This is a genomic window from Leptospira semungkisensis, from assembly GCF_004770055.1.
GTDB lineage: Bacteria > Spirochaetota > Leptospiria > Leptospirales > Leptospiraceae > Leptospira_B > Leptospira_B semungkisensis.
Genome location: NZ_RQEP01000010.1, coordinates 345,150 through 402,820, shown reverse-complemented (window position 1 = coordinate 402,820; position 57,671 = coordinate 345,150). Strand labels below are relative to the sequence as shown.

The following is a 57,671-nucleotide window of genomic DNA, read 5'->3' as shown; positions in this document are numbered from 1 at the left end:
GGCGATTTTAGGACAGGGAACTTCATGGTGAATTCGGAAGGTCTGCAAGGAATTGTGGATTGGGAATTTGCACATTGGGGAGATCGACACGAGGATCTTACCTGGCTTTGCATGAGAGATTGGAGATTCGGAAAATTGAATAAAGAAGCAGGCGGATTTGCAGACCGCTCCGAATTTTATGAGGCGTATGAGAAGGCCGCAGGTGTGAAACTCGATCCTCAAAAAATCATTTACTGGGAAGTGATGGGAAATCTTCGCTGGGCCATCGGTTGCATCGGCCAAGCAGAAAGACATCTTTCCGGAAAGGATAAAGGAATAGAACTCGCATCCATCGGAAGAAGGGCCTGCGAGATGGAATACGAAGCAATGAGACTCATAGAAGAGTCTGTTAAATAAGGGAACTTATATGCAGGATAAACCGAGCGCTACGGAATTATTAGAGGCAATACAGGATTTTCTAATGAAGGAAGTCCTACCTGAGTTCAGGGATAAAGATCTGTTGGCATATAAGACTTTAGTAAGTTGGAATATGCTGGGAGTGATCTCTCGTGAGATCCGATCCGGAGAGGAGTTATTGGACAAAGAACTCTCCCGTGCCGCTTCTCTCTTGAGCAAGAAACAGGAATTTCCTAAGACTTGGAATGAGAAGAAGGCTTTGGCTTCTTCTTGGAACAAGGAACTTAGAGATATTATCCGAAAAGAAAAGAAATCCTTAGAAGATACCGCTTACTGGAAACATGTAAAAGAATCCGTGATAGAAAAAGTGGAGATAGTGAATCCACGCTTCACAACGGAATCTTAATATATAATGTCAGTAATTTATCTGATCCGTCATGGACAGGCCAATTCTCAGGGGGAGGATTATGATCTTCTGACCCCTAGGGGAAAGGAGCAGGCATTCTTGCTCGGAAAATATATGGCGTCTAACGATGATTTTCCGGATAAGATTATAGCCGGTACTATGAGACGTCATAAGGAAACTGCAGAGTCATTTTTGGAAGGGGTCCGCTCCGTGGATCCCAAAAAAGTTCCGGCTATTCAGCCTGACTTCTTTCACCAAGATTCGAATTGGAATGAATTCTCTTCCCAACTATGGAAAGCATACTCTGCGTATCTCGCAGGCATTCGTCCGGAGTTTGCAAAGTCTTTGGCTCTTTTTTCCCAAGTCAGACTGAAAGGGGGAATACGTTCTGCGGCTTTATTCTTCAAACTTACGGAAGAGATCTTAAGTTTCTGGAGAGAAGGATCTTATACTCCAGAAGGAATCGAGTCGTATGCTCAATTCGAGTCTAGGGTCAAGCTTGCATATACGAAATATTTTCAGCCTTCTTCTTCCGAGAGAGTTTATATTTTTACTTCAGGCACTCCGATCTCTCTTACCTTAAATCGAATGTTAAAACAAGACCAAGATATGTTTACTTGGATGCCTTGGATCTGGAACACTTCCTTGAGCGTGTTTCGTTGGGTGAGGGGAGCTTATGTGCCGATTAGCGTGAATTTTCTTCCTCATCTTCCTGATAAGAAGAATAGAACTCTCTATTGATACGATTTAAAACGTGCTCAACTCTTTCGAAGCTTGGAATCGTTATGTGTCTCGTTCTTTACTAAGATAAAAAAGTGTGGACTTTGGATTTTTAGAGCTTAATATTTAGCCCCGCAAATTCGCATGAATGCCTCGGCTTCCGCTCTAGAGATTCGTTCCTCAAAGGATAGAAATTTAGGTTTCTTCTTTATCTATGCCGGATTTATATTCGTACTCCTTCTCTTTGCATTAATTTATTTCACAAAAGAAGCTGAATTATTACGGATCTTCGACAATATACATTGGACTGCCTCTATTGGCTTTGCCACCACCGCAGCTTGGTTCGGATATCGGTCTTCAGAAGGTGAAGCCAGGAGATATAGATTCTGGTTTTTTCTGGGGCTTTTTTCGTATTTTACGGGGCAAGTGGTTTGGGACATACAAGCTCTTACCCAATTCTATAGTTTTCCTGCTCCTAGTGATGTATTCTATCCTTGGCTTGGGCCTTGTTTCATATTAGGCTTTACCCGTTTTTTAAGAGATAAGGTTCCTTTGAATCGAATGAAGGTCGCAATCATGGATGCGATCGGTCTTAGCATTGCTGTTCTTGCGGTGACTCTAGTATTATATCTTTCTAAAAAAGAAGATAGGCCTTGGTTGCAGCTGCTCGCACTCGCAGTGTATCCTGTCTTTATGCTTTCTGCGGCAAGCGTTGCAGTACTCATGCAACCTTCTCTCAGAATTAAGATCAGTCTTTCTTATCTTTGCTTGGTGGCTGGACTTGCAGGGACAGGGATCAGTTGGCTACAATGGAATTCTATTTTTCTAATACAGGTTCCGGCAGACGGAACTCTTACGAATGCTGGTTTCTCTGCGAGTATCTTGCTATTAGGATATAGTTCATTAACCTGGGAGCCTGATCTTTCCGCGTTAAAGAAGAATGCAGGAACAGAAAGTGGACTCTTGAGAATACTTCCCCTTTTGGAAGTAATTGTTTGTTCGGCAGCTATCGTTCTTTCGCTCACTCTACAAGGACTTCCGGAGATCATTCGCCTCGTGATCTGGTTCTGCGCTGGAGTAATGGTAGTAATCGCGAGTCTAAGACAAAGCTTGCTCGTCACCGATCTTGCAATTGCGGAGAAGGTAATCCGAAATGCAAACGAAGCCTTGGAGGTCACAGTTTCAGAAAGAACCGAAGAACTTAGATCGGCTAACGAGTATTTGGTGGATACCAATGAAAAGTTAAGATCTGCAATGAGTGAATTAAAGAAGGCCCAAGAGAATTTAGTCCAATCCGAAAAGATGGCGGTTCTCGGAAGGCTAATCGCAGGAATCGCTCATGAATTGAATACTCCTTTAGGAGCGATACGATCCTCGACTGAAGGAATCCGCTCCATTCTGAACGAACCTTGGGAAGATTTGATCAGGGAATATGCGAGCTTCAATAAGGAAGAGAAGGAAGTCTGGGCCACTCTTTTTAAAAGAGGAGGCGTTGCTTATACTGATTTTGATTCTAAGGAAGAAAGAAAAAAACGAAAACTTTCCGAATCGATACTTGCAGATGCCGGATTCTCGAATGCTCACATGATGGCGGATATTCTTACGGATATGGGAAATTCTCCGGAGCAAGTGAAGGAGGTCCTCCAAAAATTGCCAATGGGAGAAAGGGGCTGGCTGATAGTAAACAACGCCTCCTCCTTATCCAGTATAGCTCGTTCCAGTCAGTTGATCTTGGATGCTTCCGTCAAGGCTTCGAGAGTGATCCAAGCACTCAAGAGTTATGCTGCAGGAGAAGGGGACTGGAGACCTCAGGTCGAATCGGTCTCTCCGAAAGAGCAGATAGAAAATATAATAACTTTATATTATTCTAAAATAAAGAATAAGGTGCTCATCGATATTCAGATCCCTGATGAGGCGAGGGTTCAGGGAGATTCCGAAAGACTATACTTAGTATGGACGAATCTGATTACGAATGCCTTTCATGCCATGAACTATTCCGGACGGATCTTTATAGATGCTAAATTGCAAAGTGATGATTATTGGGAGATTTCCATTCAGGACACAGGAACTGGGATCCCAGACGAGATTAAAGACCGAGTCTTCGATCCATTCTTCACAACCAAATCCCCTGGAGAAGGGACAGGATTAGGCTTAGATATCTGCAAGAACGTAGTAGAAGAGCATAAAGGAAGGATACATTTCACTAGTACCGACTCTGGGACAACGTTCTACGTTCTTCTTCCTGCTTTTCAAGAGTCGAAACCGGTCTAAAACAAGCGACCTTTTAATAAGCGAAATATTCGATTGATCTCAATGAATGCGCAACGGAGAGTTGCGAGAGATTCTCATTCGATACGCTTTAGAATAAAAGTATGAGCCAGATTGATAACAAAAACGTATATCGAGCTTTGTTCGAGCAATCTCCGATCGGACTCATGATCTTTGATAAGAATGGTACGATTGTAGAGGCGAATGAATCTTCTCTGCAATTTTTAAAAGCGACCAAGGAAAAGATCATAGGTCTTTCTTATCTAGATCTTAGGGACAAGACAGTATCCGAATTATTGGGTAAGGGATTAAAAGGAGAGGCTTCCGATTACGAAGGACCTTACCGCACCACAATCAGTAACATTCTATTGCAAGTTCGCTTTCGAGTGAATCCTCTTCTGGAAGAAGGAAAGTTAGTCGGAATCGCATTAATCTTCGAGAATCTGACTGAAAGAATGGAGACAGAGACAAGGCTTGCCAATTCTCTTTCCGAAAAATTAGCAGTAGAAGCTGCACTTAAGGAAAACGAGGTCAAATTTAAGACACTCTTTCATTCGGCAGGAGAAGCGATTTTTCTCATGGATGATCGGGTCTTTCTGGAATGTAATCCAAAGACGGAGGAGATGTTTGGCTGCGAACGTGAGGATATTGTAGGAGCGTCTCCCGTGGATTTTTCTCCCGAATATCAGCCGGATGGATCCCCTTCTTCCGAAAAAGCAAAGCAGAAGATCATGGCCGCGTTAGACGGAAGACCTCAGACTTTCGATTGGCTACATTGCAAAAAGGATCGTTCGACCTTCGATGCAGAAGTGACCTTAAACTCAGTTACATTAAACGGTCGTAAACTTCTTCAGGCAATTGTGAGAGATATCTCCGAGAGAAAGAAATCGGAAGAGCAGATCAAACGTCTGAACGAAGAACTGGAACAGAAAGTAATTCGAAGAACGGAAGAGTTAAAGGCAACGAATACGTATCTCAAAAATACGAATCGAGATCTTACGGTAACTTTAGACGAGCTCAAGTCGACTCAGGCGCAACTCATCCAATCCGAGAAGATGGCGGTACTAGGTCAATTGATCGCAGGGATTGCGCACGAAGTCAATACTCCTCTAGGAGCGATCATCTCTTCGAACGAAGGGATCCAAAGTCTATTTCTTCAAGACTGGGAGAAATTACTCTGCGATTTCGCGGAAATGAGCGAAGTAGAAAGAGAAAGTTGGAAAATGATTTTTTCCAAAGGAAGTATTTTTCCTGAGTTCTATGATTCCGCAGAAGAAAGAAGAAATCGAAAATTGATCCGCGATGCCTTAAGTCAGTTGGGTTATTCTTCTTTGGAATTCGTTTCAGAGAACCTGGCCGAGTTAGGGATCCGACCCGAAGATCTTCCTGAACTTGTAAAAGAAGTTCCTAAGGAAAAATTTCCCACAGTTGTTTCGAATGCGTCCAGTCTTTCTGGGATCTTAAGACATAGCAATGTGATCCGAGAAGCCGCAATCAAAGCTTCCAGGGTGATCCGTGCTCTGAAAACATACGTTTACCAAGATCAGACTGTCCTTAGCATCATAGATATTCGCGAGCAGATGGATACTGTTCTCACGCTTTATTATAATAAACTAAAGTATGGGGTAGAGATTATTCGTAAATTCTCGGATCGGTCCGCGGTACGTGGGCAGGCGGATCAATTGACACAGGTTTGGGCGAACCTGATCAATAACGCATTTCAAGCTATCGCCTTTCAGGGGATCTTGGAATTGGAATCCGATACGGAAGGAGATTATTTAGTAGTCTCTATTACGGATAACGGGCCAGGAATTCCAGAAGAGATCCAGGATAAGATCTTTGATCCTTTCTTTACCACAAAGGAAAAAGGTGAGGGAAGTGGACTAGGCTTGGATATTTGCAAAAAGATCGTAGAAAGACATAATGGAAGGATCGAATTCCAATCCAGGCCGGGGAGAACCACGTTTAGAGTGCATCTCCCCTTAGCAGAAACCAATCTGATCTAAGATCAGTTTTTCTTAGGAATTTCCGAGCCTTTGATAAAGGCAGGTCTATTTCCTAATTTTTCTTCCCATGCTTTGAGATGAGGGAATTCATCTATAGAAAGTTCTATGAAGCTGCGGGCCTTTACCCAAGTCCAGGTTGCGATATCCGCGATAGAGAGTTCTTTGCCGGCAAGATATTCGGATTCCTTTAAGCGCCTTTCCAAAACAGAATAAAGCCTCATGGTCTCATCTACATAACGTTTCATCGCGTATGGAATCTTTTCGGGAGCATACTTAATGAAATGATTTGCCTGTCCTTGCATAGGACCTACTCCGGCCATCTGGAACATCAACCATTGGATTGTGATCGATCTTTCCTTCGGATCCTTTGACAAGAGTTTACCCGTTTTTTCTGCGAGATAAATCATGATTGCACCCGATTCGAATACAGGAAAGTCCCCATTGTCCTTGTCTATGATTGCTGGGATCCTTCCGTTCGGATTGATTTTAAGATACCATTCCTCTTTTTGTTCCGTCTTTCCAAAATCTATGGGGTGAACTGTATAAGGAATTCCTAATTCTTCCAGCATGATGGAAATTTTTTTTCCATTCGGCGTACCTGCTGTGTAAAGCTCGATCAATGTAATCTCCTTTGATTATCAGTTAGACGGAATTCGAGGTGAGAAAGGCCGGGCTCCAGTCGTTAAAACCCGATTTCTCCTTCGAAATAGCACGAAAAACGGAAACTAAATATGGCTAGAAATAAGGACCGAGCTTAAGATCTCGGTATGCAAAAAACTGCTTAGGTGGTTTTTGCTTTTTCCCTTTTGAGACGCTTTCTGATTTCCTTTCCTCTTTTTTGATTCTCTTCTAAAACCTTGAGAATGATATCCACCGGGAATGCAGTACCTTGGAACATCCTTGCAAAGACGCGATCCGGCATATCATACCATCTCGCTTTAGAACTAAGAAGCAGCTCTCCCGTTTTTTTTAAATGAACGGTTCCCTTAGTATATAACCTTCTGCGTCTTACCATGGTGACCCAGCATCGAACTTCGATCTCTTCTCCCAATGGGCAAGCTTTGTAGTATCTCATGTACAATTGATCGGTCATTACAAAATGACCTAGATGAAAACAAAGTACTCCTTGTGCTTCATCCAAGAGAGTCGCTAGAGCTCCTCCATGAGCATACCCGGGAGCTCCTTCGAAGGCACTTTCAATTGTCCAATCGAATCGAACTTCACCGGAAGGTTCGTGAAATGGAAAACTTGCATGCAGTCCTCTCGGGTTATCGGGGCCGCAGCCGAAACAATTCTTATGATGCCAGTCTTGTCCGTTTTGACTGGCCTTGATCTGTCTGTATATTTCTTCGGAAGTCATATTGTCCTACAGCTGTTACCATGGAAAAACGAGACCTACTCGGAACAAGGAGGAAAAAACGGAGCGCTCTATACCGAACGGCGTATTTTAATTTTAGATCTTAAACTCTTCTTCTCTCAAATCCTTGACCGTTTCTTTGCTTTAGATATTTCTATTCAGGTCCTTGAGTAGGAGAAAAATGAAAGCTGCAATATTAGAATCCGGTAAAAGAAATCTTCAGATCAAAGATGTTCCAGTTCCTAAGGTCGGTCCCGAACAAGCTAAGGTTAGAATAAAGGCCTGTGGTATTTGCGGCTCCGATGTGCATTTGATTCTGCACGGAACATTGAAGTGTAAACATTATCCTCAGATCCCAGGCCACGAAGCTTCCGGCATTGTAGAAGAAGTTGGGGAGAAGGTGACGCGGATCAAGAAGGGTGATCGAGTAGTGATCGCAGCAGGAACAAGCTGCGGAGTATGCGCACATTGCCTAAGCGGTAGAGAAAATCTATGCAAGGACATAGGAGTTTTCGGTTTCGATCGAGAAGGTAATTTCGCAGAATATAATATAGTTGAAGAACGTTATTTATATCCTCTACCCGATGTTATTCCTTTCGAACAAGGAGCTATCTTAGCCGATGCGGTTTCCACTCCGTATAACGCAATTAAGTTCCGTGGGAATATACAAGACGGAGACAATGTTGCCGTTTATGGATGCGGCGGGTTAGGGATCCACGGAGTAGTGATCGCAAGAGCACTAACCAAAGGAAAGGTGATCGCTTTAGATGTGGATAGAGGAGCCTTGGACAACGCGCTTGCTTACGGCGCGGATGAAGTGGTAAACTTAAAAGAGGTCAAGAACCCTGGCAAGACTCTGAAAGAAATTTCCAAAGGGATCGATCTTCTCGCGGATTTCTCGGGAAGGATGAGTAATATCGAAGAATCTCTTCGTGCAATGAATCCAGGAGGAAGAATGGTCATGGTAGGAATCGGAAGAGAACCTTTGAAATTCGCGATCCCTTTCGCCATTATAGAAAAGCAAGTTACGATCGCAGGTTCTTATGGTTCTGACAGAAGAGCAATTCCCGAATTAATCGATCTGTATGTGCAAGGAAAATTAAATCTTTCTCGTTCCATCACGGATGTAAGAAAATTAGAAGACATTAATGAAAGTCTTCATGATCTGGAAGATAGAAAAGGAAATCCGATCCGTTTTGTGATCTCACCTTGATCTAAAGAAAAAAAAGAAGGAGAATCGATTGTCCCAGATTTTCGAATTTAAGAATTATCTTATAGGTTGTAGATCCTTTTTAGGAGTTTGGCTAACTAGGATCCTAATGCTATCCGTCGTATATTCGTATGCGATGAAGGAATTCGAAGAGTTCCTAAATCATAATTATCTATATTCGAAACCTGGGTTTATCAATATATTAGGGATTTTGCAATTCCTCTTACTCTTTCTTTCTCTCTATTTCTTTCGAGAAAAATTAGAAAAAGAAAATCGGATCGGTGGAAAGGAATACTTCCTATTTTTGCTTAGGCTTTTGCTAGTAGTATTGGTACTAGTGCTATTGTTAGCTCTTCTAGTTCTGATTGTAGGAGCAATTCTTCAGATCAAAACGGAGACAATGCAAGATCCAGCAATTCCAATCAAATATGCGATACTAGGAGGGACAATTCTTGCACTCCCAGCCTTGATCCTATATTCATCCATCTCCTTTGCCAGGCTAAAGGCGCTTCCTAGTTGGTCGGATTTTCGTTCTGCGGCTTTGGATCGTAACTACCAATATGGTGCGTTGGGATTGATTTTACTCATTTCCTTCGGACATATTTTCCCGATTGTGTACCAAGGGTTTCCGGACATGAAGGATGTGGATTCTTATTATAGATTCGCGATAGTAAGTTTAAATTCTCAGTTCTTTCCTTTGTTTATGACGGAGTTGATCCATTTGTACTTACTCTTCTCTTTTGTAAAAGGGATCGGCGGGGCAACGCTTCCGGAAGAATAAGACTTTTCTCAGAAGAGGTTCCGGACTTTGGCTCGGAACTTTTGCTTGCTTTGGATCCTAGTTCCAAAATCCTATCTGAAGAGTCTTTATGTTTAAAGAATACCTAAGATACTTACTCGGCAGAGGACAGGTTCGGATCATCCTCGCCATCCGATCGGTTTTATTGATATTAGTATTAGCGGCCGTGCCTTCCATGCAGGCGGGAGGGGCTGTAGCCCTATTATTCGTGCTGTTAGTATTGGCGTTTCTCGGCACCTATGTGGCGAACGGATATGTGATCCGTTCCAAAATGGATCCTAAAAGGCCCGTAGAACTTCCTCAGTATCTAGTCTTCTTCTTTCTATTAGTGCTGTTCACCTTAGCTTTATTTCTGCTCTTGAATTTCTTGATCACCCCTTTCATCGGACCCGAGACAAAGGCAGTATTCGAAAAATACGCAGAGGATCCTACAAAGCCGATGCCGGCAGAATTGACCCGATTGTATTTGATCACTCCATTCTTAATGGGGTTAGTATTCTATCTCATCATTCCGGTTCTATTCGCAAAATTGAATATAGTGCAAGGATTAAAGGCTCTTCCTTCCTGCATCAAGCGATCAGACTATGTAGTGGCTGCTTGGACTCCGTACGTGATCATGTTTGTGCCTACACTGATCATGTTTTTGATCTCCGGTTCAGAAGAAGCAGTGACTTCATTCTTCGGACAGATCGTGATCCTCTTCGTACTTTTCTTTAGCTTAACGTCGGATATCTTTTTGCAATACCCGACGTATTATCTGATCAGAACAAAAGAGGAGCCTGAAGAGCCAACCGAATAGTTAGCCTTTCAAGAAATCCATGGTTTCTCCCAGACTCTTTGCAATTTGCAGGAGTCCGTTGGCGCTACCTGCAATCTCTTCCGAGTTCGCGGCACTATTCTGAACTGTGACTGAAATATTCGTGATTGCGTTCGCAGTTTCCAGGATGGCAACTTTCTGTTCTCCGACAGAGGAGCGGATCTCTTCTGATTTTGCATCCACTTGGTTGACTGCAATCCGGATCGTTTCTTTCTTCTCTTGCTGCACCTTCATGGTAGAAACAATGCTATCCGATGAGATTTTAACGAAGGAAAGACCCTCTAAGATCTCCGCATAGACTTTCACGCAACTTTCCACGAAGCCTTTTCCGGATTGGATCTCTGCGTTACTGGTACGGATCAATTCTTCAATTGTTTTGGTACTTTGGTCCGTTTGTTCCGCGAGTCTCGTGATCTCTTGCGCGACCACTGCAAATCCTCGTCCATGCTCTCCGGCTCTTGCTGCCTCTATGGCTGCGTTCAATGCGAGAAGATTCACTTTTTCAGAGATCTCTTGAATGATTGCAGTAATGGATCTCATCTCTCCGGAACTAGATTCGATTTTTATCATGCTTTCAGAAAGACTTCCCATCGTCTTCTTACCGGCCTCGGTCTTAGTATACATTTCGGAAATTCTACCAAGAGAATCTCCAACGGATTCTCCCACCTTGGTGATCAGTCCTTCCAATTCCTTCATCTCTCCGGAAAAGGAAAGGATGAGTTTGTACTGAGCCTCCGCGTTATTCGTAACCTGCTCCATCCCAGCACTGATCTCTTCAACGGATGCGGAGATTTCCTCTACGGAAGCCGATTCTGTCTGTGCATTCCCAGAGAGATAGTCGCTAGATTTAGAAAGTTGCTCTGCAGATGCCAGAATAGATTCTGAATAGGAAAGAATAGAAGAAAGCATCTCCTTTATCTTGAGCTGGAAATCGCGGAATACGACAGAGAGAAGATAAAGCTCGTCCTGATTTTTATTATCTTCTTCCACCAAAATTGAATGAGAGAAATCCGCATCTCTGATGGAGATACGCACCATGTTCAGACCTTTTACAAGAGTCACAGAGAACTTTACGGAAGCATAAATTATATAAACCAACGTAATAGTTGAAATTCCCAGAAAAACGGCGAGGCTGAACGCATACTCTGTCTCTGCTCTTTGATAGATACGTTCTGAGATCATCAGCTGAACAGAGATCAGCTTCTCTATCTTTCCAGCAACAGGATCTATCTTAGGATACATGATCTTATCCGCAAACTCTCCAAGACCTTCTTTGTTCTTTTCCTTCATTAAGGACATGGCCTGTTCGACAGCAGTATCTGCTTCTTGAAAGAGAGGCTTCAGTTCACCGATCAAAACGGTTTCTTCTTGTACCAATGTGGTAGCAAGATAGGACTTCCATTCTTGATCGATCTCAGAACTTGCTTTCTGAAGATTAGCAATTCCTTCTTCATACGTGAACGCACCGCTTCTTACCTTGTGAACACAATCTACAATCGAGATCGCATAATGATCAGAGATCGTCTTTAGCTGTCTTAGAGGAATCAGTCGATCGTTTCGAATCGTCTCGATGTCTTGGATCCTAGAAGAAGAATTGATGAGAGATAATGCCACTAATGTAAGGAAGGGAAGAAGGACCGAAGCAAAGAGGATCGCTAGTTTTGTCTTTAAATTCAAACGTAAATACCAAATCATATAAAAACTCCGCGCGAGATTTTATATGATTTTGAGTAAAAATCCAGAGAAATCGAATTCTTTTGAAATTTTTCGATCATGCTCTATAATCTATTTTACCTAGGTGAATCTCAGTCTCTGTAGCAATCGCTATAGACTTGACAGAAGCCGATTTGAGACTAATCTCGGAGAACAAAGCGAAAGAATTTATATTGCACAAACGTTACAAAAAAGGGAGAGGCGGTAATGGGCCTTTTTAAACACAGAATAGAAAGAGAAAACAAATCCGGGAAACTGCTACTCCGTTTTCTAATCCTACTTTTAGCGCTAAGCGGATCATTATCCGCAGCCTTTTCACTGAAACAAATTCCGGACACCATTGGTCCTGACGGAAGAAACATCTCCAGACAATTCTTCCAGTTTTTGAGATCCGCAATCATTAAGAATAAGTACGATGGAAGAGCGGAAGGATTTCATAAGTACTTGGATCGCTCTTTAGAAAGATTCGAATTAAAGAACCTTTTTAATTCGGAGTACATGGCAAAGGATGCGAACGGCCAGCACTATGTAACTTATAGAGGAAAATATTCTCCCGATGGATACAAAGTGAGCTTGGAAACTGTTCGGATGAAAGAAGTTGCCACTCCGAATTTCGGAGACTTCTCCGCTGAGTTTGCTCTCAAGCACAATCCAAACCCAACTCACGGAGGCAATTCCTACTCGGGAAATCTAGATGTGCTAACGAATCTAGGACCGTTCACTCATAAACACGGATTGAATGCGATGGATTCTGGACTTCATTATTTGGATTCAGGGAATTTGAAAGCGATCTCTTCTCCCGATACGAATTATTTCAAAAAGATAAAGGATCCGGAAGCGAGAAAGGCGATTAACGATTTTACGGAATCCTATCCGGCTCTTGCGAAATTCATGAGCTACTATTTCGGAATGGATTCCCTTTTGAAAGTGCAGCACGACGGAAAGATCCCTGGACTGACTGCATTTGCGTTTGAAGGGAATATCGAGCAAGCATTGATGCGAGATTATCCGGATTTCGGAGATTACCTGGATGATATTAAGTATCTAGGATTCATAAAAGTGAGACTCATGAATTTGCAAGGAAGAAGTCTCGGAGAATTCGCGATAGAATCCAAGTCCAGAGAGATACGATTCAAGTTCTACACTCAGAATGGAAAGGTGATCCCTTATGATACGAAAGGAAATTTCTATCCACAAGACTCATTTACATTAGGCACTCTCTCCGATTTTCCTTTCATAGCAAAAGCTAGTTTAGAGGCGAATCTGTACGGACTCGTATTAGAAAATGATGATGTACAATTATTGGGAAGATTCTCGAATACTGCTACCTCGGGAGTATTGAGCTTAAAAGTGACCAAGATCAAAGAATTCGATGTGAGTGGCGCATTTGCGTATTTCGCGCCTTCTTGGGCCATCAATATCTTTATCCCAGGGAATCTGCAATCCATCATATATGAATTCACTGACACAGTAGTGAAGGCGAATAATGGAAAAGGGACTAGTGTGGTCCTGAGATGGGATAGAGATGCTTCCAAGACTGTGATGAAAACCCAAATCGAAACCGAGTTTTTGGATAATTTCTTTATCCGTTTCGGATTGAAGATATGGAATAATCGAGTCCTACCGGATGAGGATGCGAAAGATGATATACGCGCGATTCTCTCTAAGACCTTAGAACTATTGTTAAAGGGGATTTGATCTTTCGGATCTATTCTTCCTATCAATCATTCTTTTCGTAAATTTCGGCCCTCGAGACATTCGGTTTTTCCGAAGAGTTCGAGGGCTTTTCTTTTATTCGAACGCGATCGCATATAAACTCGTTCGGATTCTTTTATCAAATAACAATTATTATAATAAGAAAGAATCGATATAGATTCCCGATTTATAGCGCTTAGGCGACTTTTATCTATTTATGGATATTTTTTGACAATATTATTAAACGAATTCGAAAAATGAGATATAAAAATCTTCTTGCAAGATCCGGATTTATGCCTTCTTTTATGGAGCGATGGAAATCTACGTGTGGAAAGGCGATATAACTTCTATCCAAGCGGATGCAGTGGTCAACGCCGCTAATTCTTCCCTGATGGGCGGAGGAGGTGTGGACGGAGCCATTCATAGGGTGGGGGGCCCAAAAATCGCCGAAGAATGCAGGATCCTGAAATTGAAAAAATACCCGAACGGGCTGCCGACTGGCCAATGTACTCTGACTTCTGGAGGGCAACTTCCTGCAAAGTATGTGATCCACGCTGTGGGTCCGGTATGGAAAGGAGGAGAATTCTGGGAGGCTTCTCTTTTAGAAAGTTGTTACAAGAATATTCTTCAATTAGCCCATGAGAGAGGCTTTGAATCCATAGCGGTTCCGAGTATTAGTACTGGGATCTTTGCGTATCCCAAAGAGCAGGCCACGCCGATCGCAATCAAGACTGTCTTGGATCATAAGGAACATTTTCCGAGAAAGATAGTCTTCGTATGCTTTGACAAGGAAAGCAAGGACCTATATGAGGAAACCTTAAAGAACCTTGGAGTGAGTTTTAAAGAAGGTATACTTTCTTTTTAACGCTTATCTTATAGACCAAGCCCGGCAGCTCCTCCGCAGGCGCTGAATAAATTTCGTTTAGGAGTAGTCAGATACGAAGCGTCTGAGGTGGCTTCCCCCAAAGTGGTGTTGATCGTGCTCGTTATTAAATTCGTATTCACACAAGATCCGGCGGAATCGTTGCATTGAACGCTTGCCGGAATGGCGCCGGAGCCGGTTGCAAAATCACCTAACCAGTCTGCGAAGTTTACCGTTCCGCTGACTAAGGAATACATATCGTTACTCGTACTAATCGTATGAACATCCCCAGGTCCAAGATAGTATCTGTAATTCGATTTAGAGGCAGCATCCTTCATTTTAGAGATGGCTTGTTTGGACCAATCGCAAGTAGTAAAATCATCGGAAGAAGAACCATTCCCATCCGCCATGGAGCTTCCGTCGCTATCTCCGAAGATTGCAGAATAGGATTTTCCTGATTGGAGCGGATCGGCAACAGTAGCCGTTGTATAAGTTAACTGGGATGCGTTGATCTTATCGATCTGACCCATCACATTATAGAAATATCTTTGGTTCCCATCGAATACTGCCGCATATTGCGCGAGTCTATCGTTCGGATATTCATCCGCTACCTTCTTAAAATAATCGTTTAAAGAGGCGCCGACAGAAGTAGTGTAAGTGCTTGTGATTCCCGACACCCATTGAGGAAGATTGGAATTCGTGAAATGCCCACTTCCATTTCCGATCCCGTTTTCCACTCCCCAAGAACTCTCTAGGACTGGAAAGAAAGCCGGACCAGGTGTATAAGAAGAAGTGGGAACAACTGCGTTAGACGCATCTGAAAGCATTCTCACCTGCGCACCTGAACTAATGGAGGTCACAGTTTCTCGGATGATCGGAAAATTCAAAATAGTTCCGTAACCTCCGGCGCTTTGTCCGATCACAAAGACAGCGTCCAACTTAGGATAGGCTCCTTGGATGAATTTTAGAACGGACAAAACATTGTCGTAGCCGTGGTGTTGGATAGTTCCTCTCGCGTATGTAGTTACCTTACTTCCTATATGCAAATCCCCAGTGCAATACGGGATGAATATGATATCGTAATTCCTAAACGGATTTGTTCCCACTGTCTGGTCCATGATCCCTTTGAATATAAGATTGATCGCAAAATCCGGGATCGTATTCAACTGATTGAAGTAGGTGGTGGTATTATCTCCGAAACAATTCGCATCATCCCAGCAGGCTCCTCCTCCCATAAAGTTGATCAGAAGTTTCGTATTCGAGTTCCTTACAGTCTTGCGGAAGAAGTAGAAGTTCGTATTTCCTTCCGTACCGGAACATTCAGGAGTGAAACTCGCAGTATATGTATAAGGAGTTCCTGAGCCGTGATCCACCTGAGTCGTAAACGTATCAGGTTTAGGAGTGATCCTGTGGTAGGGAGAAACCGCGAGTCCCAGGATCGCGGCATTCATTACCGTTTCGCTATTAGAATTGGAAGACTTAGTACAAAGAATAGAGGAAAAGAAGACGAAAACGAGCATGAGTCGAAACATGAAGAAACCCTCTTAAATTCCTTTCTTTCTAAAAAAAGGAATTTAAGAATATTGTAAGGAAGGTTTCTAAAATGTCAAGGGAAGCAGGTTTGAGCCAGGTCCTGTCCGAGATCGAATGATTGGTGAGAAGTTGCCCGCTTTAAGCTGTTATTGTATTGATTCGAGATATAATTCGTATCCGTGCAAGGATGAGACCCCGAACCTAAAGAACAGTCCACTTTTTCGGGAGCTGTGCCCGTATTTGTCACTACATTAGCGAGCCAAGTATTGAAACTTTTGCCCTGGCTTGTCAGAGTGAACATATCATTGCTCGTGGTAATGGTATGAACGTCTCCCGGAGCGATGTAATAGTAGTAATTGGCGCCTGTAGTATTTTGCATGGCATTCTTAGAATTGACTGCCCAATTGCAATTCGAAGGGGTATTTGTCGAATCGTTAGGGCTATCGCTCACCTCGCTAGAATCTCCTGGGCCGAAGAAATTCGAACTATCTGAGTAGGCTGCACCTGACTTGATTACCCCCATTACATGAAAGAACCATCTTTGGGTGCTGTCAAACTGAGCCGCATACTGGCCTACTTTATCAGTTGAATACTTTGAAGTGACCTGGCTTAGGAAATTCTGGATAGAAGCGGGCCCTCCCGAGTCCAGATAAGTAGAAGAAATTGTTCCAGTCCAAGTCGGTAGATTCGCATCTCCTCCCCAAATGGTCTTCACTATATCTGGATAGAAATTGTCTACAACTGCTCCATTGGATGCATCCGCTAACAAGCTCACAGTGGCTACGGAAGGGAAAGTTGCGGTATCCTTAAACATTTGGCGTATATGAGGATAATTTAATATTGCTCCGTAACCCCCAGCACTCTGGCCAGCGACTACAATATCGGTTACCTGAGTGTAATTGGTCTGGATATATTTTAATACTGCTAATGTATTGTCGTGACCTCGGTGACTATAGAAAGAAGGTTCGGAGGCATCTGCCACGTTCGGATCATTATAGAAACCGCTTACATCCTTCGAGCCGAAGTGAAGATCTCCAGTGCAATACGGAATAAAAAGAACATCATAATTTTTTAATGGATTCGTGGAAACATCGGCATCCAAGATCCCTTGGAAAGCTACCTTAACGAAAAGATCCGGAACAGTGTCCAAGAAATTGAAGAAGGTAGTCGTATTATTTCCGAAACAGTTGTCATTGTTCCAGCAAGCTCCTCCTCCCATGAAATTGATGAGCAATTTCTTATTGTTGGAAGCTACAGTCTTGCGATAAAAATGAAAACTAGTATTGCCAGCATTCCCGAAACAAGAAGGAGTGTAGGATCTTCCGGGAGATTGATACGTCGCGTTTGAATTTGGGATGATGATCGTATCGGGATTTGCATTAATCCTTTGATACGGATTTTGCAAGGCGACCGCCAATCCCAATCCTACGGTTTGGCTGGTATTATCTTGCGATTCTGTCTTGCAATGAAGAATGCCTAACGCACACGTAAGAGCAAAAATAAGAAACGGACTTTTGGCGAATATTCGCATGACTTCCCCACTACTCTTTCTCGCTAAAACGAGATATATATTTCGAGTTACGCTACATATAAGACTGCTAAAAGTCAATCTGTATCCTCTTTTCTTCCCTTGATAAAGTAGAACGGTTGTTATAGATCTAATCGATAGAGATTGAACACTGGTTCACATAAAGAATGAGAAAAATTCTCTCAGAAATTCCGCCAAAATTACGCAATTATTCCTTAAAATTGGGCCTTTTTCAGGAAGAAAAGGCAGAAAGAAAGGTTTGAATGCCGGAGGTAAAATCAAATACTGGAATCAACCCTTCTAATTCGAAAGCAAAGGTGAAAACGTGGAACTATTTGATAATCTAGGCGAGATCGAGAGCGGTATTATCCCTGTCGATTCCATACTTCCCCCGGACTTATTTTTAATTCCAATCAAGACTCGTCCCGTATTTCCGGGAATCATCACCCCTCTAATCGTTCCTGGTGGAAAATTTGCGAAGGCAGTCGATGAGGCTTTAAAGGGAAATTCATTCATCGGTCTTGTGCTTTTGAAAGACGAAGAGAACGAGAAGAAGACCGAAGAGAATATCTACTCTTTCGGCGTTGTTGCAAAGATTCTGAAGAAAGTGAATCTGCCCGATGGTGCGGTAAATATACTCATCAATACGGTTCGCAGATTCAAGGTAGAATCATTTATCTCCGTCGAGCCATTGCTTGTTGCCAAGGTAACTTATCCGGAAGAAGAGGCAGGCGCTTCTAAGAATACGATCAAGGCGATGATGAGGACACTTCTCATTATGACCAGGGAATTGGCTCAGAATAACCCTCTGTTCACGGAAGAAATGAAACTCACCATGCTGAATGTGAACGAGCCTGGAAAGATGGCCGATTTTGTATGCAGCATTTTGAATATAGAAAAAGAGGATTATCAATCCGTAATAGAGTCAGTCAATCTTAAGGATCGAATCGAGAAAGTATTGCTGTACCTTAAAAAGGAGATAGACCTAGTTAGCCTTCAGAGAGAGATCCAAGAGAATATCCAGGACAAGATAGATAAACAGCAAAGACAGTTTTTCCTAAGAGAGCAGCTCAAAGCGATCCAATCCGAGTTAGGACAGAAAGACGGCAAGTACGAGAAGAAGTACGAAAAATTCCTGGAAAGATTAAAATCCATTCCTGCAGATCCAGAAGTGATCGAAGAAGTAGAAAGAGAAATGGATAAGTTCTTTTATACGGATCAGAATACTGCAGATTATAACGTTATCCGAAATTATATGGATATCTTGGAGAGCCTTCCTTGGGAAGCTGCTCCGAGTAGAGAGATCGATCTAGATAAGGCTCGCAAGACCTTAGATAAGGATCATTATAAATTAGATGATGTAAAAGAAAGGATCTTGGAGTTCTTGGCAGTCAAGAAGCTGAAGCCATCGGAAAAAGGCTCCATTCTTCTTTTGGTAGGACCGCCGGGAGTCGGAAAGACTTCCATTGCAAAATCCATCGCAGAAGCTATGGGCCGCAAATTCTTCCGATTCTCCGTAGGCGGTATGAGAGACGAGGCAGAGATCAAAGGTCATAGACGTACGTATATAGGATCGATGCCCGGCAAGATCATCACTGCTCTTCGTATTACAAAAGAAAAGGATCCAGTTATTCTTTTGGACGAGATTGATAAGCTTGGTATCGGAATGCAAGGGGACCCTTCCGCTGCACTCTTGGAAGTACTGGACCCGGAGCAAAACAAATCTTTTAGAGATCATTATCTGGATCTTCCTTTCGATCTTTCCTCAGTATTCTTTATTGCAACGGCAAACACGTTAGACTCTATCAGTAGGATCCTTTTGGATCGTATGGAAGTCATCACACTCTCGGGTTATATTACGGATGAGAAGGTTCAGATCTTCTCCAAGCATCTCTGGAAGAAGGTACTAGAGAAGAACGGGATCGATTCTTACGGAATCCAAATAGATAAGAAGGCAGTCATTTCCCTCATCGATCATTATTCCAGAGAATCTGGAGTTCGTGGTCTGGAAAAACAGTCGGACAAGCTTGCTCGAAAGTTAGCATTGAATATCGTAAAAGGAGAAACCTATCCTAAACATATCCAGGCAGCGGATGTGGAGAAACTTCTGGGTGTTGCAAAATACACGGATGATAGAATGACCAAGCCTACTGTTCCAGGAACTGCTCTCGGACTCGCATGGACTTCTGTCGGAGGAGCAACACTTCTCATCGAGGCAGTCTTTGTAAAAGGCAAGGGAGGGATTCTTCTTACGGGCATGATCGGAAAATCCATGGAGGAATCTTCTAGTATCGCACTTAGCTATATTAAGAATTTCTTAGGTTCAGAAGAGTTGTTTACGGAGAAGACAATCCATTTGCATGTTCCGGATGGAGCGACTCCTAAGGATGGCCCGAGTGCGGGGATTACGATGGCAACAGCTATTCTTTCCCTGGTCTTGGACAAAAGGATCAAATTAGGATTCGGGATGACCGGAGAATTAACCTTAACCGGCGAAGTATTGCCGATCGGTGGACTCAGAGAAAAGATCGTGGCTGCAAAGAGAGTCGGGGTTCATAAGATCATCTTCCCTTCCGACAACCAACCTCAACTGGATGAGATACCGGATTATGTGAAGAAGGGGATGGAATTCTTTCCAGTAACCAAGTTCGCAGAAGTTGCAAGTATTCTATTCGAGCCAAAAGCGTTGGAAAAAGTAATTTCTAAAAAAGAAGTCGCAGCGCCGAAAACGCAAGAGTCTCCTTCTCCTAAGGCAAAGAAGAAGACAATATCTAAGCCAAAACGAAAGAAGTAGATTATAAATTCTTAATGCACCTTCTTGCCTCTATGGTCAATTGAGGCGGACTCGTTTCTTTTCAGAAGGTTCCTATCGGTTTTAGACTGTGTGATTTTAGCCACACAGTCCCTTCTCAAAAGAAATTGCTTTTTAGACCCTGTCTCGAAACCTGTTCGAAGGAGACCATATGGGCGTACCTTTTATAGATATCAAACGATTCGAACCGGGATTACTCGAAGCTTGGGAGGACAAAGTCAAAACTCTCAGCAAGAATGCTTCCTTTATTGGGGGAGAAGAAGTAAGCCTCTTAGAAAAAAACCTGGCTGAGACTGCCGGGACCAAATATTCGATCGCTTGTGCCAATGGGACCGACGCATTACAACTCGCATTAAGAGCCTTAGGAGTGGGAAAAGGTGATACTGTTCTCGTTCCTGATTCCACATTCTGGGCAACCTTTGAATCCGTAGTCAATGTGGGAGCGGATCCTGCAACTGTAGATACGAATCCTGACGATCTGCAAATGGACTTCGAAGAGTTTAAAAAGGCTCTAGAAGAAGTGAAACCAAAGGCTGCGATCATCGTCCATCTCTACGGATGGGGGAGTTCTAAATTAGAGGAATATCGCAAACTTTGTAAAGAGAAAGGAGTGTATCTGTTAGAAGACGGAGCTCAATCCTTCGGAGTTACATACAAGGGCAAGCCGATCTACCAAGATGCACTCATCACTACTACTTCTTTCTATCCTGCAAAAGTATTGGGCGGCGCGGGAGACGGGGGAGCAGTCTTTACGAATGACGAGGAACTTGCAAATAGAGTGAGGATGCTCGGAAATCATGGACGCACATCTCATTACGGTTACGGAGATGTAGGCTGGAACTCCAGGATGGATACCTTACAAGCAGGATTCTTGAATTTAAATCTTCCTTACTTAAAAGCAAGGATTGAATCTCGCAGAAAATCGGCGGAGAAATACTACCAAGTACTTCCTGGCTTGGGAGTGAATGTAATTCAACCTCCTAAAGATTTCGGAGAAAACGGATATTGCAACGTTACTCTCTTTGAGCCTTCCGAAAGACCAAAGATACAAGAAGTATTGAAAAGCAAAGGGATCGCATTCGGAGTGATCTATCCAGGTGCGATGAGCGATCAACCCGGAGCAAAACCGTACATCAAAGGAAGATTCGGAAAAGAGCATAGAACTGGACGCATCTGTGATTCAGTTTTAAATTTCCCACTTTTCCCTTACATGACGGACGCTGAATTTGAAGAAGTGTTCGCTGCGATCAAAGAATACAAAAAGTAAACCAAGAGAAGGAACGATCTCTTTGTTAAGCCGCCTTCGGGCGGCTTTCTTATTTCTATACCTTTCCTTTTCACTCGTGCCTCTCAAAAGGATGCTGCGGATTTTTAGAAAAAGAGAAAAGTTTTTCTCATAAATCGATTGTCAGGGTCTAAACAATAGATTTAGAATGGTTCTAAATTAGCGGAATATAAGGAGATTCTTATGAAGCCGAATATCGGAATTCCCGAAAAAGACAGAGAAGCGATCAATCAGGGTTTGCAAAAGCTTTTAGCGGACACATATTTTTTATATCTTAAAACTCATAACTACCACTGGAATGTGACCGGACCTCTATTTAATACTCTTCATTTGATGTTCATGACACAATACACCGAACTTTGGAATGCGTTAGACTTGGTTGCAGAAAGGATTCGCTCTCTCGGATATCCTGCTCCCGGAACGTATAAGGCATTTTCCAGTCTCACTTCCTTGAAAGAAGAAGACGGAGTTCCTAAAGCAGAAGACATGCTCAAAAACTTAGTAGAAGGTCACGAAGCGGTCATTCGAACTGCAAGGGCAATCCTTCCTTCTGCAGACTCGGGAGGAGACGAGGTTACTACAGACCTTCTTACTCAGAGATTGGAGATCCATGAAAAGACTGCTTGGATGCTCCGAAGCATGCTCGAATAATCTTCTACTTAAAGAAAAACGAATATTCTCTTACGGAGAATATTCGTTTGGATCCAATAAATTAAAAATCCTTAAAAGAACAGCCCGGCAAAACTTTCGTTTACGGGACCTCGGTTTTAGAGGGCGGCCTGCGCCAAGTTCCCGAGGAAGGCCAGAGGCCTTCCTTGCCGGACCGTGAAGAGTTTAGAGAGTGAGTATATACTCCACTAAGTCGTCCACATCCGTTGCGGATTGTGTACACCAAGGGTGAGGGGTGGCAGGCATTCCGATCGGAGCTGAAGTTCCTAACTCTGTCGGGCCGTATTCCCTTCTCATCTTTTGGTAATCCCAATAGTACCAGTCGGTATCCCAAGGAACAGTCACGAAGTATTTGTGTCTTTCGATGAATCTGTTTCTCTTAACACCTGCATCCGTTGCCGGGGATTTGAAGGCACGGAACACGTCTGCCTTTCTGTTCTGCGGAGGATACGGAGCAGGGAAGTCCGGACCGCCTAACGCAGGAGAAGAAGGAGAGTGTAGTGTATAATATTGGTTGTAGAGTGCAGAACCTTCGGTGCATCGATCCGGATTCACTAAGTCTTCCAGATTTCGAACGTGACCGTCGCTTAACAATCCTCTATGTTGCACCCAATACATATCTCTTAAGAAAGTAGCGCGAATAGACTGCTGCTTTCTTTGGTAGATTGTAGGAGTAAAGAATCGTCCCACTTCATTGAGTTTGAACATTCTTTCGTTGGAATTGAGTCCCACCTTATCGCTATGGCAAGAGCCGCAATCTCTTTGGAAGGTTGCTTTTCCTCTACCTACTGCTGCAGTAATTCCTGGAACATTCTCCCAGCCAGTCTGCACGAATGCTCCTTCTCCTGAGTCTGCACCTGCTTGAGGGACCAGTTTGCCCTTATACTTCAGCCAACGATAAATACCTACTTGTCTAAGAGGTTTATCATATTGATCCAATTTGGTCATGTATGCAGTAAGAGCTTGCAACTCTCTCGTATGCATGGATCCGGTTGCTCCGTCCGGTTCTTCTGAATGGATATAAGAACCTTCGAATCCAACATAGGACTCAGTGTGAGAAAGAGATCTACGAACTCCCATATAATTGGTAACGTTCGGGATTGCAATCGGAGAGAACTGATAATCGTTATCCGTCTCGCTTCCTTCTCCTTTTACACGGATGAGAGCATGTTCACCTGCACCTTGAGGCATCACATAGATCAACATTGTCTTATCTACATCTTTGGAAGAAGGATCCGAGCTCGGACCAGGTTCACTTGCTTGGATGCCTGTGAAGTTACCTAACACAGACCATTTCATGGACCATCTAGGATTCGGCAGTCCAGGAACAACCTTTGTTACTACGTTTCCTGGAGAAGCTTCATAGCTAAGTTTGTATCCGTGACAGGATGCACAATTGAAACCGATCCATTCTCCGTTACCAGTATAAGGATTGGAGGCTTGTGCGTATCGATAACCAGCCCATCCGGTGCTTCTGGTATTTCCTTTTAATAGAGGATCTGCTCCTAAGAAGCCTGGGATCGGAGTAGGTTGAGGATAAGGATCGAAATACACGTTATCCGTTGCTGCAGATGGAACTTCTCCTGCAACCGTTTGATAGGCTCCGAATAGAAGAAGTGGATCTGCAATATTTCCGGTTACAGGATCTTTTGCCTGGTATCCGAAGATCTTAGTCCAATCCAAATTTCTAATAGAGTGAGCGATCCCGATATTGAAGTCGTAAGACCAGAATACCTGCTCTCCTAATGCTAATAGAGCGCTAAAGCCAGGATTGTTTACGTTGATCTGAACAGGATCAGTGCCTTTCGCATCACTAAGAAGAGAAACCACATCGCAGGTTTGAGGAAAATCGTCATCGGTGATCCTACTAGTTTGCGCGTTGATTACGTTATGAGGTTGTCCTGGACGTAGAAGAGAATCATTGTACCCGATTCTTTTTTGGATCTGAACTACTAAAGGACCAGTAGTGGTGTGCTCTGGGACCTTGAACTGGATCTGAGTATCCGTCCAGGCTAGAATGTAGGAATTCCAGCTATCATGAACTGTGCTGGTCTCGAAGTTCACTTGTTTTGTGATATCGAGTAACTGTTCGTACATTTTCAGATTGGTCTCGAGGATCCTCGTATTCCCTATCATAATTTTCGAATAATCTATATCCGGACCAGCTCCGAAGCCGGTTCCTCTTAAGGTAATCGTTTGCCCTGGACTAAATGTAGGTGTCGGATAAGCAGGTCCGTTTGCTACAGTTTGCCAAGAGAGAGTACCGTTAATCAGTATGGATTGGAGTACCGGTTGCGGGAAAGAAGAGGCGGAAACAGCGCGCGCTCCTTCCCGGATAGGATCAAATTTACATACTTCTTCTTGGTTTGGGAATTCGGTGAATACGCCGACGGGACAACCCGCGACTAACACACCGAAGCCGACCAAGGCGTACTGCAAATATTTCTTTGCAGCACGTATTCTTTGCATTTCCATTTTCCGCTCCTAGTCCGGAGATGAGCAATACATCCTCGGATAAGTTCTGAGAGAATAGAATAGAACAAAAAGAGTAGAGGGTCGTCCGAGACACAGAATTCGAACGTTCGAGTTTCATTATTCGAACAGTTGTGCCAAAATCAAAACTTATAAAATAAGCAAAATATAAGAGGTACAGACTGGAAATTCCGAGAAGAAGAAATCAAGGCAAGCGTTCGAAATAAAAAAGTTCCATATCAATTTTTAATAAACTAATTCTAAGCAAGGGCCTTCCGTATCGAGAACACTTGACAAGCTTATTCATTTTCTTAATATACCGACTATGTTAAATCCCGAAGTGGTGACTCCTATACTCTACTTCGGAAGCGGCCTTTCTTTCTTATTGGTGCTGCAAAGGTTGGTTCCGCACAAAAAACGAAGAGAAGACAAGATTAGTGCGCTTTTATTCCTTTCGTTGGGGATCATACTATTTACAGTTGCGAACGTTATTCTGGAAATAGATCGAAAGTATCCGCACGCGATCTTTCTTCTGCTTACTTCTTTTTCTACAATAGGTCCTCTTTCCTTATTGTACACTCACGCGTTGATCTATCCCAACCAAACATTGTACAAGGACATACGTTTGCATTTTCTGATACCTGGGATCTTTTTCTTAGGCGAAGTTTTTTTCTTCGGAAGGCCTTGGGATTCCATCATTGCTGACTTGGGAGAATTCAGGGATATTCGATATAAACATTATTTATCTATCGGATTTTTTCTCACGACCGCTCTGACAGCCACGTATTTTGGATTTAGATATAGGATGCTTTTGACTGTGATCTCTATACCGGAGCTTAGGTCTCAGATCCGATTCATTTTCATTCTTGCGACGGTTACTGTATTTGCAATGTCCGGGCTGGTATTCGGATTCATGTTTGCCTCGGATATCTTATTTAGGATCGGCGGGTTGCTAGTTGCAGTGATCGTTACTATGTTGTTTCTGGCTCCTTCTCGCTATCCGGACTTTTTCGCACCTTTGACTAGAGAGGTTCGCAAGAAGAAGTATGAAAAATCACTGCTAATAGGTTTGGATCTGAATCTATTGGAACTTAGGATAGAAGAATTGATGAATGAGGATCGGCTTTATAGGGATCCGGAGTTAACCTTGCATTCCTTATCCGATGATCTTGGGATCAAGCCATACCAACTCACCGAATTTTTGAATGAACATCTGCAGACAGGATTCCATAATTATATCAATCGCTTTCGGATAGAAGAGGCGGTTAAGCTATTGGAGGAGAAGCCTGATCAGGACATTCTCTCCATCTGCTATTTTGTAGGATTCAATTCCAAGTCTTCGTTTAACGATGCATTCAGAAAAGTAACCGGAAAGACCCCAAGTCAGTTGAGACAAACCAAGTCTCGTATAGAACAAATCTCTTAAGGTTGAAAATCGGTAAATAGAAGGATCCAGTCTCCTTCCGTTCTCTCGAACCAATCCTTTTCTTCGTAGAAAGTTCCACCTGCGAGTTCCAAGACCTTCTTCATATAAGGCTCTCCAGGATCGAAGTCCTGGGCATCCAGAAAAATGGATCCTCCCCATTTCTTCTTAGCTTGCGTATGAGAGAAGATCCCTTTTAGAGACTCAATTCTTTTGTTGTTCAATGGAATATTATATTTTTCTGATAATTCTTTTACAAGTTTTACGACTCCGGAGGTTTGGGCCGGATTTGCTAGGAGCATTTCTGTGTCTTTTCCCACGATCTCAATTTGAAAGCAATTCCGATTGGTCCCTGTGGCTGCAGCTGCCATGTGTAGAGGGCTGTCTAAGAGTTGATAAACCTTTCCATCCTTATCCGCAAGAAAGGTGGCCGCGAGATTTCTTTTTTCGAGAACGAGAATTGTTCCATCGTAATCATTGATGGCCGTGAAGTGCAATACCACACAGTCTGCGGAAATCATTCCACGATAATTGTATCTTAATCTCTTCTCTTCCGGAAGGAGTCCATCCATAGTTCTTTCTACGGATTCTAGATCCGTCTTAGGAGTCGGAGTTACGGCTCTTCCTTTATCATAGCTAGGTTCCTTGATCTCACCATTTTGTCCTACGAAAGGCCTTTCTTTACGGAGCACCCAATCCCCGTATCTGTCCTTCCACTCCATCTCGGTGAAAAAGTTTCCTTTAGATTCTTCTAATATTGATTTTAAGACATTCTCGTTTCCGCAATCGCTTCCATTTAGAAAGGCGCCAAACTTCTTCTTTCCTTGCGTATGAGTAAATATTCCTGAAAAAGAAGAAACATCTGAATTCGAAAGAGGGATGCTGAGCTCTTTAGAGATCCTTTGCGCAATGCTTGCAAGAGCCTTTTTCTGAACGGGACGTTTTAGGATGTCTTCCTTATCACCTTCCCAAACGAGATGAATTACGTTTGCGTCCATCTTCGGAGCAGCTTTGACGAGAACGGCACCTGCATTCTCTAAACCGTAGATCCGTCCCTTCTTATCCACCAGGTAGTGAACCAACCAGCCGGAGTTTGCACTTTTAGAAACATATTCTTCCGGACTTAGGCCCTTGGTATGATGAAGAACGATACCTTTTACTTTGGACTTAGATCGAGAAGAAGAAAGAGCCTCCAATTTTTTGCCGGGAGGTAGTAGTGCAGCAAGGGGAAGAAGAGAAGGTTCATTTTCCAAAACGGAAAGATGAGTTGGCGAGCTAGAGGCACAGCTCAATAAAATTAGAATAAAACCGATCGCGGATACGAATCTCAACATCCTTTCTCCGATAATTTTTCTTTTAATAAGGAAAGGTCCGAACGCACTCTTTCCAATATCATTTTTGCCTTAGTATGACGATTTAGAAGATCCTTATATTCTAATACGGATTCGCTCTTCTTGATCTTGGCTCCGTTCTCTAATTCGGGTTCTAAAGGAAGAGTCTCGAGTTCTCTGAGCGCTCCCTCAGCTTCTATACGGATCTTGGTCCAATTAGCGGTAAATGCAGAATGGATCTCTTTAGGGATCTTCTCCTTAGAAGTCTTGATCCTATCCTCCATCTGAGGAAGGTCAATCCTTAGGAATTCGCTTAATGCCTGGGAATCTTGCACGAGCTCGTCTAAGACGGAACTGAGATGTCTTTCGATGGCTTCATGTTGTGTATGAATTGCTTTTTTCGCTCTTCGAAAAATGCGAAGCATCGCAAGGAAAGAAAGGAATAGAACGGATAAGAAGACCCAGAAGGAAAACTTAGAAAAGAACCAACGTACCCAAGGGGACTCGAACCATTCCTGTAGATAAAAGCCTAAGAAACCCAAGCCTAATAGAATGCAAAAAAATACGAGAGGAAGAATTCGCCTCATTTCCTTTCTCATTTCAGAGAAGGATTTCTTTCTGTCAAGGTCAAGACTAAGTGCCCCGGAACCGAAACTAATAGAGATGGATGCCTCTGCCGAATACTTCCCCACTGGTCCTAAAAAACCGAATTCCCCCAAAGTAGTGAACCTAGGGTTCTATCGGATCAAGAAAACTCTTAGGGAAGAGGGCTTCGAAGTAGTAGAGAAAGCGGATGGCAAGATCACTCTAGTGCTTAGAGTGAAAGAATAAGTCCCACAAAGAAGCGATCTCAGGGTAAAAATCGCCGCTGGCCGGGTAAAACTCGTTTAGACTTTCTCGAGTTCTTTGTAATTCCTGATCTTTTTTAATTCTCCTGCTATCCTTTCACTTTCCACACGAACCTCGTACTCATCTTGGATTCCCATCCAGAATCCTACGGAATTTCCGAAAAACTTAGAGAAACGTAATGCAGTGTCCGCAGAAATCCCTCTTTTTCCGCGAATGATCTCGCTGATACGAGTGGGATTTAGATTCGTCTCCTTGGCTAAGCGATACGCAGTGATCTCCATCGGCAATAGAAACTCTTCGTTGAGGATCTCGCCTGGGTGAACGTTCGGGATTTTTTTCATATTGCCTCCTAATGATAATCCACAATTTCAACAAACGAAGCGATTCCCTCATCCCAAGTGAAGCAGATCCTCCATTGATTGTTGATACGAATACTGTATTGACCTTTTCTATTGCCTGAGAGTTTTTCCAAACGATTTGAAGGAGGTATCCTCAAGTCTTCAAACGTATGAGATCTGTCCAACATAACGAGTTTGCGATACGCTACTGATTGGATCCAAGGCGGAAACTTAGAAGAAAACTGCCTGTACCAGATCTTTTCCGTTTCTTTGCATTTAAAGAATAAGATCACTTTGATATTCCTGCCTTACAATAGTATTGTCAAGCGATAATATGCTGCTCGCTTGCTAAAGAGGTACAGGTAAGCGGAATTGTGGTTCTCGCGCTATTTTAGTGAAGTTTCTGAATTTGCTCCGGAAATTTGATTCCGCCAGTATGAGGAATGATCAGTTCCGTTATGCGGCTTTTGCCGATTTTGGAAGAAGTTTAATTCCCGCTTTCTTCTATTGTGGGAAGATCTTCTGAGAATTCTTTTGGCTCTTGTTTTTTAGGGATTAAACTTTCTTTGCAACTCTTGCGGATCAGATCGTCTATTCTACTTTTCTCTGGAGTGCGGGGAAGGATCCTCAAATAGATCCGATAATTGCGTATTGCTCCCGGACAATAGCCAGCTTTCAAATAAAGACTTCCGAGTAATCTTCTTGCTCCAGGATGAGAAGGTTCATGCTCTACGATCCGAGTTGCGAGTCGAACTGCTTTGTCCGGATTTGAGTTCATATTCTTCTTGGATTCTTCCCAATTCTTAGTGAGCTCATCTTCGTACAATCGATAGAGATCATCATTCCCCATCTCAAATACTTTGAATACAATAGTATCTTGCGCTCCACTTTTGCAGAGCCCATACCAAATGTCTTCTTGGCTGTCCGTGAGTTTATTCCCTCGAATTCCTACGAGTTCGCTTCCATCTAAACAGCCTGCCATCTTATATATGTCTCTCATGGCGGCGGGAGAAGCTGCGAGTAATACCCTAGATTGATTGGCAAAGGAGGCTATATCATCCTCCGGCATCGCGTCTTCAGGATTGACTGTGTTTGGAAAATCACTGAAGATCCTAAGCTTGATAGAAGATTCTAAAACCCAATCCGGAAGATTTAGGGTTTTTACGAAATCATCTTTGGGTTTCCAGAAAGAGCGCAGGGTTTCGCAGGATGTGGCGCTCATTCCCGCCATGAATAGCAGAAGGAATACGCAGATTTTGGGCAGGTGTGCTTCTTTTACGGTTGCCACTCAGGGTAACTTGTGTTTTCTCGATATTAGAAGCAACAAGGAAACAGATGCCTCAAGAGTTGAAAGCCAAGCTGGACGGAAAGGGACAAAAGCATTGCATTGTCGTTTCTCGTTTTAATGAATTTATAGTAGAAAGCCTATTAAAAGGCGCCCTAGACGGTCTTTATGCGACCGGCGTGGAAGATAAGGATATCACTGTAGTCCGCATTCCCGGAGCCTACGAACTTCCAGTAGTAGTATCTAAGGCAGCAGCCAGTAAAAAATTCGATTCTATCATTTGCCTAGGTGCTGTGATCAGAGGAGCCACTGCTCATTTTGATTTCGTAGCGGGAGAGTCTGCAAAGGTGGGTTCCATCGGAGTGCAATATTCCGTTCCCGTAATCTTCGGAGTTCTGACCACGGACACAATCGAACAAGCAATCGAAAGAGCCGGAACCAAGGCTGGGAATAAGGGATACGAATCCGCTTTGACCGCTGTTGAAATGGCGAATTTGCTTACTCTTCTCTAGTCTATGTCTTCTTCTTCCAGAAGGAAGTCCCGTGAAATCGCCCTCATGGCATTATATCAGTTGGAGTTGGTGAATCCGGCTCTCTCAGACGTACTTAAGTTCCGTTGGTACGACAAAAAAATCGAAACTGAGGAAAGGGATTTCGCCATTTCCATTATAAATGGGGTTGTGAAAAACGCGGAGACAATCGATACTCTTATCAAGAAGTACTCGAGGAACTGGGATTTCTCCCGGATATCCCCGGTGAACAAATGCATTCTTCGTTTGTCCATCTACGGGTTATTGCACTCTAAGGAAATTCCTCCCAGGGTCACGATCGACGAGGCAGTCGAGTTGACCAAGGAGTTCGAAAGTGAGAATTCGGTTCCGTTCATAAACGGGGTTCTAGATTCAGTGCTTCAGTACGAGACGAACCGACATGGAAAACCCGATCCGCAAGAACCGAATCTTCCTGGAGACGGAAGAACCTAAACCTTCTTATTATCACGGAGACGAACCGGAAGAGTTTCGCTCTAAAAGAAATTATAATCCGCTGGCCCTTGTCTGGGGAATCGTCATTACGGTTCTTCTTCTACTTTTAGGCTTCGGCATCTGGTATTTTTACAACAAGAGTAAGAGTCCTGATTTCTCGGGGGAATATTCCGGAGGAAAGGTTCCTCTTATGCCTAAAGGCGATATCAGTCGCGAATTAGAAAGGCATTATCTTCCGAACGGCACGAACAATCCTCTTCTTACCAAATGCGTGAATTTGTTTAAGGAGAATTATACAAAGCAGGCATTCGATTATTGTTCCGAATTTCTAACCGGACCCGCCACAGACCAGGAAAAGTCACTAGCCCTTACGGTTCTGGGAGTCATCTACGATCAGTCAGGTAGATTTCCCCAAGCGATAGACGCTTTGCAGAAGGCCATTCTTAGAGATCCCAAAAACGTATACGCTTATTATAATTTAACTTTAGCTTATAAACATAATAATCAATTCTCCGACGCTCGAAGCACTGCGATGAAGGCAAAAGAGATAGCTCCCGACGATCCAAAGATTTCTCTGATGGTAGGAAATCTTTTTAATGAGATCAATGATCCTGACGCTGCGATCGATGCATACAAGCAAGGATTGACTTCTGCACCTGACGATCCATATCTCACATACAATCTTGCTGTAAGTTATTTTAAGAAAGGAGAGATCCCTCAGGCAGAAGAGCAGTTCAAGTTAGTCGTTCTTCGTGCTCGTGGAGGAAAGCTCGCGGCTCTTTCTAATTCTTATTTGGGGAATATAGCCTACAATCGAGGGGATTACGTTGCCTCTGAACATTATTTCAGAGAAGCGGCAGTGCTTTCTCCGAATGACGCAAAGGCTCTTTACAATCTTTCTATCGTTTTGAAGAAGAACGGTAAGATTGAAGAATCCTTAAAATACCTGGAGCTTGCAAAACAAACAGGTGCGAACGATCCGGAATTATTCAGGTCCATTGCAGAAGGTTTCGAGCAGCTCAACCAAGGAGAGCAGTCCATTGATGCTCTTCAGAAAGGTTTAAAATACAATCCGAATAATTTGGATCTTCTCTTTCAGCTTGCGGAAACCTATTATAATCGAGGTGATCTTCTCGCTGCGGAAGAAACCTATAGAAGGATTGTGGACTCCACTCCTGGAGACAGTTTTACTGAGACGGCATTATTGAATCTAGGTGTGGTCCTGGACCAGATGGAAAGATATGGAGAAGCTATCACATATCTGAATCGAGTCTTGGATCTAAATCCAAAGAATGCAAAGGCATATTATAATATAGGCTTGGTGTATAAGCATACAGGCAATGGAACACAAGCGATCGAGAATTTCCGCAAGGCATCGTATTTGGATCCGAATGATCTCAAATCTAAGGAAGCTTTGGGAGATTATTATCTGGAGAATAAATTCTACAGAGAAGCCATCGAAGAATATACGATTCTATTTAAACAAAAGAACGATTACTATAAGGTCGCTCTCAAGCTTGCAGAAGCATATATGGGAAGCGGTGAATCTTCAAGCGCGGAGAAGATACTTCTTCAAGTATTGAACCAATCCCGTAACTCGGGAGAGATCAAGCAGGCTCATAAGAAGTTAGCTCTTCTATATAATAAATCCAAGGACCCGGATCTAAAGAACAGAGCTAAGGATGAAGCGTATCGTTCTGCTCACATGGATCCAGAAGACTATGAAGGGAGATTGGTACTCTCCAAGATCCTATTGGATTCGAATTCAGTCTTAGATAGAGAGAAGGCAATCGAGGAATTGACTGCTATCGTTCGATCGGAAGTAAAACCTAAGACTGCCTCTACCGCCTACAATTATCTGGGAGTGGCCTTTTATAAGAATGGAGAGTTCAAAAAGGCAGTCCGATCCTTCCAAAATGCAATAGACTTAGATCCCTCAAATACGGAAGCTTACGATAATAAACGTGCTGCTTCCGCTGCACTGGAGGATTCCTCCAAGAGGGACGGTCTTTTCTGAAAAGAAACCTATTCTTTTGCATTCTCTTATTCGTTGTTTCTATTTTCTGCCAAAGCGTTTTTGCAGAAGAGCAGAAAGACGTTTTTAAGGAAGCAGTTCTTTCTAAAGGTCGTTCCCAAGCGAGAAGCATCTCTGAGATCAGATCCAAGAGCCGATTGGATCTTGTAAAAGAACTTCCTAAGATTGCTTCCGATCTTGAAGCAAGAGAAGATAGTATCTTCGCGATCTTATCCTTATACTCTGAATTGGAAGATCTGGACTCTTTGGCTCCTACCTGGGCTCAGGAATTGGATTCTACATTTAAAAATACGAAGAATGTAGAGATACAAAGAAGGGTCTTAGAGCTTGCGGACAAGAGAAAGGAAAAGAGACTTATTTATGCAGTCATAGCGGGTCTCACTCATACTGATTTTGAAGTCAGGCAATTCGCATATAGATACGTGCAGGCAATTAAAGATGACAGAGCGATGCCCCATGTTTTGGATCTGGCAATTTCTACCAATCCTGTATACAGAGAATATTTTTTAGAGGCTTCTATCTGGATCAAGGACGAGAGAGTCCAGAACCTGATCAACAAATTCTCTGCGGACGATAGTCCGGCACTCCGTAGAAAATTTTTTCTTGTATTAAATAAAAATAATATTCCTGATAATCGTGGCCAGATCCAGAAGATGGCTACCTCCGATCCTGATGAAGATGTTCGGATCCACGGAATGGAGATCTTAAAGAATAGAAAGAGCAGGCAATACATTAGCTTATTCTATAAGGGAATTACTGAATCGAATCCGGATCTAAGAAAGATAAGCACAGAGGCTCTTTTCTCTCTTGGAGATAAGCAAGGTGCCAAGGCAGTTTCTGAGCAATTGGCAAAGGAGACTGTTCCTGGTCTAAAAGCGAGACTTATCGATCTTCTCTTGGAATTAGGAGCGCACGGGGGAGGCCAAGGACTTCTCACTGTTCTGGATGGAGACAAGGATCCAGGACTTCGTTCTAGATCTGCGGAGGCCATGGGAAAATTAGGTTTTAATCCTGGAACAAGTGAGCTCAAACGAATCTTCGAGAAAGAAAAAGTAAACGAAGTCAAGCTTTCCGTATTGAGAGCCCTTGGCGAACTAAAGGACAAGACTTCCGTGCCGGCACTGATCTCTTATGCTAGCAATAATAAGAAGGAGAATTTGGCTCTTCGTTTACAGGCTGTTGATACAGTGAGAGTGATCGGAGATCCTGAATGTCTGCCATCTTTATTCGATGCGTATGTATTCGAAAAAACGATAGAAGTGAAGTTAGAAATGGAGAAGGCGATGAGAGAGATCCTTCTGATAAAGGTTGCGCACTGATCAGATCTATTTTAGTCCTTCTACTCTTTCTTCTGTCCTGTAGATTCGGGCCGAACCAAGCGTTTGTCCGCACTGGGGTTTCCTCTTGGGATAAAAAACAAGGCACACCCGAACCATTTGAACTTAGACATGCCGCTTTCGAAGTAAAGGCATGGGAGATCCGTGGAGAAAGACTGAAGCAGGTCTTAGAAGATCCCAACAATAATAGCATTCCCGGAAAAGAGAAGAAGAGTATCCTCGATCCTGCCTTGGGTTGGAAGCCGGGAGATAAGAGAGTATTTCTCATCCAGATCCGATCCAACTATTTGGAAAGGCCTATCGACAAGGTAGGAGAGATCGGAGTTCGCCTGGAACAATGCGATGCGAACGATAAATTAGAATATCCTTATACATACTATGTGTTTCCGACCCAATTCGGAGGAGATAAGGACAGAGTCTCCAAATACAAACAAGAACATTCCAAAAGCTCTTCTCCGTTGGTGAGTAAGGATCAAAGCGCGTATGAAGAAGAATCCAGAAATATTCTGGCGACATTTAAAAATTCTTGTTTTAGAGAAGGAAGAAACACTTTAGAAGTGCAGATACTGGATCTGGAATTTTATACGTATCGGTTTTTCTTCGAGTATTAGACTCGAAAATTAAGTTTATTACGTTTTGTAGATAGTCGGCTTGTCCTAGTCCCGATTCTATTCGCTTATCAAACGTATTTTTCTAAATACTCTTTTCCTTTCAAGTGGCTCGGATATAGAATCGGAAAATCAACACCTGTGCGTTTGCGTCTTCTTCTATACGCCTTGCTAGAGTCTGTATAAACTTCGTACTCTGATTCTACTCGGAACAGTAGTTTTTCCCAAAATAGAAAATGATTGTCTATGAATTCTTGGCGTATGTCTTGCGAAAGAGCAGTAAGAGGACATTTTTTGATGAATTCATGCATGAACACTAATCCTACTAAAACTCCTCTCGTATCCAAATACGGTTCCAGAGGAAAAGTCCTGCAACTAATAGAGCGATTTTCCCGTTCGCAATGTGCGACTCCCTTACATTCGCAAAACGTAATCTTTCTGTGATCGTATTCTGCGAAATCTTTCTTCTCCTCTCTTGTCATGGGAATATATGCCTTCCAAAGATCGGTTCTCTTCGAAAGCATTTCGTATTCGGATTTGTATAGAGCAGGCAATGCATTGTCCGCTTGACAGCAGACAGGAATCCCTCCGTTAGAAGGAGCACAAAGGCTTCCGCAATTGTATTCGGTGACTTCTTCTTGCAAAAGAGAATAGTAATATTCTATCTCGTCTTCTGTAAGCGCCTTGGGATCTGATTTAGGGATCTTCTTCATTCAGTTCGGTTTCTCTTTTTTTCTCTCTTATGCGAAGGGTTCTTTCTAAATAGGAGATCCTAAATAGAAGATAGCCCGTTCCCATGAAGCCTGCGGAGACTAAGAGTCCCCATCTACGATAGAAAAGGTCTATGGATGCGGGGAGCCAACTGTTTTTCTGCAAGACTACAAAAACTAAGGAAGAGATCACAAGGATGGAAAAGCAGGTGAGTATGAAGTAGATAGTGGCTCTAAAGGTCCAAAGCTTATCTTCTCTCTCATGCTTTAACATTAAGAATTGTTTGTACAGTCTTTCGTATTCTTTAGGGGTAGAGATCTTTTGGATTTCGAAGTACTGTTCGAATTCTGCAGGAACTCCTTCTGGATCAGGGAGCACCAACTCATAGTCCAGGGATGCGTCGTAACGTTTGCGCCTGACAGGATCAGAAAGATGGTAATAGGCCTCGGCTCCTTCTCTCAATTCAGAATCCTTCCACGGAACCCAAGAATGCTCTTTTACTCTTTCAATATAGAGCTTGAAAGCTTCTTCTACGGATTCAAAGGAAGCGTCTCTAGGCAATCCTAAGACTCCGTAATAATCCGTCTTACGGCTGATTCCTGTAGCTGATCGATTCATCGTTTCCAAGCGAGAAATTCCGATTATCTCCCTAAGCTTGCGGAGAAGGAAACGTTTTTTTAGGCTTTCGAGCGGGTTGACAGGGTCTTTCCCCGCCGAAAACTCGTCTTATGAGCGTGCTTGAAGTAGAGAAAAAAGCAGGAAGGGTCTATATAGAGACTTATGGCTGCCAGATGAATGAATACGATTCCGGGATCGTGTCCAGTTTAATGCAAGGCGCTCAGTTTGAGACGGTTACCGATCCTGAAAATTCGGATGTTATCTTTTTAAATACCTGCGCGATCCGTGAGAATGCTCACGCTAAGATCTATGGGCGCCTCCAAAGCCTTGGTTATCTTAAAAAAAGAAATCCGGATCTGGTCATAGGCGTTCTAGGTTGCATGGCCCAAAACTTGGGAGACGACTTGTTTCACCAAGAACTTCCTTTGGACCTGGTGGTTGGTCCGGATAATTATAGGACCCTTCCTGAACTCATACAAAAGATCCGCACTGGCAAGCAGCCTGTTTCCTTGACCCGTCTTTCTAAGATAGAAACGTACGACGAGATCGAACCTAGGGTCATTAACGGGATCCAAGCATTCGTGACCATCATGAGAGGTTGCAATAATTTCTGCACCTTCTGCGTGGTTCCTTATACGAGAGGAAGGGAAAGAAGCAGAGATCCTCAATCCATCGTGAGAGAGACCCAAGATCTGGTCGCACAAGGGATCAAGCAACTCACGCTTCTTGGACAGAATGTGAATTCTTACCAAGCGGAAGGAACAGACTTCGCTGGACTAGTTCGTATGCTTCTAGAAGAAACAGAGATCGAAAGGATCCGTTTCACTTCTCCGCATCCGAAAGATTTTCCATTGCATCTCTTGGAATTGATGGCGGAGAATCCTAGATTCTGTCCGAATATCCATCTTCCTCTTCAGTCTGGAAACACAAAGGTGCTCGCGGACATGAAGAGAAACTATTCCAAGGAAGAATTCTTGGAAGTAGTCCAAAGAATTAAGACGATCGTGCCTAACGTGGGACTGACCACCGATATTATCGTAGGATTTCCGGGAGAAACAGAAGAAGAGTTCGAAGATACTTTGGACATGGTCCGCAAAGTAGGCTTTGATATGGCATTCATGTTCAAGTATTCCGAGAGAGAAGGTACAATCGCTCAGAAAAGATATCCGGACGATGTTCCTGAAGAAGTGAAAGGAGAAAGGCTCACTCGCTTAGTGGATTTGCAAACTGCAATCTCTTTGGAACAGAATCAATCCAGGATTGGAAAAACCTTCTCCATATTGGTCGAGAATATTTCTAAGAAATCATCTAAGGAAGCTAGCGGTCGTACTACCTGCGGTAGAATGACAGTCTTTCCTATTCCCGAAGGTAAAAATATAGAGTCCTTGATCGGGACCACTCTCTCTGTGAAAATCAAATCAGCTACCAGCGCCACTCTGAAAGGAGAGGTGGTCTGAGTGAAAAAAGTCTCCTCCCGCTCGGGAGGAAGTTCTTCTCCTCGTAAGAAAACTTCCGCCACAGTCCATAAAGCGGACACCACAGGCTTCGGTTTAGAAGCCGAAGGAAAGGTAGAAGTAGGAAAAGATCTACGTTCCGTACGAGTTCATAGTGTGGAGGACCTTCCTCCAGGTTTCTATGTTCATACGGACAGAGAACGTTTTTGGAGAATCATTCCCATATTGGATCGTTATATTCTCTCCGAGATCGTTCCTCCATTCATCGTTGCTCTTCTATTCTTTACTACAGTGTATATGGCGATCGCATTGCAGAAGATGGTGGGGCTTTTTGTGGGAAAGGGCGTGGATCCGTTCCGACTCATCGATTATTTCGGTTATTTACTGGGGAATATTCTTCCTACCACGATGCCGATGGCTTGCTTGATGAGTGGTCTTATGGCAGCAGGTCGATTGTCTGGGGATTCGGAGATTACAGCCATTCGTTCGGCTGGAATTGGATTCTCTCGTATCTATGTGGTTTTTATTTCTTTCGGAATCTTCTTAGCAGGAGTCGTCTGTTATCTCTGCTTTTATCTTTCACCTATCAATACCAGAAAGATGACCGAGTTCAATAAATGGATCGTGGCGTATAACCCTCTTCTCGCATTAACTCCTGGACAATTTGCTGGAGACAAGGTGCAGAACGCAGGCTCGGAGAAGGCAATTGCGATGTACACCGAGGGTGTGAACGCGAAGACCGGAGAACTTTCCGGAGTCCAGATCCGAGAGTGGTCAGTTTTTATTCCCCAAAACCAGGATCCTCTTATGCTTTCCATTGGAGGAGCGAATCGCCAGATCCAATTGGGTGAATCTTATATCACTCAGATCATTTCTGCTCGAAAGGGAACGTTAGTCGAAAAAGTGACCTCGAGCGGAGACTATGAAAAGTCCATCCGATTAAAGGACGCATGGATCCTGGAATGGGATCGAGTAAAGCACGAGTTCTCGATCGGAGACCTGAGAAAAGGGGAGATGGACTATAATATTCCCAAATCAGATCACAAGAAGAGTTTAGAGATCGATGTGGATCCAGCTTCCTTCACTCTACCTGCGCTTATCCAGATCCGGGACAATATTGAAAAAGGAAAGTTAGAGGAAATTCCAGGTCTGGAAATCCTAAAAGAGATGGGGGTCTCCACAGAAGGAGAAGGGAATCTCAAACAAAGATTAGTAAAATTGCAATTGGATCTGGCAATTGCCCTCGCAGATCCTAAGCTTTCCGACGCGGAGAAGACTCAAAGAGTCACTGTCGTTATGCAGCTATCTACTCTATTGAACGAGGCGAAAAAAAGACTCTCTCAGTTCAATGTGGAGATTCAAAGGCGATTTGCCATTCCAGTTTCTTGTATTATTTTTTCTTTAGTCTCCTTACCACTGGGACTGGTCGTAAAGAGATCCGGAAAGGGCATGAGCTTTACCATGGCGGTGGTTTTGATCATTCTTTATTGGGCGCTTTTCACCTTCGGGTCCAATGTTTCGGATAGTTCCAAGGTTCCGGTATGGCTCGGTCCATGGTTGGGGAATATTGCGATCGCTGCGGTGAGTTCCGTCGTTATGTTAAAGCGCACGGACATGCGATTCCCTCCGGCGGTGGTAAATTTCTTTCAGACCCTGGCTAAGTTTTTTTCTCCAGTGGGGGCGTTCTTCTCTCGCATCCTTCTCCCGATTTCGCCCCTAAAAACGAAATTGACAGAGGGAATCAAAAAATTATCCTTATGGAGAAATCGGACTAATAAGAACTGATTCCCGTCCTAAGGGGTCAGGCTTTAGTTTTCGGCGCATTTCTTTCCGCGTCGAGTAAGGGGGAAGTCGGCTTTGAAAACCGCAAATATTTGGCATATCACTTCTGGAGCTGAATTCCCCGTTCATATATGGAAGCATCCCCGCATTAATATCGAGTTACGCAAGGTTCAGTTAAAGGATTACAGATCCATAGAGCTGGACCCTCAAGATATCAACGTATTTTATATCAATACTCATCTGAAAGAATGGTCCGAGATCAAAGAGGATTTCTTAAAGAGATTCGAACTTCATCCTTTTGTGGCCCTTACCATTATCTCTTCCCCTGATGCGGAAGAGATTTACAGTAAACTTTCCCCAAAAGGAAAAACAGAAGTTTTAGAGAACCCGGTACAAGCTAGAACTCTCCGGATTATATTGGACAGGGTCATTCAAACCGAGTTTTTCAAGATGGTCGCTAACGAGATAGGCAATAGCTGTCTCGCTAATGTCGGATTCTTTGAAGGTGTCTTCCAGCTTGCGAATAAAGAATACAAGGATGCGCAGAAGGCAAACGCTGCGTTACATGCAATTCTCGAATTCGAAGCCAAGATCAAGAAGAATAATGAAGATATCAATAAGGCGATTGATCGAGTCAACGAGCTCAAGAACCAAGAATTGCTTACGCTGCATGAGCGCCTGAAAGTTTCAGAGATCATTGATAATCTTAAGACCATGGAATTGAAACATGCTCTTGAACTTAGAAAGGCGACTGAAAGAGCATTGGAATATTCCAGCATCGAAGAGATCGAGATGAAGAATATTTTAGAAGCTCAGACAAAGCTATTCGAATACACCGAGCAGGAAATCAAAGAATTGGTGGAAGAGAATAAGAGACTTCGCAAAGAGCTAGGACTTCCAGAAAGCACCTAATCTTTCTTTGATGGGTTTGGTTTGCAAACCTTCAACTATTCCGTTTATCTAACAGACTACTCGAGCTTGTTAGATCTATTCTTTAGCTAGTAATTCCAAAACCTTTTTGAATTCATAGGAATTCCTACCGTATGCTTTCTCCGCATACAAGATCCCATGCTTCTTCTTTCTGGCCTGGTAGTATTCCATTCCTTCTGGGCTTTTCGATTTTTTGGCACCCAAATACAATCTTTCATAGCAATGAGTAAGAATACGATGAGGTTCCGCTTCGTCATTGAATTTGGGATCTAAGGAGATGTACTTCTCCAAGAACTCGGCAGACTGATTGAAGTTTTGGAGAGCGTATTGGTGCTTTATAAATTCTCTATATACACCCGCTCTCAATTCTAAGAAAGATTCTGATTTTCTAATTCTAGGATTTGCGATCTTGTCCAGATTTTTGATCGCAAGAGCAAGTTGTCGAATGGATTCTAATCTAGCCTTAGTGATCTCTCTGGCAAAGACTCGTTCTGCATTTTCAAGTCTGGTCTTTCTCTGCCATTCGAATCTTTCTGATTCTGGGTTCTTTGACTCTTCCTTCTCTCTTTTATGTTTTACGTTATCTGAAACTAATTTGAATCCATCCATCGCTCTGGACAAATATTCTTCGGTTTGCTGTAAGGATTGCTTGGAATTGTCTTCGGAAAAATCTCCCAGAAGATCTAAGTCCTTAAACTCCAAAGGGTTATCACTCCAAGGTCCTTCTTTTGCTGATTCAGGGATCAAGACCTCGAGTTTCTTAGGTCTGTCATGAGGATCTTCCTGAGAGATTAAAGAAGTAAAGAAGAAGGTTAGAAATACGAAGAGGACAAAAACACTTCTATAGAAATGGAAAGACCCTTTGGGCTTCATCAACACTAGATTCTAGAATGGTGGATCTCAGATAAACCATAAAAATGGTTTCAGAAAGAGAGGCCTCAAAGGAATTTGATGTAGGAGCAGATCATGCAAAGCCCGGAAGTCCCTAAAACGAAACGAATCGTTTTAATCGCTCACGACAATAAGAAAGAGGATTTGGTGGAATGGGTGCAATTGCATAAAGAAGCTCTTGCGAAACATCATCTCTATGGGACCGGAACTACCGGAAAGATCGTGCATGAAAGAACTGGTCTTCCTGTGCATAGATTTCTTTCCGGACCACTCGGCGGAGACCAGCAGATCGGAGGAAAGATCGTAGACGGAGAGATAGATGTTTTGATCTTCTTTTGGGATCCGCTTACTGCTCAGCCTCATGATCCGGATGTGAAGGCATTGCTCCGGATTGCAGTCTTATATAATATCCCTATCGCGAATAATCGTAGGTCCGCAGATTATCTGATCTCTTCGGATCTTCTGGAATCTTCTTACAGAAGGACAACCATCGATTACAATACGGGACTTCCGATTTATTAAGATCTTATTGTCCTTCTTGCGTAAATGCTGCTCTGTACGCGTCCGGAGGACAAGTCAGATAGGTGCAAGAATACGCGTTTGCCGAAACCTTTGCCCAAACTCCCAATTGAGTTAGCTGGGAACAAGAGATCTTATAGGAATTTGATTTTCCTCCTCCAGAAGGAATCCCCGCGCAAGAAAATACAGGAATGTCTTGGTAGCAGGAACAGCTTCCTTGAAACGCTTGGGTATTACTGCAATACACGCAATCCGATCTTACATTCCCATCCGTCACCATGGAAAGAAGGGATTGTTGTTGGTATGCCTTCTTTTCCTTTTCAGTCACAGGATCCGTGCCGCAGGACCAGATCCAAAATGGAATGATGAATAATATTATAAATTTAAAATGCATAATTTTCCTCAATTCGCTATCAAGGTGAACGGAATGGTCATCTTGAAGGTTATATTCATGCCTGGGTTCAAGGCATAGTCCTTATACCTGCTTAAATTGCTTACGTAAGCTTTATCAAAAATATTTAATACAGCCACATCGAAGGTGGCAGATTCATTCCCATTTGTAAGGCCTGGGACCTCTCCTCCGAATCCTATATCATAGAGATTATAACCGTGGGTGGGAGTTTCCAACTTATCTACTTTGTATTGAGCCTGTACAAAGGTCCCATTTACGGAAAAATACGGATTTTTGATACCGAAGAGCTGGTTCCGAGTGAATCGAAGGCCGAGTCTTCCTCGGTTCGGAGTCATTCTAGGAAGATATTTATTTTTGAGATCGGTATAAATGGATGTTATATCCGTTCCAGCAGGATTTAGGAATGCTTCAGGTGGAATATTCTTTTGGATGGTTGCCCTCAATATATCTATTCCTCCGGTTACGATGAGCCAAGAAGAAGCTTGGGCCTGAAAGCTGAATTCTCCTCCTTGCAGGGTTGCCGCGTCTTGTCTATACCGGTAAATAGGAAGTCCTGAATTCGGATCGAATGCACCTGCACTCACCGAATAAATATAATTGTCTATCTTGTTCCTGAATACGCTTAACTCCGCTTGAAATCTATCATTAGCAAAACGTAAAGAAGTATCATAATTGAGAGAAGTTTCCGGTCTAAGTCCTGTTTTTCCGATTTCGAATCTTCCGCTTCCTTCATGCACTCCGTCTGCGAATAATTCGAAAGGAGTGGGGGCCCGGAATCCTTTTCCTGCGTTTACCGCTAAAGAAAAGTCCTTTGCAAATCTCCAGACCGTTCCTAAAGTTCCGGTGCTCGCAGAAAAATTTCTGGTCTGTTGGGCCGTCCCTAGATCGGAGTTTGCCTTTACATCCATGCTTCTTTTATCCGAACGGGCACCAGCTGAAAAGGAGAAGTCTCCGACCTTCCATTCTTCAAAGAGAAAGAATCCTATATTGTTTAGGCTGTAGCCAGGGATCAATGGCTCGGTCCCAATCGTATTACTTTTTTGTTGCATGCCGGAAACACCTAAAGTTCCCTTTAAGCCCTTCCATTCCTTATGATGAACTTTTACGTCCGCAGTAGTTGTATCCAGACTTAAATTCAAACCTTGTTTGTAATCGTACTTGGTTACCTGGTACACGGAGGCCAGTTTTGTATATGTATCTGCAGTTGGATCGAGCAAAGTGTCTTTGATTGGAAGAAGTTTATTCTTATCTTCTATTTCTCTACGATTGTTTCTCTGATACGCTGCATCCAATTCGACATTTACTAAGGGAAGAATGAAGAATGCATGAGCATGAGTCTTTTGATGCAATACTGCTTGGTAGGCTGTAGATCCAGGAGATTCATTCGGATTATCATACAGATCCTGTTCTTGGTATCTTTGAAAGGAATCCACGTAAAAATTTCCCCAAGAACCGTCTGTCCCAATAGAAGCATTCACGTTACGCTCTTTGAGTCCAGTATTCGGAAGAGTTCCGTTCGGAGTGGTGATCCTTCCCGCCTTCCTTGCATCCGTTTCAACTCTGTATCCTATATTCGAGTCCTTATTATACCCGAAGAGAGAGATCGCTCCAGCATCTTGCTTATTGTTGGAAAAACTATTGGTAGAAATTGTCCCTCCAAGAGCGGGGGCTCCGTCTTTTGCCGTCGGAGCTTTTGTGCGAATGACATTGATCACACCTCCTAATGCATCAGAACCATACAATACGGAGGCTGGACCTCTGACAATTTCCATCTTATCAACGTTAAACGTATCTAGATCTACAGTATGATCGTCTCCGAACTGTTGCTCTTCTTGTCTGACTCCATCCGTCATGACTAATACTCTTTGACCCGTTAAGCCTCGGATCACAGGCTTGGCAGTTCCCGCACCCGTAGTCATCGTGGAGGTTCCCGGAGTATTCTCGAGAGCAGACATGATATTCTGTCCCTTCTGTCTTTCTAGTTGTCTTCCTTCTAAAACGGTTGTGGGTTGAGGAGTGGATAGAAAGTCGGAAGCAGCAGACTTGGCTGTGATATTAATCGCATTTCCTTCTAATAGAGAAGGTTTTAGGATGATATCCAGATTTTTGTCTCCATCCTTCAGTTCCAATCTTTCCGTTTTAGGTTGGAAATTCGGAGCGGTCGCCACTACAGTATATGGTCCCGGAGCTAAGTGTTGGAACTCGAAGCTGCCGTCGTTTCCTGCTCTTGCTGTGAATTTATTCTCTACGATGAACAGTCTTGCTCCGGAGACCGGTTTTCCTTCTCCGTCTTTGACACTTCCCCTTAGATTCACATCCAAGGAGAAGATCTCCGAACAGGGAAGAAATGCGGATACAAGCGCCGCAGCTATATTAAATTTATAGAATGATTTCATTTTTTCCTTTTGAGAAAACTTTTTGCCGATTAGAGAATCCTCTTTGAACTGGAAAGGATCTCATACGAGACAGATCCAAGATCGGAATGAGAAGGCTCATTGCAGATTTAGATCGAGTATGGTTTTTTCTTTAGGAAAGGGTAGGAGGGCCGCGTTCTGAAGAGGCTTTGGATTTTGGATTTTCTATATTATAAAAATAGAATGCATTGGATCTTTCTTCAAACAACTCAGGAGAAGAGTGAGTAATAGGTTCCGGATTTCGATCTGAAGAAAGATGAGTGTAATCGCAAGCGAAGCAATTCCCGGAGATCTGAGCTAAATGTTTGGAGAAGATTCCTTTTTCGGAATATTCTTTAGATGAATGCGTGTGACCGCTAGTGAATAAAATGGCTCCCAAGAATACGGAAAGGGCAAGCAGGGAAACGGTAAGATTCCTTCTTCTCAGCTTTTCGGTTCTTTGTGGGAACATATTGTCAATAATGAGAAATCGTTATTGATAAGGCAAGTAGAAAACGGAAAATTGATAAGAGTTCCCACAGAGAAGTTCGAGCAGAAATTACGTTGAGAAATCAGCCAATTTGTGAAAATGAGGAGGAAGAGAAAATTTCCGCCGCTCCGCTCCAGCCCCCACCCAAGAGGGCGGGGTCAAACAAAGTCCGTACTGAACTTAAATTCCGATAATTATCGTAAGATCAATTCTTGGAAGGGGCTTCGGTTTTCTTCCAATACGCCTTGTTGCCAACGGCAATATTTCGAAGAAGAGAGTCCGTATTCTTAGGGGTGACCTTAGCAGTATAAAGATCGGCTTCAGTAACGGTGCCTTCCCCAATCAAGTTTGCTGAGTTGAAGAAATAGACTGTCGTACCTTTTACGAGACCATCTACAGTTCCTGCGTTCACGATCACTGAGTCCGCTTTTACTCTATGCACTTTTCCGCTGGACGGAATGAGAGAAATGAGTTTGTCTCTGGTCCTAAGCGCGGCTTCTGCGAGAGCATCTCTTCCTTTCGCATAGATCCTGAACTTGCCGAGGATCTTTTCTTCCTTATGATCTCTTAGGCTCCATTCCATGCGAAGAGTATCGCCTATAAAGCTGATCTTACCACTTGCAACAAAACGAATACTTTCTCCTCTCTGGTTCTTGATCGAGGAGTAATTTTTTTCCGTCTTATGAATGGCTCCGGAATAAGGCTCTATATCTAAAGAGTCTATCTTGCGATCCGGATCAATATTCCGAATTCTTGGATCAATACTTAGAAAATGACGGATGATTTTACCGACTAATGCGGGTGTATCGCTATGCTTAGGAAGGAATTCTTCGTCTTCTGGATCGAATACTAAAAGTTCAGGCGGAGTTCTGCCGTAATCTTCTTGGATGCCAAACTCACCGATCTTGACGAGACCTTCTCTATAACTCAGAGTAGTTTTGAATCCATCCAAGTTATTTTCGACGGAGTATCCGTATTTCTTATTGTCAGGAAATTTATCTCTCAGCTGCAGAAGAAGATTGAAGTAGTTCGGGAACATTCCTCTTCTTTTATATTCTTCTAATGTTAAAACTAAGATCTCTGGACGATTTGGAAGAAGCTCTTTCGCACGGATCAAATGATACCAAGCCAGATCGTAGAGAAAGCTGTTTCGATTCGATCTAAATCTTTGTAGTCTATATTCTCCCAGAGTTCTGCGCAAAGAATTTCCTTCCGGAAGATTCTCTATAGAATATAATTCCGCTCTATTTCTCGCAATCGGATCTATATCATCCAAAGAGATCAGCTTTTCCAGATCGCCTCTCGCTTCTCGCGAAGCAGGATCCTTTCTTAATCTTGCGTAAGATCTTAAATATAGATATTCTGTGGATGTGGGGAATAGAACGAGAAGTCGATTCAAATATTCTTCCGCCTCTGGATAGCGGCCAAAGTATACTCGAGTTTTTGCAAGTAGTTTGAGAGATTCCTCTTCGTTCGGATGTAAGGAGACGGATCTTTCGAATTTTTCTGCGGCTTCGGCTATCTTCGAATCCCTTTTGTTTCCTTGGGATTTCTCCGCCCATAAGAGTAGGAATTTTCCCGATTCTAAAAAGATGCCAGGGTCGTCGGAGGATTCAGACTCGAGTTGGTTACGAAGTGCAGCTGCCTTGGAGAAATTTCCGTCGAAAGCGGCAACCTTCGCTTCTAACATTCTAATTTCTTTATTCTTAGGAATGCGAGAAAATGCGGAATGGAATTCGTAGCTCGCCTTTTGGATCTTGCCGGAAGCAAGTTGCACTTCTATATAGATCGGAAAAAGATCGATATCATATTTATCTTCTTCTAAAAACGGCTTAAGAATAGTAAATGCTTCTTCGTATCTTCCCAGTTTTGCAAGTGTAGAAGCCTTCTCTCTGATTGCCTTTTTATTCTTTGGCTCTAACTCTAAAACCTTGTCCAGAGACTGGAGTGCTTCTTTTTCCTTATGCAACTTTAAAGCGGCCTCGGAAAGTCCCATACGGGAACGAACCGAAAGTGGATTTAGATTCACCGCTTCTCGAAAGGAATCATAAGCCAAAGGATAGTTTCGAGAAGAAAGGGCCGCTTCTCCTTCCTTGATCCAATCTATCGTTTGCTTAGAGAATAAAGAAGAAGACAATGCGATGCTAATAAGCGCGATTGAAACCCAGGCAAAGGTCCTTTTTGGTGTAGAGTAAAAACGAATCATGGAGAGAAGAACCCGGTCTCAGCCTTTCCATTAGAGTTTCTGAATATTGCTTCGACCACTACAGGAACGTAGACATCTCCTCCCTCGGAATTGATCCTGCTCTTAAAGGAGAGTAGGTATCTTCTGTCCTTTTTCGCATCGATCCAGGATCTTAGATTCTTTTCCGTTCCTCCTGCGGGAATGGTGAGGAATTTTCCTCCTGTCTTTTCTGCGATCTCCTTGTAGACGGAAACCGATTCTCCGTTTTCTCCCAAGCATAAGAAGTAGATGGGAATATCATGAGCGACCGCGAAACGAATGATCTTAGTAGGGGAGAACTGAGTGAATGCTGCCTTGGAATCTTTGCCGGAAACAACTGCGATTACCGCCCTTGGTCCGAGGCTATCCAATAGATCCGTTATGCCCTTTTGTAGAGATTTTCCGATCTGAGAATCTTCTTCCGGAACAAAGGAACGGATCGCTTTCAGTATATCATACATGCTTTTTCCGAAAGGATAAGCAGTTTGAGTATCTCTTCCTGAACGGAGCAATTGGATCTTATCGTCTACTCGGATCTCGGATAGAAACGGTTTTAGGGCCTTCTCTATTGTAGGATACGATTCCGAAACCAGACTGGAGTTTTCTGCAACGATAGATACACTGATCCGATTATTGAACTTCTTCATATCAGTGAGTCCTATGAGAGGGGCGAGGTTGTCCATCTCATACACTCTGAATGAATTTCGGGGAATGGCCTTAACCGGAACACCGTGCCTATCTTTCGCATGAACTACCAAGGAAATATCAGGATAATCGGAATGGATCACTCTTTCTACGATTAGATCTAAGTTGGAAGACAATTGTCCTTTAGGAGCGAATGCTTCTATTCTATGACGATTGAAATCGGCAACAAACATGGAGCCTGTATAATCGAATGCTACTGAAAAGGATTGGTCGAAATTGCGGACAGTATTTTTGGAGTCTCTAAAATTCTCAAAAGAGGACCAGGTCTTTGCGATGGAGTCATACGCGAATAGTCCTGCAGCTTCATCCGCGACAAAGATCTTATTCTCACGGATCGAAATATTTCTAGGTTTCTTAAAAGAAGAATTAGTAATTTCCTTCAGATAATTTCCTTCGCTATCGAATACGACGAGTCTATGATTTCCTCTATCGGCAACATAGATTTCTCCGCGATTATTTACCTTAATTCCAGCAGGTTGCTTTAAAACTCCGACGCCGATTTCTTGGAGTAGTTCTCCTTCTCTCGAAAGCTTCTGGATCCTATTATTTCCCATGTCGGAGACATATAAGAATCCTTCTTTCGTGAAATAGAGACCGGAAGGTCCATGAAATTGTCCAGGCTCCTTGCCAGTGGATCCGAATCGATTGATGAATGTGCCTTTAGTGTCGAATTCATAGATCTTATCTCCAGCGTAGTCCGCGATAAAGATCGATTTGCCTCTGACGGAAATTCCGACAGGACCTTCCATATTCCTTCCGATTCCACCTTTGAAATTTTCGACTGGAAAGCCGTTCGCGTCGAACTTAACTACGTTTGCGGTATCGAAGCTCACTACATAAAGGTAGCCTTCTTCGTCCACTGCGAGATCCGCCGGATTGCGAAATCTAAAACGACGAAGGTCGTCGCCTAAAATCGATTTATAATATTCTAATGCTTCTTTTCTGTTTCCGCCACCTAAACGATATCTGAGTGCATCGAGGCGATTTTTTCGGATCAAATTTAGTTTATTAGAAGATTCTAATTGTTCCAACTCGGTTAGGCTTTCTTGCCAATCACCGCTGAGATAGTAAGTCTCTGAAAGAAAGAACTTTGGATGAACAAAATCCGGTTTGATAGAAAGGGAACGCAGGAAATTTTCCCTGGCCGCAGCGAATTCCCCTTTATTATAATAGGCAAGCCCGCGTTTGAAGAAGGTTCTCGCCTCCTTTTCTTTCAGGCCGAAGTTGGGAAGTGGCTCAGAGGAGGCGGACTGGGCAAGGATGCCCAAGAGTAAAAGGCAAAGAAAGAGTTTTGTTCGCGTACGTCTCCCCATTCTAAGCCTCTGGGTCGATTGAATTGGTTTAGAGACATAATTTCAACCTATTTTTGAAGGCTGAATCGAGGGGGGAAGGGTCAGGCAAACCTTAAAATCTAGCGGAATTTAGATTCCGCCACCCAGCCTGCGTTTTACGGAAAATCGTTCTTTTAGAGGATTAGATTGAGAGCCGTTTCCGGGAGAAAGCCAGGCTCGTTTCCAGTTCGAATGCCATTCGGACCATTCATTGCGAATGGACTGGTTTTGTTGGAGTTCTTCTTCCACTTCCCGGACTAGGCGGTCCAAAAGAATCACATAGTTTCTGAATCGCAGGGCGAGATCGGTTTGTGGAGAGAAGTCCTGCATAGTTTGAGTATCGGCCAACCAAGTTTATATAAGGCAATTTTTTGCGAGATTTTGGAATTATCCAGCGAGCACAGCGACATGTGCCTCTACACTATCTGCCAATGCGTCCAGGTCATAGCCGCCCTCTAAGAAGGAAATGATCTTGGAATCAGTCTGCTTGCATGCAGAAAGAACCAAGCGAGTGAATTCGGCAAAGGCATTCGTACTCAGATTCATTCCTGCAAGAGGATCTCTTTTGTGAGCATCGAAACCTGCGGAGATCAAAAGATAATCTGGGGAGAATTCCAGAATGGAAGGTAAAATCTTCTCTTGAAAAAAATGCAGATATTCTTTATCGCCGGAGCCCATAGCTAGAGGAATGTTCATCGTATAACCTTCTCCTTTGCCTCGACCCGTTTCGGAATAAGAGCCTGAGCCTGGATAATATGGATACTGATGAAGAGAAGTGAAGAAGACCCGATCGGAATCGTAAAAGATTTCCTGAGTCCCGTTGCCATGATGCACATCCCAATCTAAGATATAGATTCTTTGCGCGCCTTGGTTTAGAAGGTAATGCGCTGTGATCGCAATATTGTTCAACAAACAAAATCCCATTGCCTTGCCTGTTTCCGCATGATGGCCGGGAGGACGAACTAGAGCGAGTCCTCTGTCCAGTTCTCCTAATATCATTTTTTTTGCAAGTTCCACACCGCTGCCGGCGGCAAGCAGAGCCGCATCGAAACTCGATTCTGAAAAGGGAGTGTCTCCGTCGAAGCCTCCTCTTTTGCCTTGGATACTTAGAAATCTTTCTAGATGCCTTCTGCTATGAGCCGGTTCTATTAATTCGATAGGAAGGGAAGGCGGTTTGATCCAATGCAGATCCTTGAAGTAAGAGGCTTGATTCAATCGATTTAGGATAGACTCCAATCTTTGAGGAGATTCCGGATGAAAGGATCCGGTATCATGCAAAAGAAAGGTGTCGTCGTAAGCGTAACCAAGCTTCATTTTCCACTCCTGTTTTTTATAGGAAGTCTTACAAAGAGGACAAGAACTGAACCGTTCGATTCGATATTATAAGTAGACTTGGAGAAAGACAATGCGTAAACCGTTTTCCCTTCTGCCCATACTCATAGTGATCGCCTTTCCTGTTTGTGCCGAATTCACCATCCCTTTCCCGGAGAATTCTCGAAAAAGGGAAGTGCCTCCAAACGATCCGATCCGGGAAGAAAGACTCTCCCCTCGTGCCGTTTCTATCAAGGAGAAAGAGAAGAAGGAACCAAAATTAGCGTCTCGCAAAGTGACAGAAGAAGCTCCCAAAGAAAAGGAAGTTCCTCTTCCAAAAGTGCAAAGGCTTCGACCAAGAACTGGAAATCAAACGGCAGGTCCTCTTCCTCCCAAGTTTTATAGAGGATTGTATGTAAATAATTCAGTTATCGCTGATAAGTCCGGAAAAAAGTGGAAGGCACTCTTACAAGATGCATCCGATGCGGGGATTAATGTACTCGTTATCGATTTGCAACCGGTAACTCTTCCTTCTGCAGAAGTCAATAGGATCAAGGAGCTTGGATTTTATCCTGTAGGAAGATTGGTGAACTTCGAAGGAGGATTGAAAACCGAACTTCCCTCTGAAGAGAGAATGAATTCTATCCTGAACTATGTGAGAAAAGCCTGCGTTTCCGGATTTCCTGAAATCCAATTAGATTATATACGTTATGCGGACATTACGGATATCAAGCTTCCTCTCAAGCAAAAATATAAGAACATACTGAATGTGATCGATAAGATCCGAACCGAAGCAAATCAATGCGAGAAGTTGCCTTATTTAGGCGCGGATATATTCGGAAGAATTCCATTCAATAAAGACGACCAGATCGGACAAAAGATCGAAAACTTCGCGCAGTCAATCGATGTGATTTATCCGATGCTCTATCCTTCCCATTTTTATGGACAACCATCTAGGATCGCAAATCCGTACCAGACTATTTACGATGGGTTGTCTAATACAAAGAAAAGATCCTTATCTACTACGCGAGTCGTAGGCTGGATCCAGGGATTTACCATGTCCATAAAACCTTCCGGTAAATCTCTCAAAGATTATATCAAGGCACAGATCGAGGCAAGTGTGGATAGCGAAAGCAATGGCTTTGTAGTTTGGAATATCCAAAACCAGTATGACGAAACTTTCCGCGCAATACGCGAAACCGTAAAGGATGGGAAGCTGAAGATAGAAGATTGAATTTTTCAAATTGATTTTGCAAAGACACAGAGTAAATTTGTAACTCGATCTCCGCAAGAGGAAACAATGGACGACGCTTGGCTGAACAGATGGAATGAAAGATATAGCAAAGAAGAATTTGCCTTCGGAGAAGAGCCTAATCTTTTCTTAAAAGAGCAATTAGAAAAGCTTAAACCAGGAAAGATACTTTTTCCAGCTGAGGGAGAAGGAAGGAACGCAATCTTTGCTGCTAAACTAGGATGGGATGCGTTCGCCTTTGATATCAGTATCGAGGGTAAGAAAAAGGCAATGCGGCTTGCCGAAAAGAATCAAGTGCGCATAGATTATCAGGTTGGAGAACTGCAGACTCTGAATTTTAAGTCTGAACAATTTGATGCGATTGCATTGATCTATGCTCATTTTCCCGCAGAGATCAAATCCTCATACCACAAGACCTTGAACGGATTTTTACGCAAAGGCGGAATGATCTTATTTGAGGCATTTAGCAAGAAGCATTTGGAATATGTAATGAAGGATGAAAGGGTCGGCGGACCTCGCGAACTTCCGATGCTATTCTCTACCGAAGAGATCCAGGCTGATTTTCCTAATTACGAGATTATCGAGTTGGTTGAAAGAGAGATTGAATTGAGCGAAGGATTATATCACGTAGGAAAAGGTTCAGTGATACGATTCGTAGGTCGTAAGAATTGATCTTTCTTTGGGCAAGATCGAAGGTTTGATGGATCCGATTTAGTGTCTCGAAAAGGATTTGTTTCCCTTTACTCTTTCATTGCTGCATTCAGTTCATCGAATAATACCGAAACAAGTTCTCCCGCATTCATTTGTCTGATCTGAGCGACTCCTTGTCCTGCCCAAAGAGAGAGAAAGTCCGACATTCCTAGTTCTGCAGATTTTCTACGAATATCTCGAGTAAATGAATTCTGGGCCGGAAATGGAAGTATGGATCCTTGTCTTTCTTCCATTTCTTTCATGAATCGATTCTCTAAGCCTCTTGCGATGCGGCCAGAGAATACTCTGGTAGTCTTAGTATGTAAATTCCCTTTATCTAATAAAGCTTTTCGGTATGGCTTGGAAGTTCCTGCCTCTTCGCAAAGAAGGAATGCTGTTCCAAGTTGTGCGGCCTTTGCTCCAAGCCGAAGTGCTGCTGCGATCCCAGCACCGTCCATGATCCCGCCTGCCGCAATCACTGGGATCTTGAGATTGGTGGCAAGGAATCGTACGAGCGGAAAAAGACCGATCATAGAGTCTTCTGTTTTTGCTGAAAAAATCCCTCTATGTCCTCCCGCTTCTATTCCTTGTGCCACAAGCCAGTCTACTCCTCTTTCTTCGGCTAAGATGCCTTCTTCTAAGGTCGTAGCTGTTCCGCACGTTATGATATGGTTCTTCTTGCATTCGTTGATATAAGAACGATCCAAAAGTCCGAAGGTGAAACTGAAAACAGCAGGCTTCTCTTGTAGCATTGCTTCAAATTGTTTATCGAAATTTATGCTATAAGGAGGCTCTACTTTCGGAGAAGGGATCCCAAGTTCTTCTCTATACTTTTTTGTGGCGTCATGTGCCGAGTTTATTTGCTCGGATGTTAGAGCTGGATCTTCTGAAGGCACGAAAAGATTAACTGCAATCGGCTTAGAGGTTAAGGTCCTTGTCTTTTGTATGATTGTATGGATCTGCTCCGGAGTCTCGTAGGCAAGACCAAGTGAGCCGAGTCCTCCTGCATTCGAAACTGCAGCAATTAATTCAGGAGTGGAAGGACCACCAGCAAGAGGTGAGAGAATGAGCGGACCTTTTAGGCCAAGCGCTTCTAAGATTGGGTTTTTGGAACTCAAAGTAATTCTCCTAAGAAGAATCCGCAGATATTTGATCCTTCTATATGAAATGCTATTGACCAAAGTTATATGTATAATATATTTATAGAATAAATATGTCGTCAATCGACTTCCAATGGGATCCAGTAAAAAATAAGTCTAATAAAATAAAACATGGTATATCATTCGAAGAGGCTAAAACTGTTTTTTATGATGAAAAGGCGAGAGTTATTGCTGACCCGGACCATTCGGATGCTGAGGAGAGATTTATTATTATGGGCTTTAGTTATAAGTTGAATCTATTGATAGTGTCTCACTGCTATAGGTCGTCAAAGGATATTATAAGAATCATCTCGGCAAGAAAAGCTACTCGATCTGAATCTAAGCAATATGAGGAATTATTATGAGAAAGGAATACAACTTTTCAAAATCAAAGAAAAATACATATCTTAAAAAGTTAAAGAAGCCAATTACTATTAGAGTAGATATTGATACAATTGGCTACTTCAAGGGATTATCCGATCAAACCGGTATTCCTTATCAAAATCTAATCAATCTATATTTGGCGGAATGTGCTTCTAAAAACAAGAAAATCGATCTTTCTTGGAAATAAAAGTCAAAACTTCTTAGAGTTCTTTCTCTAAGATCAGAAGATCCTTATCACCTGCAATTGTCTTAGGACGATGCAGTTTGTATGCTTCGATTGATTCCAATGCTTTGCTTCTGAGGAAGTTTGCCTCTTCGCTTAGAGTTGCGGATTTGGATCCGCCGGAAAGCTCTAAGAATCTTTTTCCATACAATAAAGAAGTCAATCTGTGGATCCTATAGTCAGTGATATTGTCTAGACTAGCTTCTTTTAAAAGCTTCTGAGCGATCTCCCAAGATTTTTCCTGACGATTTCTAAGCTTCGGATCTTCTTCCGGAGCAGATGCAGTCTTCGGTTTCTTGGAAGGTGAATAGGAGAAATATAATTTATAATATGTTTCGGCACTTCTAAGTAAGAGTTCGTAGTCGGTTTTTGCTAAGCGAAATCCATCTCTCGCAACTTCTTGGGCCTTAAGCAGTTCTTCTGGGACATTGCTTCCTTTGGCAAAGCTTGGTGCTTGGTCTGCCTTGCAATTTAAGAAAGAGACGTATTCCCTAGTGAATCTAAGAAGGTCTTGGTCGGAGTCGAATCTTGATTTCTTATTCCATGCCGAAGTGAATTCAGCACCGGCGCTCATTGGCAGAATCCCGGAACAGATCGGTTCTTTGGAATCTACTCCCGCCTCGTTTAGATATAACATTCCTAATTTGTAATGCGGAACCGGAGATAGAGGATCTAAACGTATCGCTTTTCTATAAGATTGAATGGATTCTGGGATCTCGTCTCTTGTAAAATGATAATCCCCTTTCTTACGTTCGACTAATGCTGGGCCAGTCAATTCGGAGGATATAGGATATGCCACGGTGAGGACCTTATCCTTGGCCATGCTCAGATATCCGACCCCTCTTAATTGTTTTCCGATGAATGCGGTTTGAAAGACTGATTTTACTTCTATCTGGCCTACAATGCTTCCGTCCTTGAATGTTTCATGGTCGAAGTCTTTTTCTATCAGATATAGGATCTGGCCGGGACGTATTCCAGGATCATAATGTACTTTTACGGTGACTATATCAGGTCTTGTGTCGTATCCGAGTTCAAAACTCTTGTATTTTCCGTCGTACTCGATCGGTTTGACCTTGTCGAAGAGCATGGTTTCTCCGATCAGGATCATCTTCTCTTTACGAGGCATTCCGTCTTTGCCTACGTTTTTAGGCATGCCTACATCGCGAAATGCGTATATGATATCTTTCGAAAATATGGATTGGCTAAAAGACAAGAAGACGGCTAGGGCAAGCACCGATCGGAAAGGAGCCATAATACAATTTTCGGACGAAACTCCGTCCTCCAGTATCCGAATTTAAGGCTTAAATCGCAAAAAGGAAAGAATTTCCGGTAACTTAAGTCGCAAGCAAAGAGCTAAAATCCGAAAGCACTTCGTAGGAATGCTCCGCTTGAGGATGATTGCCTGGACGAGAAAGGATGACTGGCTTGATTCCAGAAGCAGAGGCAGCGTCCGCTTCTTCTTTTATATCCGTAAAGAAAGTAATGGAGGAAGGAGATATGGATAGTTTTTCGGCGATACGCGAGTAGCTTGTGGACTCCCTCTTTCCTCCGATTGCGGTGTCGAAATAGGCTTCGAAGTAAGGGGTTAAGTCTCCTGCTTCACAGTATTTATAGATCAATACCTGAGCTTCAACACTTCCGGAAGAATAGACTGCTGCTCTTTTGCCTGTCTTTCGTATCCTTTCTAAGAATAAGGGCACATCCAAAAAGATAGTGCTCTTGAGCTCTCCGGATTCGTATCCCTTCTTCCAGATCCTGCCTTGGATCTCTTTCAAAATTCCTAATTTACGATCTTTTGATACTAGGAATTTACAGAATTCGGAAAGAGACTCTGAAGAATTCGAGACCTCTTTTGAATATTCAGATTCGTTCTTAGATGCGGAGATAAGTTCGTTTATCACTCCTTCTTCTTTCAATTCGGAGAAGAAGGAGCCGAAATTTTGCACCGAGTAAGGAAACAATACCTTATGCACGAATTCGATTGGAGTCGTTGTGCCTTCTATATCGAATAAGAATAACTCGGTGTCCTTTTCCTTCAACTAACCAATCCTCCGGAGCCTATTTGCTTCTTCTGCAAGGTTTTGATGAAGGGTTTCCTCGTCATGTTTGAAATTTCTCAAAATATAGATCCAAGACAATCCGCAAGGGATCCAGAATAGAATGGAGATCGTGAATGCAGTAGTCCTGTCCGCAAGCACTGTGAGTAAGAGTGCCGCCATAGCCGGTCCCAGGCCCTGTCCCAAATTATCCGTGAGATTATAAAGAGCAAACATAGAAGATCTACTTTTAGGCGGATTCACATTCATGATGAGAGCTCTTACATTCGGTCCAGTGACTGAGATAATGATCCCAGTGATAATATTCACAAGAATGAATAGAGGACTTCCTGCAACGCTTCCTGCATGGAGTAGATAAATAGTGGGAAGTATCCCGATAAGGATCATGCTTCCGCAGAAGATGGGGAGTAGATTCTTATTTTTATCATAGAGCCTTTGCCCGAGTATCCCTCCGAAAAAGGTGCCTACAAAGATCCCGACTGCTGCGAAGATTACCATTGCGGAGGCAGCATCCTTTTTCATTCCATAATGAAATTCGTAATAATCGTTCAGGAATACGAAGAATACTCCCCAAGGCACGCAACCTGGAATTCCTTGCATGAAGATCCCGATATTGGTTTTTGTGGAAAATAAATTTCTAATATCATTCCATGTTAAGCGAACTGCTTCTTCTCCCTGAGAAGCCTTTAGGTTTGCAAATTCTTTCTCCCTTCCTCCTCGGACTGGTTCCTTGCAAAAAAGGCCGTAGATGAGCATGAATAGAAAGGAAGGGGCAGCCATATAGATAAAGCTCAATCTCCATCCGTTCACAGGATCTGCAGTTCCTAAGGTTCCTCCCGTCATTTGTCCGAGTCCTACACCAAGACCTATAGAAAGGGAAAGATAGCCTGCTGCGGTGGATCTGGATCTGTCGGAGAAATAGTCCCCTACAAGTGAGAATAGAAGAGGGAAACTTCCCCCAAGCCCGAAGCCAGTAAGAGTCCGAAGTATCAGAAATTCGTCATAGGTTCTTGCGAATCCGGAGAGAAGGCAGGGGATCTCTCCTAATAGAACTGTTCCGATCACGAGAGGTTTTCTGGAAAATCTCTGGGTAAGATAACCCATATAGACGGAAACAAATCCACCCAGTACGAAGAAGCAGATCGGGATCAGCCCTCCCAATTTCCAATCGATTTCCTTTTGTTCGGTGATCCCGAATGAGGAAGCTATGTTCCTGAGGTTAGGCGCGATCAAGTTCTGATCCGCAAATAAGAAGAAGGCCATTCCCATGATCATCCAGAAGGCCAGAACTGCATTGCCTCCATGGGTCGCGAGTTCGCCTAACCCAAAATATCGAAGAAGACTTTTATCCGAAGGTGACTCAGTCATCCAATTCTCTCCAAGCTATGTATTTCACCTTCGAATTACCTGTTCGGGTC

The 57,671-nt window shown here is 43.1% G+C and carries 53 protein-coding genes (1 of these 53 only partly in view); 28 read left to right on the top strand and 25 right to left on the bottom strand.

What is annotated here, in order from left to right; translation table 11 throughout:
* The 5 genes from EHO59_RS09450 to EHO59_RS09430 form a co-directional block, all read left to right on the top strand.
* Positions 1-396, top strand: the final stretch of a protein-coding gene (locus tag EHO59_RS09450) for a phosphotransferase family protein (RefSeq protein ID WP_135587246.1). Its footprint begins 648 nt before the window's first position; only the last 396 of its 1,044 coding nucleotides appear in the window; its start codon lies off the left edge, out of view; the stop codon is at positions 394-396.
* A gap of 10 nt (positions 397-406) precedes the next feature.
* Positions 407-802 carry a DUF6285 domain-containing protein gene (locus EHO59_RS09445; RefSeq protein WP_135587244.1) on the top strand — a complete coding sequence of 132 codons (396 nt, stop codon included), beginning with the start codon at positions 407-409 and terminating at the stop codon, positions 800-802.
* A gap of 6 nt (positions 803-808) precedes the next feature.
* Positions 809-1,543, top strand: coding sequence for a histidine phosphatase family protein (locus EHO59_RS09440; protein ID WP_135587243.1), 735 nt, complete (start codon positions 809-811; stop codon positions 1,541-1,543).
* A 123-nt stretch (positions 1,544-1,666) separates the two neighbouring features.
* A complete protein-coding gene (locus EHO59_RS18345) occupies positions 1,667-3,793 on the top strand; it encodes a sensor histidine kinase (RefSeq protein ID WP_135587241.1) in 2,127 nt (708 codons plus the stop codon).
* Between the two features lie 101 nt (positions 3,794-3,894).
* Complete coding sequence (locus tag EHO59_RS09430; protein WP_135587239.1) at positions 3,895-5,796, top strand: sensor histidine kinase; 1,902 nt, start codon at positions 3,895-3,897, stop codon at positions 5,794-5,796.
* 2 nt (positions 5,797-5,798) lie between these two features.
* Here EHO59_RS09430 and EHO59_RS09425 read toward each other — a convergent pair whose 3' ends face one another.
* Together EHO59_RS09425 and EHO59_RS09420 are read right to left on the bottom strand one after the other, a co-directional pair.
* A complete protein-coding gene (locus EHO59_RS09425; protein WP_135587237.1) occupies positions 5,799-6,416 on the bottom strand; it encodes a glutathione S-transferase family protein in 618 nt (205 codons plus the stop codon).
* Between the two features lie 161 nt (positions 6,417-6,577).
* Positions 6,578-7,156, bottom strand: coding sequence for a PaaI family thioesterase (locus EHO59_RS09420; protein WP_135587235.1), 579 nt, complete (start codon positions 7,154-7,156; stop codon positions 6,578-6,580).
* A 178-nt stretch (positions 7,157-7,334) separates the two neighbouring features.
* On the opposite strand from EHO59_RS09420, the gene EHO59_RS09415 reads away from it, so the two are divergent.
* The 3 genes from EHO59_RS09415 to EHO59_RS09405 all read left to right on the top strand — a co-directional run bounded on the left by EHO59_RS09415 (position 7,335) and on the right by EHO59_RS09405 (position 9,961).
* Positions 7,335-8,366, top strand: coding sequence for a zinc-binding dehydrogenase (locus tag EHO59_RS09415; RefSeq protein ID WP_135587233.1), 1,032 nt, complete (start codon positions 7,335-7,337; stop codon positions 8,364-8,366).
* Between the two features lie 28 nt (positions 8,367-8,394).
* Complete coding sequence (locus EHO59_RS09410) at positions 8,395-9,144, top strand: hypothetical protein (RefSeq protein ID WP_135587231.1); 750 nt, start codon at positions 8,395-8,397, stop codon at positions 9,142-9,144.
* Positions 9,145-9,232: 88 nt separating this feature from the next.
* Positions 9,233-9,961: a hypothetical protein gene (locus tag EHO59_RS09405; RefSeq protein ID WP_135587229.1), complete on the top strand. Its 729-nt coding sequence runs from the start codon at positions 9,233-9,235 to the stop codon at positions 9,959-9,961.
* Here EHO59_RS09405 and EHO59_RS09400 read toward each other — a convergent pair whose 3' ends face one another.
* On the bottom strand, positions 9,962-11,674 hold the full coding sequence (locus EHO59_RS09400; RefSeq protein ID WP_135587227.1) for a methyl-accepting chemotaxis protein: 1,713 nt from the start codon (positions 11,672-11,674) through the stop codon (positions 9,962-9,964).
* Positions 11,675-11,899: 225 nt separating this feature from the next.
* On the opposite strand from EHO59_RS09400, the gene EHO59_RS09395 reads away from it, so the two are divergent.
* Both EHO59_RS09395 and EHO59_RS09390 read left to right on the top strand, forming a co-directional pair.
* Entirely contained in the window at positions 11,900-13,390 is a 1,491-nt protein-coding gene (locus tag EHO59_RS09395; RefSeq protein WP_135587225.1) for a hypothetical protein, read from the top strand.
* Positions 13,391-13,700: 310 nt separating this feature from the next.
* The gene (locus EHO59_RS09390; RefSeq protein WP_135587223.1) at positions 13,701-14,252 is read left to right on the top strand and encodes an O-acetyl-ADP-ribose deacetylase; all 552 of its coding nucleotides are present in this window, start codon (positions 13,701-13,703) and stop codon (positions 14,250-14,252) included.
* Between the two features lie 8 nt (positions 14,253-14,260).
* On the opposite strand, the gene EHO59_RS09385 is transcribed toward EHO59_RS09390, so the two are convergent.
* Positions 14,261-15,781, bottom strand: a complete 1,521-nt coding sequence (locus EHO59_RS09385; RefSeq protein ID WP_135587221.1) for a pectin acetylesterase-family hydrolase — start codon at positions 15,779-15,781, stop codon at positions 14,261-14,263.
* A 74-nt stretch (positions 15,782-15,855) separates the two neighbouring features.
* Complete coding sequence (locus EHO59_RS09380; RefSeq protein ID WP_135587219.1) at positions 15,856-17,313, bottom strand: pectin acetylesterase-family hydrolase; 1,458 nt, start codon at positions 17,311-17,313, stop codon at positions 15,856-15,858.
* A gap of 322 nt (positions 17,314-17,635) precedes the next feature.
* On the opposite strand from EHO59_RS09380, the gene lon reads away from it, so the two are divergent.
* From lon to EHO59_RS09365, 3 genes are all read left to right on the top strand, one after another.
* Entirely contained in the window at positions 17,636-20,104 is a 2,469-nt protein-coding gene (gene lon / locus EHO59_RS09375; protein ID WP_135587217.1) for an endopeptidase La, read from the top strand.
* 169 nt (positions 20,105-20,273) lie between these two features.
* Entirely contained in the window at positions 20,274-21,389 is a 1,116-nt protein-coding gene (locus tag EHO59_RS09370) for a DegT/DnrJ/EryC1/StrS aminotransferase family protein (protein ID WP_135587215.1), read from the top strand.
* Between the two features lie 201 nt (positions 21,390-21,590).
* Positions 21,591-22,058 (top strand): Dps family protein, encoded by a 468-nt coding sequence (locus EHO59_RS09365; protein ID WP_016543993.1) that lies wholly within the window; start codon positions 21,591-21,593, stop codon positions 22,056-22,058.
* A 183-nt stretch (positions 22,059-22,241) separates the two neighbouring features.
* Here the strand turns inward: EHO59_RS09365 and EHO59_RS09360 are convergent, their stop codons facing one another.
* A complete protein-coding gene (locus tag EHO59_RS09360) occupies positions 22,242-24,545 on the bottom strand; it encodes a hypothetical protein (RefSeq protein WP_135587213.1) in 2,304 nt (767 codons plus the stop codon).
* Positions 24,546-24,873: 328 nt separating this feature from the next.
* Between EHO59_RS09360 and EHO59_RS09355 the strand changes: the two genes are divergently transcribed.
* Positions 24,874-25,974, top strand: a complete 1,101-nt coding sequence (locus EHO59_RS09355) for a helix-turn-helix domain-containing protein (RefSeq protein ID WP_135587211.1) — start codon at positions 24,874-24,876, stop codon at positions 25,972-25,974.
* On the opposite strand, the gene EHO59_RS09350 is transcribed toward EHO59_RS09355, so the two are convergent.
* Complete coding sequence (locus EHO59_RS09350; RefSeq protein ID WP_135587208.1) at positions 25,971-27,305, bottom strand: peptidoglycan recognition protein family protein; 1,335 nt, start codon at positions 27,303-27,305, stop codon at positions 25,971-25,973. The genes EHO59_RS09355 and EHO59_RS09350 overlap by 4 nt on opposite strands.
* Positions 27,299-27,889, bottom strand: coding sequence for a hypothetical protein (locus EHO59_RS09345; protein WP_135587206.1), 591 nt, complete (start codon positions 27,887-27,889; stop codon positions 27,299-27,301). Before EHO59_RS09345 ends, EHO59_RS09350 begins: the two co-directional genes overlap by 7 nt.
* 76 nt (positions 27,890-27,965) lie before the next feature.
* Between EHO59_RS09345 and EHO59_RS18185 the strand changes: the two genes are divergently transcribed.
* Positions 27,966-28,133: a hypothetical protein gene (locus EHO59_RS18185; RefSeq protein ID WP_167882092.1), complete on the top strand. Its 168-nt coding sequence runs from the start codon at positions 27,966-27,968 to the stop codon at positions 28,131-28,133.
* A 56-nt stretch (positions 28,134-28,189) separates the two neighbouring features.
* Here EHO59_RS18185 and EHO59_RS09340 read toward each other — a convergent pair whose 3' ends face one another.
* From EHO59_RS09340 to EHO59_RS09330, 3 genes are all read right to left on the bottom strand, one after another.
* Positions 28,190-28,492: a HigA family addiction module antitoxin gene (locus EHO59_RS09340; protein WP_135587204.1), complete on the bottom strand. Its 303-nt coding sequence runs from the start codon at positions 28,490-28,492 to the stop codon at positions 28,190-28,192.
* Between the two features lie 8 nt (positions 28,493-28,500).
* Positions 28,501-28,782 (bottom strand): type II toxin-antitoxin system RelE/ParE family toxin, encoded by a 282-nt coding sequence (locus tag EHO59_RS09335; RefSeq protein ID WP_135587202.1) that lies wholly within the window; start codon positions 28,780-28,782, stop codon positions 28,501-28,503.
* Between the two features lie 194 nt (positions 28,783-28,976).
* The gene (locus tag EHO59_RS09330; protein ID WP_425460225.1) at positions 28,977-29,720 is read right to left on the bottom strand and encodes a tetratricopeptide repeat protein; all 744 of its coding nucleotides are present in this window, start codon (positions 29,718-29,720) and stop codon (positions 28,977-28,979) included.
* A gap of 104 nt (positions 29,721-29,824) precedes the next feature.
* Here EHO59_RS09330 and ribH point away from each other — a divergent pair, with 104 nt between their 5' ends.
* Genes ribH through EHO59_RS09305 form a run of 5 tightly spaced genes read left to right on the top strand, consistent with a single transcriptional unit; the run spans position 29,825 to position 34,740 of the window.
* A complete protein-coding gene (gene ribH / locus EHO59_RS09325; protein WP_135587198.1) occupies positions 29,825-30,286 on the top strand; it encodes a 6,7-dimethyl-8-ribityllumazine synthase in 462 nt (153 codons plus the stop codon).
* A gap of 3 nt (positions 30,287-30,289) precedes the next feature.
* Positions 30,290-30,757 (top strand): transcription antitermination factor NusB, encoded by a 468-nt coding sequence (nusB, locus tag EHO59_RS09320; RefSeq protein ID WP_135587196.1) that lies wholly within the window; start codon positions 30,290-30,292, stop codon positions 30,755-30,757.
* Complete coding sequence (locus EHO59_RS09315; RefSeq protein WP_167882091.1) at positions 30,705-32,774, top strand: tetratricopeptide repeat protein; 2,070 nt, start codon at positions 30,705-30,707, stop codon at positions 32,772-32,774. Before nusB ends, EHO59_RS09315 begins: the two co-directional genes overlap by 53 nt.
* A gap of 20 nt (positions 32,775-32,794) precedes the next feature.
* Entirely contained in the window at positions 32,795-34,111 is a 1,317-nt protein-coding gene (locus EHO59_RS09310; RefSeq protein ID WP_425460224.1) for a HEAT repeat domain-containing protein, read from the top strand.
* Positions 34,003-34,740, top strand: coding sequence for a hypothetical protein (locus tag EHO59_RS09305; protein ID WP_246052782.1), 738 nt, complete (start codon positions 34,003-34,005; stop codon positions 34,738-34,740). The genes EHO59_RS09310 and EHO59_RS09305 overlap by 109 nt, the downstream gene beginning before the upstream one ends.
* Before the next feature lie 68 nt (positions 34,741-34,808).
* Here EHO59_RS09305 and EHO59_RS09300 read toward each other — a convergent pair whose 3' ends face one another.
* Together EHO59_RS09300 and EHO59_RS09295 are read right to left on the bottom strand one after the other, a co-directional pair.
* Entirely contained in the window at positions 34,809-35,450 is a 642-nt protein-coding gene (locus tag EHO59_RS09300) for a hypothetical protein (RefSeq protein WP_135587192.1), read from the bottom strand.
* The gene (locus EHO59_RS09295; RefSeq protein ID WP_135587190.1) at positions 35,434-36,066 is read right to left on the bottom strand and encodes a J domain-containing protein; all 633 of its coding nucleotides are present in this window, start codon (positions 36,064-36,066) and stop codon (positions 35,434-35,436) included. The genes EHO59_RS09300 and EHO59_RS09295 overlap by 17 nt, the downstream gene beginning before the upstream one ends.
* Before the next feature lie 110 nt (positions 36,067-36,176).
* On the opposite strand from EHO59_RS09295, the gene miaB reads away from it, so the two are divergent.
* The 3 genes from miaB to EHO59_RS09280 all read left to right on the top strand — a co-directional run bounded on the left by miaB (position 36,177) and on the right by EHO59_RS09280 (position 40,214).
* Positions 36,177-37,523, top strand: coding sequence for a tRNA (N6-isopentenyl adenosine(37)-C2)-methylthiotransferase MiaB (miaB, locus tag EHO59_RS09290; protein ID WP_135587188.1), 1,347 nt, complete (start codon positions 36,177-36,179; stop codon positions 37,521-37,523).
* Positions 37,524-39,305 carry an LptF/LptG family permease gene (locus tag EHO59_RS09285; protein WP_135587186.1) on the top strand — a complete coding sequence of 594 codons (1,782 nt, stop codon included), beginning with the start codon at positions 37,524-37,526 and terminating at the stop codon, positions 39,303-39,305.
* A gap of 72 nt (positions 39,306-39,377) precedes the next feature.
* Positions 39,378-40,214, top strand: coding sequence for a hypothetical protein (locus tag EHO59_RS09280; protein WP_135587183.1), 837 nt, complete (start codon positions 39,378-39,380; stop codon positions 40,212-40,214).
* Between the two features lie 75 nt (positions 40,215-40,289).
* Here EHO59_RS09280 and EHO59_RS09275 read toward each other — a convergent pair whose 3' ends face one another.
* Positions 40,290-41,105: an FcpA-related putative periplasmic flagellar protein gene (locus EHO59_RS09275; protein ID WP_135587181.1), complete on the bottom strand. Its 816-nt coding sequence runs from the start codon at positions 41,103-41,105 to the stop codon at positions 40,290-40,292.
* Positions 41,106-41,198: 93 nt separating this feature from the next.
* Here EHO59_RS09275 and EHO59_RS09270 point away from each other — a divergent pair, with 93 nt between their 5' ends.
* Positions 41,199-41,645, top strand: a complete 447-nt coding sequence (locus tag EHO59_RS09270) for a methylglyoxal synthase (RefSeq protein WP_135587179.1) — start codon at positions 41,199-41,201, stop codon at positions 41,643-41,645.
* Between the two features lie 4 nt (positions 41,646-41,649).
* Here EHO59_RS09270 and EHO59_RS09265 read toward each other — a convergent pair whose 3' ends face one another.
* The 7 genes from EHO59_RS09265 to EHO59_RS09235 all read right to left on the bottom strand — a co-directional run bounded on the left by EHO59_RS09265 (position 41,650) and on the right by EHO59_RS09235 (position 50,511).
* Positions 41,650-42,036 carry a hypothetical protein gene (locus tag EHO59_RS09265; protein WP_135587177.1) on the bottom strand — a complete coding sequence of 129 codons (387 nt, stop codon included), beginning with the start codon at positions 42,034-42,036 and terminating at the stop codon, positions 41,650-41,652.
* An 8-nt stretch (positions 42,037-42,044) separates the two neighbouring features.
* Positions 42,045-44,450 carry a TonB-dependent receptor gene (locus EHO59_RS09260; protein ID WP_135587175.1) on the bottom strand — a complete coding sequence of 802 codons (2,406 nt, stop codon included), beginning with the start codon at positions 44,448-44,450 and terminating at the stop codon, positions 42,045-42,047.
* Between the two features lie 130 nt (positions 44,451-44,580).
* Entirely contained in the window at positions 44,581-44,919 is a 339-nt protein-coding gene (locus tag EHO59_RS09255) for a hypothetical protein (RefSeq protein ID WP_135587173.1), read from the bottom strand.
* A gap of 223 nt (positions 44,920-45,142) precedes the next feature.
* A complete protein-coding gene (locus EHO59_RS09250) occupies positions 45,143-47,143 on the bottom strand; it encodes a tetratricopeptide repeat protein (RefSeq protein WP_135587171.1) in 2,001 nt (666 codons plus the stop codon).
* Positions 47,140-49,179: a 6-bladed beta-propeller gene (locus EHO59_RS09245; RefSeq protein ID WP_135587169.1), complete on the bottom strand. Its 2,040-nt coding sequence runs from the start codon at positions 49,177-49,179 to the stop codon at positions 47,140-47,142. Before EHO59_RS09245 ends, EHO59_RS09250 begins: the two co-directional genes overlap by 4 nt.
* A gap of 108 nt (positions 49,180-49,287) precedes the next feature.
* Positions 49,288-49,527 carry a hypothetical protein gene (locus EHO59_RS09240; RefSeq protein ID WP_135587167.1) on the bottom strand — a complete coding sequence of 80 codons (240 nt, stop codon included), beginning with the start codon at positions 49,525-49,527 and terminating at the stop codon, positions 49,288-49,290.
* 57 nt (positions 49,528-49,584) lie between these two features.
* Complete coding sequence (locus tag EHO59_RS09235; RefSeq protein ID WP_135587165.1) at positions 49,585-50,511, bottom strand: histone deacetylase family protein; 927 nt, start codon at positions 50,509-50,511, stop codon at positions 49,585-49,587.
* Positions 50,512-50,602: 91 nt separating this feature from the next.
* Between EHO59_RS09235 and EHO59_RS09230 the strand changes: the two genes are divergently transcribed.
* Together EHO59_RS09230 and EHO59_RS09225 are read left to right on the top strand one after the other, a co-directional pair.
* A complete protein-coding gene (locus EHO59_RS09230) occupies positions 50,603-51,742 on the top strand; it encodes a putative glycoside hydrolase (protein WP_135587163.1) in 1,140 nt (379 codons plus the stop codon).
* 66 nt (positions 51,743-51,808) lie between these two features.
* Positions 51,809-52,432, top strand: a complete 624-nt coding sequence (locus tag EHO59_RS09225; protein WP_135587161.1) for a class I SAM-dependent methyltransferase — start codon at positions 51,809-51,811, stop codon at positions 52,430-52,432.
* Positions 52,433-52,500: 68 nt separating this feature from the next.
* Here the strand turns inward: EHO59_RS09225 and EHO59_RS09220 are convergent, their stop codons facing one another.
* The gene (locus EHO59_RS09220) at positions 52,501-53,568 is read right to left on the bottom strand and encodes an NAD(P)H-dependent flavin oxidoreductase (RefSeq protein ID WP_135587159.1); all 1,068 of its coding nucleotides are present in this window, start codon (positions 53,566-53,568) and stop codon (positions 52,501-52,503) included.
* A gap of 95 nt (positions 53,569-53,663) precedes the next feature.
* Here EHO59_RS09220 and EHO59_RS09215 point away from each other — a divergent pair, with 95 nt between their 5' ends.
* Both EHO59_RS09215 and EHO59_RS09210 read left to right on the top strand, forming a co-directional pair.
* A complete protein-coding gene (locus EHO59_RS09215) occupies positions 53,664-53,954 on the top strand; it encodes a BrnT family toxin (RefSeq protein WP_135587157.1) in 291 nt (96 codons plus the stop codon).
* The gene (locus EHO59_RS09210; RefSeq protein ID WP_135587155.1) at positions 53,951-54,160 is read left to right on the top strand and encodes an antitoxin; all 210 of its coding nucleotides are present in this window, start codon (positions 53,951-53,953) and stop codon (positions 54,158-54,160) included. Before EHO59_RS09215 ends, EHO59_RS09210 begins: the two co-directional genes overlap by 4 nt.
* A 13-nt stretch (positions 54,161-54,173) precedes the next feature.
* On the opposite strand, the gene EHO59_RS09205 is transcribed toward EHO59_RS09210, so the two are convergent.
* The 3 genes from EHO59_RS09205 to EHO59_RS09195 all read right to left on the bottom strand — a co-directional run bounded on the left by EHO59_RS09205 (position 54,174) and on the right by EHO59_RS09195 (position 57,621).
* The gene (locus tag EHO59_RS09205; RefSeq protein WP_135587153.1) at positions 54,174-55,448 is read right to left on the bottom strand and encodes a tetratricopeptide repeat protein; all 1,275 of its coding nucleotides are present in this window, start codon (positions 55,446-55,448) and stop codon (positions 54,174-54,176) included.
* 82 nt (positions 55,449-55,530) lie between these two features.
* Positions 55,531-56,235 carry an acireductone synthase gene (gene mtnC, locus EHO59_RS09200; RefSeq protein WP_135587151.1) on the bottom strand — a complete coding sequence of 235 codons (705 nt, stop codon included), beginning with the start codon at positions 56,233-56,235 and terminating at the stop codon, positions 55,531-55,533.
* A complete protein-coding gene (locus EHO59_RS09195) occupies positions 56,236-57,621 on the bottom strand; it encodes an MFS transporter (RefSeq protein ID WP_135587149.1) in 1,386 nt (461 codons plus the stop codon).
* Between the last annotated feature and the right edge of the window lie 50 nt (positions 57,622-57,671).

Coding starts and splice junctions, on each gene's coding strand:
- EHO59_RS09305 (WP_246052782.1), top strand. CDS start 34,003: ATGTCTGCCATCTTTATTCGATGCGTATGTATTCGAAAAAACGATAGA.
- EHO59_RS09265 (WP_135587177.1), bottom strand. CDS start 42,036: ATGCATTTTAAATTTATAATATTATTCATCATTCCATTTTGGATCTGG.
- EHO59_RS09195 (WP_135587149.1), bottom strand. CDS start 57,621: ATGACTGAGTCACCTTCGGATAAAAGTCTTCTTCGATATTTTGGGTTA.
- EHO59_RS09440 (WP_135587243.1), top strand. CDS start 809: ATGTCAGTAATTTATCTGATCCGTCATGGACAGGCCAATTCTCAGGGG.
- EHO59_RS09385 (WP_135587221.1), bottom strand. CDS start 15,781: ATGTTTCGACTCATGCTCGTTTTCGTCTTCTTTTCCTCTATTCTTTGT.
- EHO59_RS09330 (WP_425460225.1), bottom strand. CDS start 29,720: ATGGCGGGAATGAGCGCCACATCCTGCGAAACCCTGCGCTCTTTCTGG.
- EHO59_RS09215 (WP_135587157.1), top strand. CDS start 53,664: ATGTCGTCAATCGACTTCCAATGGGATCCAGTAAAAAATAAGTCTAAT.
- EHO59_RS09390 (WP_135587223.1), top strand. CDS start 13,701: ATGGAAATCTACGTGTGGAAAGGCGATATAACTTCTATCCAAGCGGAT.
- ribH (WP_135587198.1), top strand. CDS start 29,825: ATGCCTCAAGAGTTGAAAGCCAAGCTGGACGGAAAGGGACAAAAGCAT.
- EHO59_RS09275 (WP_135587181.1), bottom strand. CDS start 41,105: ATGAAGCCCAAAGGGTCTTTCCATTTCTATAGAAGTGTTTTTGTCCTC.
- EHO59_RS09370 (WP_135587215.1), top strand. CDS start 20,274: ATGGGCGTACCTTTTATAGATATCAAACGATTCGAACCGGGATTACTC.
- EHO59_RS09340 (WP_135587204.1), bottom strand. CDS start 28,492: ATGAAAAAAATCCCGAACGTTCACCCAGGCGAGATCCTCAACGAAGAG.
- EHO59_RS09395 (WP_135587225.1), top strand. CDS start 11,900: ATGGGCCTTTTTAAACACAGAATAGAAAGAGAAAACAAATCCGGGAAA.
- EHO59_RS09350 (WP_135587208.1), bottom strand. CDS start 27,305: ATGTTGAGATTCGTATCCGCGATCGGTTTTATTCTAATTTTATTGAGC.
- EHO59_RS09210 (WP_135587155.1), top strand. CDS start 53,951: ATGAGAAAGGAATACAACTTTTCAAAATCAAAGAAAAATACATATCTT.
- EHO59_RS09255 (WP_135587173.1), bottom strand. CDS start 44,919: ATGTTCCCACAAAGAACCGAAAAGCTGAGAAGAAGGAATCTTACCGTT.
- EHO59_RS09270 (WP_135587179.1), top strand. CDS start 41,199: ATGCAAAGCCCGGAAGTCCCTAAAACGAAACGAATCGTTTTAATCGCT.
- EHO59_RS09430 (WP_135587239.1), top strand. CDS start 3,895: ATGAGCCAGATTGATAACAAAAACGTATATCGAGCTTTGTTCGAGCAA.
- EHO59_RS09380 (WP_135587219.1), bottom strand. CDS start 17,313: ATGCGAATATTCGCCAAAAGTCCGTTTCTTATTTTTGCTCTTACGTGT.
- nusB (WP_135587196.1), top strand. CDS start 30,290: ATGTCTTCTTCTTCCAGAAGGAAGTCCCGTGAAATCGCCCTCATGGCA.
- miaB (WP_135587188.1), top strand. CDS start 36,177: ATGAGCGTGCTTGAAGTAGAGAAAAAAGCAGGAAGGGTCTATATAGAG.
- EHO59_RS09230 (WP_135587163.1), top strand. CDS start 50,603: ATGCGTAAACCGTTTTCCCTTCTGCCCATACTCATAGTGATCGCCTTT.
- EHO59_RS09235 (WP_135587165.1), bottom strand. CDS start 50,511: ATGAAGCTTGGTTACGCTTACGACGACACCTTTCTTTTGCATGATACC.
- EHO59_RS09345 (WP_135587206.1), bottom strand. CDS start 27,889: ATGAGGCGAATTCTTCCTCTCGTATTTTTTTGCATTCTATTAGGCTTG.
- EHO59_RS09420 (WP_135587235.1), bottom strand. CDS start 7,156: ATGACTTCCGAAGAAATATACAGACAGATCAAGGCCAGTCAAAACGGA.
- EHO59_RS09260 (WP_135587175.1), bottom strand. CDS start 44,450: ATGAAATCATTCTATAAATTTAATATAGCTGCGGCGCTTGTATCCGCA.
- EHO59_RS18345 (WP_135587241.1), top strand. CDS start 1,667: ATGAATGCCTCGGCTTCCGCTCTAGAGATTCGTTCCTCAAAGGATAGA.
- EHO59_RS09365 (WP_016543993.1), top strand. CDS start 21,591: ATGAAGCCGAATATCGGAATTCCCGAAAAAGACAGAGAAGCGATCAAT.
- EHO59_RS09415 (WP_135587233.1), top strand. CDS start 7,335: ATGAAAGCTGCAATATTAGAATCCGGTAAAAGAAATCTTCAGATCAAA.
- EHO59_RS09245 (WP_135587169.1), bottom strand. CDS start 49,179: ATGGGGAGACGTACGCGAACAAAACTCTTTCTTTGCCTTTTACTCTTG.
- EHO59_RS09205 (WP_135587153.1), bottom strand. CDS start 55,448: ATGGCTCCTTTCCGATCGGTGCTTGCCCTAGCCGTCTTCTTGTCTTTT.
- EHO59_RS09225 (WP_135587161.1), top strand. CDS start 51,809: ATGGACGACGCTTGGCTGAACAGATGGAATGAAAGATATAGCAAAGAA.
- EHO59_RS09405 (WP_135587229.1), top strand. CDS start 9,233: ATGTTTAAAGAATACCTAAGATACTTACTCGGCAGAGGACAGGTTCGG.
- EHO59_RS09295 (WP_135587190.1), bottom strand. CDS start 36,066: ATGAATCGATCAGCTACAGGAATCAGCCGTAAGACGGATTATTACGGA.
- EHO59_RS09445 (WP_135587244.1), top strand. CDS start 407: ATGCAGGATAAACCGAGCGCTACGGAATTATTAGAGGCAATACAGGAT.
- EHO59_RS09250 (WP_135587171.1), bottom strand. CDS start 47,143: ATGATTCGTTTTTACTCTACACCAAAAAGGACCTTTGCCTGGGTTTCA.
- EHO59_RS09355 (WP_135587211.1), top strand. CDS start 24,874: ATGTTAAATCCCGAAGTGGTGACTCCTATACTCTACTTCGGAAGCGGC.
- EHO59_RS09315 (WP_167882091.1), top strand. CDS start 30,705: ATGGAAAACCCGATCCGCAAGAACCGAATCTTCCTGGAGACGGAAGAA.
- EHO59_RS09400 (WP_135587227.1), bottom strand. CDS start 11,674: ATGATTTGGTATTTACGTTTGAATTTAAAGACAAAACTAGCGATCCTC.
- EHO59_RS09240 (WP_135587167.1), bottom strand. CDS start 49,527: ATGCAGGACTTCTCTCCACAAACCGATCTCGCCCTGCGATTCAGAAAC.
- EHO59_RS09300 (WP_135587192.1), bottom strand. CDS start 35,450: ATGAAGAAGATCCCTAAATCAGATCCCAAGGCGCTTACAGAAGACGAG.
- EHO59_RS09360 (WP_135587213.1), bottom strand. CDS start 24,545: ATGCAAAGAATACGTGCTGCAAAGAAATATTTGCAGTACGCCTTGGTC.
- EHO59_RS18185 (WP_167882092.1), top strand. CDS start 27,966: ATGGATGCCTCTGCCGAATACTTCCCCACTGGTCCTAAAAAACCGAAT.